The sequence below is a fragment of the Streptomyces sp. QH1-20 genome, assembly GCF_041283565.1.
Classification (GTDB): domain Bacteria; phylum Actinomycetota; class Actinomycetes; order Streptomycetales; family Streptomycetaceae; genus Streptomyces; species Streptomyces syringius.
This window is the reverse complement of the sequence record NZ_CP166299.1, coordinates 1,313,836-1,371,506: the sequence shown is the minus strand read 5'-3', so window position 1 is coordinate 1,371,506 and position 57,671 is coordinate 1,313,836. Positions and strand designations below refer to the sequence as shown.

At 71.5% G+C, this 57,671-nt stretch carries 40 protein-coding genes (2 of these 40 only partly in view); 23 read left to right on the top strand and 17 right to left on the bottom strand.

Annotated elements, in window-relative coordinates; all coding sequences use genetic code 11:
* Positions 1-1,396, bottom strand: partial view of a lipase maturation factor family protein gene (locus AB8O64_RS06120; RefSeq protein WP_370418235.1) — the 5' portion only. The gene continues 35 nt to the left of window position 1, outside the view; the window shows 1,396 of its 1,431 coding nt (coding positions 1-1,396); the start codon lies at positions 1,394-1,396; the stop codon falls past the left edge of the window.
* 68 nt (positions 1,397-1,464) lie between these two features.
* On the opposite strand from AB8O64_RS06120, the gene AB8O64_RS06115 reads away from it, so the two are divergent.
* From AB8O64_RS06115 to meaB, 4 genes are all read left to right on the top strand, one after another.
* Positions 1,465-3,552: a SpoIIE family protein phosphatase gene (locus tag AB8O64_RS06115; protein WP_370418234.1), complete on the top strand. Its 2,088-nt coding sequence runs from the start codon at positions 1,465-1,467 to the stop codon at positions 3,550-3,552.
* Between the two features lie 154 nt (positions 3,553-3,706).
* Entirely contained in the window at positions 3,707-5,632 is a 1,926-nt protein-coding gene (locus tag AB8O64_RS06110; protein ID WP_370418233.1) for a methylmalonyl-CoA mutase family protein, read from the top strand.
* Positions 5,632-7,839 (top strand): methylmalonyl-CoA mutase, encoded by a 2,208-nt coding sequence (scpA, locus tag AB8O64_RS06105; protein WP_370418232.1) that lies wholly within the window; start codon positions 5,632-5,634, stop codon positions 7,837-7,839. Before AB8O64_RS06110 ends, scpA begins: the two co-directional genes overlap by 1 nt.
* Positions 7,840-7,852: 13 nt before the next feature.
* The gene (gene meaB / locus AB8O64_RS06100) at positions 7,853-8,959 is read left to right on the top strand and encodes a methylmalonyl Co-A mutase-associated GTPase MeaB (RefSeq protein ID WP_370418231.1); all 1,107 of its coding nucleotides are present in this window, start codon (positions 7,853-7,855) and stop codon (positions 8,957-8,959) included.
* A gap of 22 nt (positions 8,960-8,981) precedes the next feature.
* Here the strand turns inward: meaB and AB8O64_RS06095 are convergent, their stop codons facing one another.
* Positions 8,982-10,307 carry an aldehyde dehydrogenase family protein gene (locus tag AB8O64_RS06095; RefSeq protein ID WP_370423803.1) on the bottom strand — a complete coding sequence of 442 codons (1,326 nt, stop codon included), beginning with the start codon at positions 10,305-10,307 and terminating at the stop codon, positions 8,982-8,984.
* Between the two features lie 262 nt (positions 10,308-10,569).
* On the opposite strand from AB8O64_RS06095, the gene AB8O64_RS06090 reads away from it, so the two are divergent.
* The 10 genes from AB8O64_RS06090 (at position 10,570) to AB8O64_RS06045 (ending at position 32,692) form a co-directional block, all read left to right on the top strand.
* Positions 10,570-11,517, top strand: coding sequence for a RimK family alpha-L-glutamate ligase (locus AB8O64_RS06090; RefSeq protein ID WP_370418230.1), 948 nt, complete (start codon positions 10,570-10,572; stop codon positions 11,515-11,517).
* Positions 11,514-12,368: a RimK family alpha-L-glutamate ligase gene (locus AB8O64_RS06085; protein WP_370418229.1), complete on the top strand. Its 855-nt coding sequence runs from the start codon at positions 11,514-11,516 to the stop codon at positions 12,366-12,368. Before AB8O64_RS06090 ends, AB8O64_RS06085 begins: the two co-directional genes overlap by 4 nt.
* 244 nt (positions 12,369-12,612) lie before the next feature.
* On the top strand, positions 12,613-17,142 hold the full coding sequence (locus AB8O64_RS06080) for an acyltransferase domain-containing protein (RefSeq protein ID WP_370418228.1): 4,530 nt from the start codon (positions 12,613-12,615) through the stop codon (positions 17,140-17,142).
* A gap of 1 nt (position 17,143) precedes the next feature.
* Positions 17,144-20,428, top strand: a complete 3,285-nt coding sequence (locus AB8O64_RS06075) for a type I polyketide synthase (protein WP_370418227.1) — start codon at positions 17,144-17,146, stop codon at positions 20,426-20,428.
* On the top strand, positions 20,425-28,761 hold the full coding sequence (locus AB8O64_RS06070; protein WP_370418226.1) for an amino acid adenylation domain-containing protein: 8,337 nt from the start codon (positions 20,425-20,427) through the stop codon (positions 28,759-28,761). The genes AB8O64_RS06075 and AB8O64_RS06070 overlap by 4 nt, the downstream gene beginning before the upstream one ends.
* Before the next feature lie 155 nt (positions 28,762-28,916).
* Positions 28,917-29,480 (top strand): carboxymuconolactone decarboxylase family protein, encoded by a 564-nt coding sequence (locus tag AB8O64_RS06065; protein WP_370418225.1) that lies wholly within the window; start codon positions 28,917-28,919, stop codon positions 29,478-29,480.
* A gap of 155 nt (positions 29,481-29,635) precedes the next feature.
* Positions 29,636-30,700 carry a hypothetical protein gene (locus tag AB8O64_RS06060; RefSeq protein ID WP_370418224.1) on the top strand — a complete coding sequence of 355 codons (1,065 nt, stop codon included), beginning with the start codon at positions 29,636-29,638 and terminating at the stop codon, positions 30,698-30,700.
* 159 nt (positions 30,701-30,859) lie between these two features.
* Positions 30,860-31,417, top strand: coding sequence for a glycoside hydrolase family 25 protein (locus tag AB8O64_RS06055; protein ID WP_370418223.1), 558 nt, complete (start codon positions 30,860-30,862; stop codon positions 31,415-31,417).
* 75 nt (positions 31,418-31,492) lie between these two features.
* Positions 31,493-31,759 (top strand): hypothetical protein, encoded by a 267-nt coding sequence (locus AB8O64_RS06050; protein WP_370418222.1) that lies wholly within the window; start codon positions 31,493-31,495, stop codon positions 31,757-31,759.
* Between the two features lie 24 nt (positions 31,760-31,783).
* Complete coding sequence (locus AB8O64_RS06045) at positions 31,784-32,692, top strand: hypothetical protein (protein WP_370418221.1); 909 nt, start codon at positions 31,784-31,786, stop codon at positions 32,690-32,692.
* A 30-nt stretch (positions 32,693-32,722) separates the two neighbouring features.
* Here the strand turns inward: AB8O64_RS06045 and AB8O64_RS06040 are convergent, their stop codons facing one another.
* The gene (locus tag AB8O64_RS06040) at positions 32,723-32,899 is read right to left on the bottom strand and encodes a hypothetical protein (protein ID WP_365210466.1); all 177 of its coding nucleotides are present in this window, start codon (positions 32,897-32,899) and stop codon (positions 32,723-32,725) included.
* Between the two features lie 114 nt (positions 32,900-33,013).
* Complete coding sequence (locus tag AB8O64_RS06035) at positions 33,014-33,886, bottom strand: undecaprenyl-diphosphate phosphatase (RefSeq protein WP_370418220.1); 873 nt, start codon at positions 33,884-33,886, stop codon at positions 33,014-33,016.
* Positions 33,887-34,157: 271 nt separating this feature from the next.
* Between AB8O64_RS06035 and AB8O64_RS06030 the strand changes: the two genes are divergently transcribed.
* Positions 34,158-35,456: a LuxR C-terminal-related transcriptional regulator gene (locus tag AB8O64_RS06030; RefSeq protein WP_370418219.1), complete on the top strand. Its 1,299-nt coding sequence runs from the start codon at positions 34,158-34,160 to the stop codon at positions 35,454-35,456.
* 95 nt (positions 35,457-35,551) lie between these two features.
* On the opposite strand, the gene AB8O64_RS06025 is transcribed toward AB8O64_RS06030, so the two are convergent.
* The 10 genes from AB8O64_RS06025 to AB8O64_RS05980 form a co-directional block, all read right to left on the bottom strand.
* Positions 35,552-37,672, bottom strand: a complete 2,121-nt coding sequence (locus AB8O64_RS06025; protein ID WP_370418218.1) for a UvrD-helicase domain-containing protein — start codon at positions 37,670-37,672, stop codon at positions 35,552-35,554.
* Positions 37,673-37,902: 230 nt separating this feature from the next.
* Positions 37,903-38,835, bottom strand: a complete 933-nt coding sequence (locus AB8O64_RS06020) for an NADP-dependent oxidoreductase (protein WP_370423802.1) — start codon at positions 38,833-38,835, stop codon at positions 37,903-37,905.
* An 8-nt stretch (positions 38,836-38,843) separates the two neighbouring features.
* Entirely contained in the window at positions 38,844-39,239 is a 396-nt protein-coding gene (locus AB8O64_RS06015; RefSeq protein WP_370418217.1) for a nuclear transport factor 2 family protein, read from the bottom strand.
* Between the two features lie 112 nt (positions 39,240-39,351).
* Entirely contained in the window at positions 39,352-40,377 is a 1,026-nt protein-coding gene (locus AB8O64_RS06010) for a methyltransferase (protein ID WP_370418216.1), read from the bottom strand.
* A gap of 64 nt (positions 40,378-40,441) precedes the next feature.
* Positions 40,442-41,593, bottom strand: coding sequence for an acyl-CoA dehydrogenase family protein (locus AB8O64_RS06005; protein WP_370418215.1), 1,152 nt, complete (start codon positions 41,591-41,593; stop codon positions 40,442-40,444).
* Positions 41,594-41,637: 44 nt separating this feature from the next.
* Positions 41,638-43,557, bottom strand: coding sequence for a flavin-containing monooxygenase (locus AB8O64_RS06000; protein ID WP_370418214.1), 1,920 nt, complete (start codon positions 43,555-43,557; stop codon positions 41,638-41,640).
* Positions 43,558-43,579: 22 nt separating this feature from the next.
* Complete coding sequence (locus AB8O64_RS05995) at positions 43,580-44,056, bottom strand: flavin reductase family protein (protein ID WP_370418213.1); 477 nt, start codon at positions 44,054-44,056, stop codon at positions 43,580-43,582.
* A 15-nt stretch (positions 44,057-44,071) separates the two neighbouring features.
* Positions 44,072-44,329, bottom strand: a complete 258-nt coding sequence (locus AB8O64_RS05990; protein WP_130876636.1) for an acyl carrier protein — start codon at positions 44,327-44,329, stop codon at positions 44,072-44,074.
* Between the two features lie 2 nt (positions 44,330-44,331).
* Complete coding sequence (locus tag AB8O64_RS05985) at positions 44,332-45,597, bottom strand: ketosynthase chain-length factor (RefSeq protein WP_370418212.1); 1,266 nt, start codon at positions 45,595-45,597, stop codon at positions 44,332-44,334.
* Positions 45,594-46,862, bottom strand: coding sequence for a beta-ketoacyl synthase (locus tag AB8O64_RS05980; RefSeq protein ID WP_370418211.1), 1,269 nt, complete (start codon positions 46,860-46,862; stop codon positions 45,594-45,596). Before AB8O64_RS05980 ends, AB8O64_RS05985 begins: the two co-directional genes overlap by 4 nt.
* A gap of 346 nt (positions 46,863-47,208) precedes the next feature.
* On the opposite strand from AB8O64_RS05980, the gene AB8O64_RS05975 reads away from it, so the two are divergent.
* From AB8O64_RS05975 to AB8O64_RS05950, 6 genes are read left to right on the top strand one after another with little or no spacing between them, the layout of a single operon-like run.
* Positions 47,209-48,354, top strand: a complete 1,146-nt coding sequence (locus tag AB8O64_RS05975; protein WP_370418210.1) for a hydrolase — start codon at positions 47,209-47,211, stop codon at positions 48,352-48,354.
* 55 nt (positions 48,355-48,409) lie between these two features.
* A complete protein-coding gene (accD, locus tag AB8O64_RS05970; protein WP_370418209.1) occupies positions 48,410-50,125 on the top strand; it encodes an acetyl-CoA carboxylase, carboxyltransferase subunit beta in 1,716 nt (571 codons plus the stop codon).
* Positions 50,126-50,150: 25 nt separating this feature from the next.
* Positions 50,151-51,503, top strand: coding sequence for an acetyl/propionyl/methylcrotonyl-CoA carboxylase subunit alpha (locus AB8O64_RS05965; RefSeq protein ID WP_370418208.1), 1,353 nt, complete (start codon positions 50,151-50,153; stop codon positions 51,501-51,503).
* A gap of 50 nt (positions 51,504-51,553) precedes the next feature.
* Entirely contained in the window at positions 51,554-52,546 is a 993-nt protein-coding gene (locus AB8O64_RS05960; RefSeq protein WP_370418207.1) for a DUF6081 family protein, read from the top strand.
* Positions 52,543-52,971, top strand: a complete 429-nt coding sequence (locus AB8O64_RS05955) for a lipocalin-like domain-containing protein (protein WP_370418206.1) — start codon at positions 52,543-52,545, stop codon at positions 52,969-52,971. Before AB8O64_RS05960 ends, AB8O64_RS05955 begins: the two co-directional genes overlap by 4 nt.
* A 2-nt stretch (positions 52,972-52,973) precedes the next feature.
* The gene (locus tag AB8O64_RS05950; protein ID WP_370418205.1) at positions 52,974-53,900 is read left to right on the top strand and encodes an alpha/beta hydrolase; all 927 of its coding nucleotides are present in this window, start codon (positions 52,974-52,976) and stop codon (positions 53,898-53,900) included.
* A 98-nt stretch (positions 53,901-53,998) separates the two neighbouring features.
* Here AB8O64_RS05950 and AB8O64_RS05945 read toward each other — a convergent pair whose 3' ends face one another.
* Positions 53,999-54,577, bottom strand: coding sequence for a flavodoxin family protein (locus AB8O64_RS05945; protein WP_370418204.1), 579 nt, complete (start codon positions 54,575-54,577; stop codon positions 53,999-54,001).
* Positions 54,578-55,107: 530 nt separating this feature from the next.
* Here AB8O64_RS05945 and AB8O64_RS05940 point away from each other — a divergent pair.
* Positions 55,108-55,875, top strand: a complete 768-nt coding sequence (locus AB8O64_RS05940) for an AfsR/SARP family transcriptional regulator (protein ID WP_356449661.1) — start codon at positions 55,108-55,110, stop codon at positions 55,873-55,875.
* A 129-nt stretch (positions 55,876-56,004) separates the two neighbouring features.
* Here AB8O64_RS05940 and AB8O64_RS05935 read toward each other — a convergent pair whose 3' ends face one another.
* Entirely contained in the window at positions 56,005-56,499 is a 495-nt protein-coding gene (locus AB8O64_RS05935) for an acetyl-CoA carboxylase biotin carboxyl carrier protein subunit (RefSeq protein ID WP_370418203.1), read from the bottom strand.
* A gap of 46 nt (positions 56,500-56,545) precedes the next feature.
* Positions 56,546-57,340: a cyclase family protein gene (locus tag AB8O64_RS05930; protein WP_370418202.1), complete on the bottom strand. Its 795-nt coding sequence runs from the start codon at positions 57,338-57,340 to the stop codon at positions 56,546-56,548.
* A gap of 247 nt (positions 57,341-57,587) precedes the next feature.
* On the opposite strand from AB8O64_RS05930, the gene AB8O64_RS05925 reads away from it, so the two are divergent.
* On the top strand, positions 57,588-57,671 hold the start of the coding sequence (locus tag AB8O64_RS05925; protein WP_370418201.1) for an FAD-dependent oxidoreductase. 1,467 nt of this gene lie beyond the right edge of the window; 84 of the gene's 1,551 nt are visible here — the first part of the coding sequence; it begins with the start codon at positions 57,588-57,590; the stop codon falls past the right edge of the window.

The window sequence follows — 57,671 nt, the reverse complement described above, 5'->3', positions numbered from 1 at the left end:
CGTGCTCCAGCGTGCGGTGCCACCAGGCGCCGGTGGCCCGCCGTTCCTGGCGGGTGGTGAAGCGGTAGAGGTAGACGCGGGCCCGGACATGGGTGGGCGGGGCGTCGGGGAAGGGGTTGTGCCGCAGCAGGCGCAGGGTCGCCGGGTCGCCCTCCAGCAGCCGCTCGACGAACGGGCCGAACCAGGACTGCGCGTAGCCGGGGGAGATGCCGGCGAACCACATCAGCCAGTCGAGCCGCAGATGGTACGGGGCGAACTGGCGCGGCGTCCGGCGGACGTCGCCGGGCTTCCCCTTGAAGCCGTACTCCTTCCACACCGTCTCGGGTCCCAGACGCGCCGCGTCGGTGCCCTCCACCACCACCTCGTGCCGGCGACGGTTGATACTGCCGAACGCCCCATAGGTGTTGACCAGGTGAAACGCGTTGAAGGACATATTCATCCGCTGGTGCCGCGAGAGCATATTGCGCGCGGGCCACCAGCTCATGACGACCACGAGGGCCGTGGCGGCGACGACGAGGATCTCGTACCAGAGCGGGGGCGCGGGCAGCGGGCTGTGCGCGGGCAGCGACAGCAGCTCGGCGGCCGCCGCCCCGTCGACGGCGGCGAAGGCGAGGATGATCGTCAGCCAGTTGAGCCAGGCGAAATTGCCGGAGAGGACGAGCCAGAGCTGCGTGCAGATGATCAGTCCCGCCGCGCAGCTCGCGACGGGCTGCGGGGTGAAGAGAAGGACGGGGACCACCAGCTGGGCGACGTGGTTGGCGGCCACCTCGACCCGGTGCAGGGGCCGCGGCAGACGATGGAAGAACCAGCTCAGCGGGCCGGGCATCGGCTGGGTCTCGTGGTGGTAGTACAGGCAGGTCAGGTCCCGCCAGCAGCTGTCCCCGCGCATCTTGATCAGCCCCGCGCCGAACTCGACGCGGAAGAGCAGCCAGCGCATCAGCCACAGCACCAGGACGGGCGGGTCGGTGCGCGCGTTGCCGAGGAAGACGGCGAGGAACCCCGCCTCCAGCAGCAGGGACTCCCACCCGAACGCGTACCAGGTCTGGCCCACGTTGACGATCGACAGATACATCACCCACAGGGCCGCCCACAGCACCATCGACGCCCACAGCGGCACCGCGTCCGCCGCCCCCGCCACCACCGCGCCCGACAGCAGGACACCCGCCCACGCCCAGCCGGCGAAGAAGCGGTCCGAGTAGTGCAGCTGGAAGACCCCGGGGGCCCGCAGGAAGGGCACCCCGCGCAGGAACCGCGGCACCGGCAGCATGCCCCGCTCCCCGATGAGCGGACGGAACTGCAGGGCCGCACCCAGGAAGGCCACCAGGTAGACCGCGGCGAGCGCCCGCTGAAGTACCAGTCGGCTCAGCCAGTACCCGGACTCCGTGAACCACTCCATGGCGTATCCGTACCACCCGACCGCGCAGTCGCATCGAAGAAACGGACAAAAGATGGCAGAGTGGCTCCATGGTTGATCGGGGAGCGACGCCTGCCGCCGGAGCGCAGCCGGACGACTGGCCCGCCCGCCCGGAGCTGAGCCTCGCCCTCAACCGCATCGGCACCTTCGACTGGGACCTCGACAGCGGACGGCTGCACGTGGACACCGCGGCCCTGGAGATCCTCCATGTGCCGCCGGAGGACTTCGCGGGCCACATCACCGACCTCGGCGGCCGGGTGCCGCGGCCCGACGCCGTCATGCTCGACTCCCTGGTGGCCACGGCGATGAAGGACGGCAGCGAGACCTACGGCGCGTACTACCACGTGCGGGACGACGTCGGCGCGCTGCACTGGACCTACACCCAGGGCCGGATCCTCCGTGACGGACAGGGGCGGCCCTGCCGCATCGTCGGCGTCGTCCGGGACGCGGCCGAGGAGCTCAGCCACGCCGCCGAGCCGCGCGAGGGAGTCGAGGAGCACCGCCACCAGACCACCGTCGTGGAGACGACCACCGCCGCCCTCGCCCACGCCAGAACGGTCGAGGACGTCATCGACTTCTTCAAGGACTCCCGGGCCGTGGAACACCTCGGCGCCGACCTCCTGGTCCTCGGCCTCGTCGAATCCGGCCGGATCCACCTCGTCGCCGAGGGCCCGGAGGAGCACTACATCCCCGGTACGCGCTACACCCGGATCGACGACAACTTCCCCATGAGCGAGGTCATCCGCACCCTCACCCCGCGCTTCATCGAATCCCGCGAGGAATTCGCCACCTCCTACCCCTGGCTGTGGGAGCGCATCAAGGACATCGGCATCTCCTCCGCCGCCTATCTGCCGCTGATCGCCCAGGCCCGTCCCATCGGCGCCCTCGGCCTGCTCTACCGCGAGGGCCGCGGCTTCACCCGGCAGGAGCGCAACCTCTTCATCGCCCTCGGCAGCAGCCTCGCGCAGAGCCTGGCCCGGGCGATGCTCTTCGACCAGGAGCACGACCTCGCCGAGGGCCTGCAACAGGCCATGCTGCCGCGCCGCATCCCCGACGTCCCCGGCGCGCAGATCGCCGTGCGCTACCGCTCCGCCCGGATGGGCCGGGACATCGGCGGCGACTGGTACGACGTCATCCCACTGCCCGGCGGCCGGGTCGGGGCGGTCATCGGGGACGTGCAGGGCCACGACACCCACGCCGCCGCCGTCATGGGCCAGCTGCGGATCGTCCTGCGGGCCTACGCCACCGAGGGGCACGCCCCGGCGACCGTCATGGCGCGCGCCTCGTCGTTCCTGCACGAGCTGGACACCGACCGCTTCGCCACCTGCTCCTACGTCGAGGCCGACCCCTCCACCGGCATGCTGCAACTCGTCCGCGCCGGCCACATAGACCCCCTGCTGCGGCATCCCGACGGCACCTGCCGGCGGCTGCCGCTCGCGGGCGGGCTGCCGCTCGGGCTCTCCGCCGAGTTCGGCCGGCTCGACTACCCGGTGACGACCGTGGAGCTGGACCCGGGGGAGACCCTGCTGCTGTTCACCGACGGCCTGGTCGAGCAGCCCGGCGCCGACCTCGACGACGGCATGCAGATCCTCTCCGGCATCGTCCGCGACGGCCCCTACGACCTCCAGGCCCTGGCCGACAAGCTGTGCGACGTGGTCGAGGACCGGGTCGGCGAGGACGACATGGCCATCCTGCTGCTGCGCCGCGAGGGCGTCCCGGCCCGGGGCGGCGGCCGGCTCCAGCAGCACATCGCGCCCGCCGACCCCGAGGCACTGTCCGCGGCCCGTCATATGATCCGGGCGGCGGTACGGGCCTGGGGCGCGCGGGAGCGCTCGGACGAGATCGAGCTGGTCGCCGACGAGTTGGTGACCAACGCCCTGCTGCACACCGACGGGGCCGCGGTGGTGACGATCCGTATGCTCGGCGGCCCCGAGCGCCGGCTGCGGCTCGAGGTGGAGGACAAGTCCAGCACCCTGCCGCGCCGCCGGGAGCCCGGCGAGTCGGGGGTCTCGGGCCGGGGTCTGCTGCTGGTGGACCGGCTGGCCGACGTCTGGGGCGTGGAATCGCGTGGCACCGGCAAATCCGTCTGGTGCGAATTCGTCGTGCCCGAGCGCCACGAACGCCAGGAAACGGACTGACGACCGGCGTTCGGCGACCACGCCTAAGCGGGACCGGAGCAGGGCCGGAGCAAGGGGGAGACGGACGGCGGCGGGCGCCACCGGACCCGGAAGAGGTCAAGGTCACAGCGGTTGCCCCTGCTACGGGAGGCGTCCGCGCCCTAGCCTTCCCCCCATGACGGTCCAGCCTGATGACGGCTTCTCCCTGGCCGCCGAGTTCCCCGACGCGACCCGTGAGCAGTGGCAGCGCCTTGTCGAGGGCGTACTACGCAAAGCGGGCACCGTGGCCGAGGGCCCGGCGGCCGAGGAAGCGTTGTCCACCGCACTCCAGGACGGGCTCACGACCCGGCCGCTCTACACCGCCGAGGACGCCGTGGCGGCCGGCCCGGACGGGGGCCTGCCCATCGGCCCCGCCGGTCCCGGCTACCCCGGCTTCCCGCCGTTCGTCCGGGGCGGACGCGTGGCGGGCACCGCCGTCTCGGGGTGGGACGTCCGCCAGCGCCACGCCCACCCGGACCCACGGCGCGCCAACGACGCCGTACTCGCCGACCTCGAGAACGGCGTCACCTCCCTCTGGCTGACCGTCGGCCCGGCCGGCCTGCCCACGGACGGTCTCGCGACCGCCCTGGAGGGCGTCTACCTGGACCTCGCACCCGTCGTCCTCGACGCGGGCCCCGAGACCGGGGCCGCCGCCCGCGAGCTGCTGCGCCTCTACGCCGAGCGCGGGGTCGCCCCGCACGCGGCGACGGGCAACCTCGGCGCCGACCCGCTGGGCACCCTGGCCCGTACGCACACCACCGGCGACCCCGCCGAATCCCTGGCGGCCGCCGCCGGACTCGCCGTGCTGTGCGCCCGCGAATACCCCGGCATCCGGGCCCTGACCGTCGACGCGCTGCCCTACCACGAGGCCGGTGGATCGGCCGCCCAGGAACTCGGCTGCTCCCTCGCCACCGGTGTCGCCTACCTCCGCGCGCTCGGCGCGGCGGGGCTGGACACCGAAACGGCCTGCGCGCAACTGGAGTTCCGCTACGCGGCCACCGCCGACCAGTTCCTGACCATCGCCAAGCTGCGCGCCGCGCGCCGGCTGTGGGCCAGGGTCGCCGAGGTGTGCGGCGCGACCCCGGGCGCGGGAGCACAGCGCCAACACGCCGTCACGTCCTCGGTCATGATGACCCGTCGCGACCCGTGGGTGAACATGCTGCGCACCACCGTCGCCGCGCTGGGCGCCGGAGTCGGCGGCGCCGACTCCGTGACCGTGCTGCCCTTCGACGACGCCCTCGGCTTGCCGGACGCCTTCGCCCGCCGGATCGCCCGCAACACCTCCTCCATCCTGCTGGAGGAGTCCCACCTGGCCCGGGTCATCGACCCGGCCGGCGGCTCCTGGTACGTGGAGCGGCTGACCGACGAGCTGGCCCACGCGGCCTGGGCCTGGTTCCAGGAGATCGAGCGCGCCGGCGGCCACGCCGCGGCGCTCGGCTCCGGGCTCGTGGAGGAGCGGCTGGCGGACACCTGGCGACAGCGGTCCGCGCGGCTCGCGACCCGCGAGGAACCCGTCACGGGCGTCAGCGAGTTCCCGAACCTGGCCGAGGAGCCGGTGCGGCGCGAGGCACCGGCCGCCGCGCCGGCCCCGGGCAGCCTGCCCAGAGTCCGCCGCGACGAGGCGTACGAGGCGCTGCGCGCCCGCTCCGACGCGCACCTGGCCGCCACCGGCAGCCGTCCCCGCGTCTTCCTCGCCGCGCTCGGCCCCGCCGCCGCGCACACCGGCCGGGCCACCTTCGCCGCCAACCTCTTCCAGGCCGGCGGCATCGAGCCCGTGCACGATCCCGCCACGGTCGACGCGGAGTCCGTCGCCGCGGCCTTCGCCGCCAGCGGCGCCACCCTCGCCTGCCTGTGTTCCAGCGACGCCCTCTACGCCGAACAGGCCGAGGCCGTGGCCACCGCGCTCAAACAGGCCGGCGCCGACCGGGTGTTCCTCGCCGGGAAGCCGCGCGGCGAACAGCGGGAAGCCTTCGAGCGAGCCGGAGTCGACGCGTTCGTCTTCGCCGGCGGCGACGCCGTCGCCGTCCTCACCTCCGTCCTCGACCGCATGGGAGTGGTGTGATGTCGATCCCCGATTTCTCCGGCATCGACCTGGGGCCCGCGGCCGGGGGCCCCGCCGACCCGGCGGCCTGGCGGGCGGCCTTGAAGGAGAGCACCGGCAAGAGCGCCGAGGACCTCGTCTGGGAGACCCCCGAGGGCATCGGCGTCAAGCCGCTCTACACCGCCGAGGACCTCGACGGGCTGGACTTCCTCGCCACCTACCCGGGCGTCGCGCCCTACCTGCGCGGCCCCTACCCGACGATGTACGTCAACCAGCCCTGGACCATCCGGCAGTACGCCGGATTCTCCACCGCCGAGGAGTCCAACGCCTTCTACCGCCGCAATCTGGCGGCAGGCCAGAAGGGCCTCTCCGTCGCCTTCGACCTGCCGACCCACCGCGGCTACGACAGCGACCACCCGCGCGTCACCGGCGACGTGGGCATGGCCGGCGTCGCCATCGACTCCATCTACGACATGCGCCAGCTCTTCGACGGCATCCCGCTGGACAGGATGAGCGTGTCGATGACGATGAACGGGGCCGTCCTGCCCGTCCTCGCCCTCTACATCGTCGCCGCCGAGGAACAGGGCGTACCGCCCGAGAAGCTGGCCGGGACCATCCAGAACGACATCCTCAAGGAGTTCATGGTCCGCAACACCTACATCTATCCGCCCCGGCCCTCGATGCGGATCATCTCGGACATCTTCGCGTACACCTCGCAGAAGATGCCGCGCTACAACTCCATCTCCATCTCCGGCTACCACATCCAGGAAGCCGGGGCCACGGCCGACCTGGAGCTCGCCTACACCCTCGCCGACGGTGTGGAGTACCTGCGCGCCGGACTCGGCGCCGGACTGGACGTGGACGCCTTCGCGCCCCGGCTGTCGTTCTTCTGGGCGATCGGCATGAACTTCTTCATGGAGATCGCCAAGCTGCGGGCGGCCCGGCTGCTGTGGGCCAGACTCGTCAAGCAGTTCGAGCCGCAGAACGCCAAGTCGCTGTCGCTGCGCACCCATTCGCAGACCTCCGGCTGGTCGCTCACCGCGCAGGACGTCTTCAACAACGTGGCGCGCACCTGCGTCGAGGCCATGGCGGCGACCCAGGGGCACACCCAGTCGCTGCACACCAACGCCCTCGACGAGGCCCTCGCCCTGCCCACCGACTTCTCCGCCCGCATCGCCCGCAACACCCAGCTGCTGCTGCAGCAGGAGTCCGGGACGTGCCGGGTCATCGACCCCTGGGGCGGCAGCGCCTACGTCGAGCGGCTCACCCACGACCTCGCCCGCCGCGCCTGGCAGCACATCCAGGAGGTCGAGGCGGCCGGCGGCATGGCTCAGGCCATCGACGCGGGCATCCCCAAGCTGCGCGTCGAGGAGGCCGCGGCCCGCACCCAGGCCCGGATCGACTCCGGGCGCCAGCCGGTGATCGGCGTCAACAAGTACCGCGTCGACAGCGACGAGCAGATCGACGTCCTCAAGGTCGACAACTCCTCCGTGCGCGCCCAGCAGATCGACAAGCTGCGGCGGCTGCGCGCCGAGCGCGACGAGCAGGCCTGCCAGGACGCGCTGCGCGCGCTCACCGCCGCGGCGGGCGCCGGCCACCAGGAGGGCGGCGGCCTGGAGGGCAACCTCCTCGCGCTCGCCGTGAACGCGGCCCGTGCCAAGGCGACCGTCGGTGAGATCTCCGACGCCCTGGAGAAGGTGTACGGACGGCACGCCGGGCAGATCCGTACGATCTCCGGTGTGTACCGCGACGAAGCAGGGCCCTCCTCCGGAGTGGAGCGCACCCGCGCCCTGGTGGAGGCATTCGAGCGGGAGGACGGCCGCCGTCCCCGCATCCTGGTCGCCAAGATGGGCCAGGACGGCCACGACCGCGGCCAGAAGGTGATCGCCACCGCCTTCGCCGACCTCGGCTTCGACGTCGACGTCGGCCCGCTCTTCCAGACGCCGGAGGAGGTCGCCCGGCAGGCGGTGGAGGCCGATGTGCACATCGTCGGCGTCTCCTCGCTCGCCGCCGGCCACCTCACCCTCGTCCCCGCGTTGCGCGAGTGCCTGGCGGAGGAGGGCCGGGAGGACATCATGATCGTCGTGGGCGGGGTCATCCCGCCGCAGGACATCGGCACGCTGCGGGAGATGGGCGCCGCGGCGGTCTTCCCGCCCGGAACGGTCATCCCGGACGCGGCCCACGACCTGCTGAAGACCCTCGCCGGGGTCCTCGGCCACGAGCTGTGAGCCCGGATCGCTGATGGCACCCTTCTCCTCCGGGAACGATCCCCGCGAAGCCGACTCCCCAGGGACCCGGGAGCCGGTCGCCCGCAAGGCCGTCCCGCGCCGGGCGGTCGATGTCGACGCCTACGTCAAGGGCGTGCTGGACGGCAGGCGGGCGACCGTCGCCCGCGCCATCACCCTGGTCGAATCGGTACGCGCCGATCACCGGGAAGCCGCCCAGCGGATGCTCACCGAGCTGCTGCCCCACGCCGGCACGGCACGCCGGATCGGCATCACCGGTGTGCCCGGCGTGGGCAAGTCCACCTTCATCGACGCCCTCGGGACCCTGCTCACCGGCCTTGGCCACCGGGTCGCCGTGCTGGCCGTGGACCCCTCCTCCACCCGCACGGGCGGCAGCATCCTCGGCGACAAGACCCGCATGGAGCGGCTCGCCGTCGACCCCGCCGCGTTCGTCCGGCCCTCACCCACGGCCGGCACCCTCGGCGGGGTGGCCAAGGCCACCCGCGAGACCATGGTCGTGATGGAGGCGGCGGGCTACGACGTCGTGCTGGTCGAGACCGTCGGCGTCGGCCAGTCGGAGACCGCCGTCGCCAACATGGTCGACACCTTCCTGCTGCTCACCCTCGCCCGCACGGGCGACCAGCTCCAGGGCATCAAGAAGGGCGTCCTGGAGCTGGCCGACATCGTCGCCGTCAACAAGGCCGACGGCCCGCACGAACGCGACGCCAAGTCCGCCGCCCGCGAACTGGCCGGCGCGCTGCGCCTGCTCCAGGCTCCCGACGCGGCCTGGAACCCACCCGTGCTGACGTGCAGCGCACGGGAGGGCACCGGCCTCGACACCCTCTGGGAGCGGCTGGAACAGCACCGGCGGGTCCTCGACGCCACAGGCGAGCTGGCCGCCCGGCGCCGGGAGCAGCAGGTCGACTGGACCTGGACCATGGTCCGCGAGCAACTCCTCGCCGAGCTGCGCGACCACCCCGAGGTGCGCCGCACGGGCCCCGGGCTCGAACAGCGGGTGCGCGAGGGCACGCTGCCGGCGAGCCTGGCCGCCGAGCGGCTGCTGGAGGCGTTCCGCGCCCCGCGCGACGGCGGGGGGCAGGCCCCGGACACCTCCGGGGCCTGACACGGCGTCGGCTCCGGGCGGTTCAGGCCGCCAGCGGCTTGTCGAGCACGGCCTTGCGGTGGCTGAACGTCTCGATGGAGTAGCGGCCGTGGTAACGGCCCATGCCGCTCTCGCCGACCCCGCCGAAGGGCAGCTCCGGGACGGTGAGGTGCGCCAGCGGCAGTCCGAAGCCGAGGCCTCCCGACGAGGTCTCCTCCGCCAGCCGCCGCCGGGTGGTGTCCGCGTCGGTGAACGCGTAGAGGGCCAGGGGCTTGTCCCGCTCGTTGATGAAGTCGATCGCCTCGTCGAGCCCCGGCACCTCGACGATCGGCAGGATCGGCCCGAAGATCTCCTCGCGCATGACGGGGGAGTCGGGGTGGACGCCGGCCAGCACGGTCGGCGCGATGTACTTCGCCGCCCGGTCGTGTCCGCCCCCGACGACGACCCTCCCGGAGTCCAGGAGCGCGGTCAGCCGGTCGAAGTGCCGGGTGTTGACGATCCGGCCGTACTCGCCGGACGCGGCGGGGTCGGCTCCGTACAGGGCGCCGACCGCCTCGGCCAGGGCGGGCTCCAGGGCACGGGCGGTCTCCGGGTCGGTCAGCACGTAGTCGGGCGCCACACACGTCTGGCCCGCGTTGAGGAACTTGCCCGCCGCGAGCCGGGCGGCCACCGTCGCCACGTCCGTACCCCGGTCGACGAAGACCGGCGACTTGCCGCCGAGTTCCAGGGTGACCGGGGTGAGATGACGGGCCGCGGCCGTCATGACGATCCGGCCCACCACGCCGTTGCCGGTGTAGAAGATGTGGTCGAAACGCTGCTCCAGCAGCGCCGTGGTCTCCGGGACGCCGCCTTCCACCACGGCCACCGCCCGTGCGTCGAGGTATTCGGGCAGATACCGGGCGAGGGCCGCCGACGTGGCGGGGGCCAGCTCACTGGGCTTGGCCACCACACAGTCGCCCGCGGCGAGCGCCCCGACGACGGGGGCCAGCAGCAACTGCGCCGGATAGTTCCACGGCGCGATGACGAGGACGACGCCCAGCGGATCGAGGACCGTCCACGCCGAGGCGTCCGCGCCCAGCCGGTCCGGCACGGCGGCGGGCTCGGGGCGCAGCCACTCCTGGAGGTGCTCCAGCGTGTGGTCGATCTCGCGCACGGTGAAGTCGATCTCGGTGCGGTACGCCTCGGCCCGGCTCTTGCCCAGGTCCGCGCGGAGCGCCTCGGCGAAGTCCTCGCCCCGTTCGGTGAGCATGGTGCGCAGCGCGCGCAGCTGCCCGGTGCGCCAGGTCAAGGGCTTGGTGGCGCCGGTGCGGAAGAAGGCGCGCAGCCGGGCGACGGCGTCGGCGGGCTGCTCGGACTCGTGGGGGCGCATGGTGTCCTCGGTTTCCTTGCCGGTCGGAAGCTTCAGCTGGTCAAGCAATAATATATGTAAACACCAATGATTGAGGTGGTCAAGTTTATCGGGGGTGGCGGGAGGGCGTCGTGGGGGCCGAGGGGCGGCCCGCGGACGCGTGACCGCACGCGGCGCAATACCGACAGCCCGGAATCTCCTGTGTGATCGTCCATGACATCCTGAGCCGGTCACAGTTCTGCCGGACGGGATCGGCGGACGTCCGGGATTCGAGGATGTACCAATGAGACTCTGCTTCCTGGTGGAGGAGCAGTACCGGCACGACGGAATGCCGGTGGACGTGATCCGCCAACTGGCCGCCTGGGGTCACCGGGTGGACGTGGTGCGGCCGGGCGGCTCGCTGCTGAGACTCTCCGAGACCGTACGCGCGGGCGACCACGACGCCTGGGTGCTCAAGACGGTGTCCGGCGGACCGGGCCTGACGCTGCTGGAAGCCGCCGCCACCATCGGCCTGACCACGGTGAACGACGCCCGTGCGATCCGCGGGGTGCGTGACAAGGCGCTGGCCGCGGTCGTCGCCGAACGTCATGGACTGCCCGTCCCGGTGACCTACGCGGCCGCCCGGCCGGAGGAGTTCGCCGGGATACCCGAGACCGAGTACCCGCTGGTGGTCAAGCCGGCCGACGGCAGCTCGGGGCGGGCGGTCCGGCTGGTGCCGACCCCGGACGAGCTGGTGCCCCCGGGTCGGGAGGGCGCCGGTGAGGGCCTGCTGATAGCCCAGCCGTATGTGCCCAACACGGGCGTGGACCTCAAGGTGTACTGCGTCGACGGCGAGTTCTTCGCGACCGAGCGCTGTTCCCCGCTGCACCCCGACCGGCCGCGCCGTGAGCGCCACGTGCCGCTGACCGCCGATGTCGCGGCGATCGCCGCCGAGGTCGGGGCGGCCTACGGCCTCGACCTCTACGGGGTGGACGTCGTCCTCGGTCCGGACGGCCCGGTGGTCGTGGACGTCAATGACTTCCCGAGCTTCCGTCAGGTGCCGGACGCGGTGGCCCGGGTGGCATGGGCCATTCTGCGGCTGGCGCACGCCGGTACGCAGGCATCCGGGACGGCATCCGGCCCGTACGCCTCTTCCTATGCTTCCTCCCCTTATGGGCCGTCCGCCCTGGAGCTCCCGGCCCTGCCGGCCGAGCCGGCATCGGCCTCCGCCCCGGTCGGTGGCATCGCGTGAGGGTCTGTCTGCTGACGCCCGCTCCGGACCATCCGCTGCTGGCCGCGACCGCCGAGCTGCTGACGCCCCGCCACCGGGTCGAAACCCTGGACCCCGGCACGGACCCCTGCGCGGTGGACCCCGCCGCGCTCGCGGACGTCTATCTGATGAAGACGCGGACGCCTCGGGCTCTGGCCCTCGCCCGCCGCCTGGAGGCGCACGGGGCTCCGGTCCTGAACTCGGCCGCGGCGACCGAGCTGTGCCAGGACCGGACGGCCATGGCGGACCTCGCCCTGCGCGCCGGGCTGCCCTTCGTCGCCACGGCCACCGCGGCCCGGCTCGGGCACCTGGTGGAGGACGACTTCTTGGTCGCTCCCGTCGTGATCAAAAGCCGCCACAGCCGGCGCCACGACCTGGTGGCCCGCGTCGACGACGGCGCGCGGCTGCGGTCGCTGGCCGCCGAGTGGCGCGACGAGCCGGTGGTGGTCCAGCAGTTCACCCCGAACGACGGGTGGGACCACAAGCTCTGGGTGATCGGGGACGAGGTGTTCGCCGAGTTCCGCCGGTCGGAACTGGCCGCGCCCGCGGCCGAGCGGACCCGCCCGCTGCCGGTGCGCGACCTGCCCGCGGACTGGCTGGACATGGTGCGCCGCGTCGGCGAGGTCTTCGCCCTCGACGTGTACGGCGTCGACCTCCTCGAGGTGGCGGGAGCGCCGCTCATCGTCGACATCAACGCCTTCCCCGGCGTCCGGGGGCAGCGCGGCGCCCCCGAGGCGCTGGCCGACCTGGCGCTGCGTACGGCGGCCGGCCGGCACCGCCCGCGCACGCTCGCTCCCGCCCTCTCGGTCGCGGGAAGTCCCGTCGGGCCGTAGCTTCCGTAGCCGAGGAGCCAAACGGAATCGCCCGCGCTGACTGGTATCTGTCAATTCCGAATGTGAAGTCGTCCCAGACGAAAGTACTCCGTATTCACGGCTCCCTTTCCGATGGGATGGCTTTGCTTTTGCTTTACTTTATTTACAAGGCCTTCATGTTAGGTTGCCTGCGTCGGCGGAGTTGACGTGCGCCGAAGTGTACGCATGGGGGATGCGAAATGATCATGATTCCGGTCCGGTGCCCGTGAGTGGCGCCGCGGAGAGCGACTGTCGCGATATACGCTCGGTCGCAGGATTATGTGCCTGGTTACGCGAGGAATTATCCGTACTGCTCGAACGCCCCGCCGAGAGCATTCGTGATCACGAGACGTTCGCACGCTACGGCGTCGACTCGCTGCGGGCCACCGTGCTGGCCTCGAAACTCTCCGAGACCCTCGGCAGAAGCGTGCCGGTGGCACTGCTGTGGGCCTACCCGTCGCTCGCCGCACTCTCGGCCCACCTCCTCGACCGGCCCGGCGGGGAAGCGGGCACCCGCCACCGGGGGCCCGGAAGCCCGGCCGCCGCGGGGCACGAACCCGTCGCGGTCGTCGGAATGGCCTGCCGATTCCCGATGGCGGACAATGCGACGGAATTCTGGGAGCTGCTGCTTTCCGGTACGGACACCGTGGGCGCCGTCCCGCCCGGGCGCTGGGACCCCGCCGATTTCGTGGACCCCGACCCGTCCGCCCCGGCGAAAATGATGACCGACCGGGCGGGATATCTTCGCGGCCGTCTCGATGAATTCGATCCGCTGTTCTTCGGGATATCCCCGCGCGAGGCCGCGGAAATGGACCCGCAGCAGCGCCTCTTTCTGGAAGTCGCCTGGGAAGCCCTGGAAAACGCGGGCATGGCGAATGACGCGCTGGCGGGCAGCCGTACCGGGGTCTTCGCCGGAGTCATCTGGCACGACTACGCCGAGCTCGCCGCACCGGCGCTGCACGGCGTCGTGCCGCACTCCGCCACCGGCCGTGCGCGCAACATGGTGGCGAATCGTCTCTCCTATGTCCTGGGCCTGCGCGGACCGAGCGTCGCCGTCGACACCGCCTGCTCCGCCTCGCTCTACGCCCTGCACCTCGCCTGCCAGAGCCTGTGGCTCGGCGAGTCGACCGCGGCCCTGGCGGGCGGGGTGAACCTGCTGATCAGCCCGGGTACGAGTGTGGCGCTCAGCAAGTTCGGCGGGCTGTCCCCGGACGGCCGCTGCAAGACCTTCGACGCCCGCGCCGACGGCTACGGCCGTGGCGAGGGCTGCGGGGTCGTGGTCCTCAAGCGGCTCTCCCGCGCGCTGGCCGACGGGGACGACATCTGGTGCCTCGTCCCGGGCAGCGCGGCGAACAACGACGGCCTCAGTAATGGACTCACGGCTCCCAATCCCCTCGCCCAGGAGGAAGTCCTCCGGGATGCCTATCAGCGGGCCGGCGTGCGCCCCGGCGAGGTGCATTTCATCGAAACCCACGGCACGGGCACCGCGCTCGGCGACCCGATCGAGGCCGCCGCGCTGAGCGCTGTACTGTCCGAAGGCCGTCCCGCTGACGCACCGCTGATTCTCGGTGCCGTGAAGACGAATATCGGCCATCTCGAAGGCGCCGCCGGCATCGCGGGATTCATCAAGACCGCGCTCGCCCTACGCCACCGCCGCATTCCACGGAACCTGCATTTCGAGCGGCCCAACCCGCACATCGACTTCGAGGGCCTGGGGCTGCGCGTACCGCGCGACGCCGAGCCCTGGCCCGAGGACCGCGCCCCGCTCGCGGGCGTCAGCTCCTTCGGCTGGGGAGGCACCAACGTCCATGTCGTCATGGAGGGCTGGCGGGAGCCCGCGCCGCTGCCCGCGACCGTTCCCGCACGGCCGCGGGAGACCCCGGAGGAGGCCGTCCCGTCGCCCCGGACGGTCTTCGTCTGCTCCCCGCACGGTCAGCAGTGGGCCGGCATGGGCCGACGGCTCTTCCGCACCGAACCCGTCTTCCGCCGGGCCGTGGAGCGCTGCGACGCGGCGCTCCTGCCCCACACGGGCTGGTCGGTCGTCGACGCCCTCTTCCCCGCGGGAGAGACGGGCCGCACCGACCGTACGGACGACACGGACCGTACGGATTCCCTGGGCCCCAACGACACGACGGCCCGTACGGACGCCACGGACCGCCTCGACCGCGTCGACGTCGCCCAGCCCGTGCTGTTCGCCGTCCAGATCGGCATCGCGGCCTGGCTCGAAGCGGCGGGAGTGCGCCCCCACGCCGTGGTCGGCACCTGCTTCTCCGAGATCACCGCGGCCGTGATCGCCGGAATCCTCGACCTCCCCGACGGCGCACGGCTCGTCCACCACTACAGCCGCGCCCAGAGCCGCGTCGCGGGCCGGGGCGGCGCGATGGCCGTCGTCGAACTGCCCGCCGAGGAGCTCGCGGAGTACACCACGGACGCCCACGGGCTGAGCGTCGCCGGACTGTACGGACCCCGCTCGACCGCCCTGGCCGGGCACGTCGACGCCCTGCGGACCGCGCTCGCCACGTGGAAGTCCCAAGGCGTGCTGTGCGGCATGGTGCGCATCGACGCGGCCGTGCACAGCCCGGACATGGACCCCGTCCTCGCGGAGCTGGAGAGCGGGACGGCGGGCATCACCCCGCGCCCCGGCAGGATCCCGATGGTCTCCGCCGTCACCGGCGCGCCCGTCGAGTGGCGGGAGATCACCCCCGGCTACTTCGCCCGCGGACTGCGGCAGCCGGTGCGGCTGACCGACGCCGTGGCGCACCTCGCCGCCACCGGCCACGGCCCGTTCGTCGAGATCAGCGCCCACCCCGTCCTGCTCCACGCCCTGCGGCAGCACGTCACGGCCGTCGGCACGATGCGCCGGGGGAGAGACGACCGCGAGGGCCTCGGCGACGCACTGGAGGAACTGGCCCGGGCGGGCGTGCCCGTGACGGGCCCGGGGGCCGGGGACCGGGGCGGCGAGCTGTTCACGCTCTCCGCCGCGACCCCCGAGGCGCTGCGCGAACTGGCTCGCCGCACCGCTGTCCTGCCCGCCCCGGCGGCACTGCGCGACCTCGCGCACACGGCCGCCCGCAGGACGCACCACGCCTGGCGGCTCGCCGTCGTCGCCCGCGACACGGACGAGCTCGGTGCCGCACTGAGCGCCTTCGCGCGCGGCGAGGAGCCCGCCGGACTGCACGCCTCGGCCGCGCCCGTCGTCGACCCGCCCAAGGTGGCCTTCGTCTTCCCGGGACAGGGCTCGCAATGGATCGGCATGGGCCGCGAACTCGCCGCACGCGAGCCCGAGTTCCACGCCGCCCTGCGGGAGTGCGACGACGCCGTCGGGGCGTACGCGGGATGGTCCGTACTGGACGAACTCGTCGCCGACGAACGGCACTCGCGGCTCGCACGCATCGACGTGGTGCAGCCGATGCTCTTCTCCATCGAGGTCGCCCTCGCCGCGCTCTGGCGCTCCTGGGGCGTCGTGCCCGACGCCGTCATCGGCCACAGCATGGGCGAGATCGCCGCCGCCCATGTCGCTGGGGCGCTCGGCCTGGAGGACGCCGTACGGATCATCTGCGGCCGCAGTGCCCTGCTGCGCCGGGTCAGCGGGCAGGGCGCGATGCTCGCCGCCGAACTCACCCTGGAGGAGGCGCTCCGCGCCGTCGAGGGGCACGAGCAATCCGTCGCCGTTGCCGTCAGCAACAGCCCGCGCTCCACGGTTCTGTCCGGCGACGAGCGGGTCCTCACGGACATCTCACGCGACCTCGACCGGGCCGATGTCTTCTGGCGGTGGGTGAAGGTCGACGTGGCCTCGCACAGCCCCCAGATGGACCCGCTGCGCGAGGACCTCCTCGCCACCCTCCGCGGCATCTCGCCGCGCTCCGGCACGGTGCCGCTCTACTCGACCGTCACGGGCGAGGTGGCCTCGGGCGAAAGCCTCGACGCGCACTACTGGGTGCGCAATCTGCGCGACCCGGTGCTCTTCTCGGACCAGATCGGGCGCCTGCTGCGGGACGACGTGGGTGCCTTCGTGGAGATGAGCCCGCACCCCGTCCTCGTGCCGACCGTCGGCCAGTCCATCGCCCACGCGGGCGACGGCCGGGCGCAGGCCCTGCCCTCGCTCCGCCGCCACGAAGGAGAACGGGCGGTACTGCTGGAGTCGTTGGGAAGACTCCACGTCCTGGGCTGCCGCGCCGACGTGGACCGGGCCAACAGCCCCGGGCGGCACGGCGCGCCGCTGCCCGCCTACCCCTGGCAGCGCGACCGGCACTGGCCGGACCACCTCACCTTCGGGGCCCCCGCCGCACCGCCCCCGCCTCCCGTGCCCCCGGGAACCGCCGACGACCCCACGGCCACCGCCCGGGCGACGGCCGGCGAACCGGCGCTCCCCGAGGAGACCGCGGAGGAACGGGTCCGCCGGCACGTGGCCCGGGTGGCCAAGATCGCCGCCGCCCGTATCGACGCGGCCGTGCCCCTGCGCTCGTACGGCATCGACTCCGTCATGTCCCTCGAACTGCGCAACCGGCTCGAAGGCGAATTCGGGGTGAGCCTGTCCGCCACGGTCATCTGGAACCACCCGACCGTCGCCGGACTGGCGGACCACCTCGCCGGGCTGACCGGACCACGCACACCGGGCGGCCCCGCCGCGAGCGCCACCGAGGAGCCGGGGAGCGCGGGCCGGGAGCCCGACGACACGGGCCACGAGGGCCTGAGCCCCGAGGAGCTCCTCGACCGTGAACTCGCCGAACTCAACGCACGCTTGGAGACCCTCTGAGATGAGTACATCCCGCGAGCCGGGCGCGGGGGCGCCCGACCCGCGCCTGACCAAGGCGCTCACGGCAATCAAGGACCTGCGGGCGAAGATCGACGCGCTGGAGGACGCCCGGCGCGCACCGCTGGCCGTCGTCGGCATCGGCTGCCGGCTCCCCGGCGGGGTCACCTCCGCCGCCTCCTTCTGGCACATGCTCGAAAACGGCGTCGACGGGATCAGCGAAGTCCCCGCCTCCCGATGGGACATGGACGCCTTCTACGACCCCGACCCCGAGACGCCCGGCCGGACGGCCGTGCGCTACGGCGGCTTCCTCGACGACGTCGACGCCTTCGACCCGTACTTCTTCGGCATCTCGCCCCGCGAGGCGGAGCGCATGGACCCGCAGCAGCGGCTCTTCCTCGAAGTGGCCTGGGAGGCCCTGGAGGACGCGGGGCTGACCAGGAAGCGGCTGAGCGGCAGCGCCACCGGGGTGTTCGTGGGCACCAACTGCTCCGACTACCTCCAGATGCAGCTCGCCGACCCGGCCGACATCGACACCTACACCGTCCTCGGCGGCCTCGCCTTCGCCATCCCCAACCGGCTCTCCTACCTCCTGGACCTGCGCGGCCCCAGCATGGCCATCGACACCGCCTGCTCCTCCTCGCTCGTCGCCGTGCACACCGCGGCCACCAGCCTGCGCACCGGGGAGTGCGACACGGCGGTCGTCGGCGGGATGAACCTGATCCTCTCGCCGCACGCCATGGTGGCCCACACCAAGGGCCTGCCGATCGCCGCCGACGGCCGGTGCAAGACCTTCGACGCGCGCGCCGACGGCTACGTCCGCGGCGAGGGCGTCTGCGCGGTCGTCCTCAAGCGGCTCCCCGACGCGGTGGCCGCCGGGGACCGGATCTGGGCCGTCATCCGCGGCACGGCCGTCAACCAGGACGGGCTCACCAACGGTCTCGCCGCGCCCAACGGCCGGTCCCAGCGCGACGTCATCGAACAGGCCCTCGCCAACGCCCGGCTCGAACCCTCGCAGATCACCCTGCTCGAAGCGCACGGCACCGGCACCGCCCTCGGCGACCCGATCGAGGTCGAGGCCCTGGACTCGGTGTACGGGCGGGTGGACGAGGACGGCGACAGCTGCGCGCTCGGCTCGGTCAAGACGAACGTGGGACACGTCGAGGCGGGCGCGGGCCTCGTCGGAATGATCAAAACGGCGCTGTCCGTCCACCACCGCCGCATCGTGCCCAACCTCCACTTCGAGACCATCAACCCGCACCTCTCCCTCGACGACAGCCGGCTCTACGTCCCCACCGCGCCCCGGGACTGGGACGTACCCGACGAGCGATGTCACGCCGCGGTGAGTTCCTTCGGAGCGGGCGGCACCAACGCCCACGTCATCCTCGGCCCCGCGCCCGCCGAGCGGCCCGTGACCATGGGGGCCCAGGACGGCGGAACCGGCCCCGGGCCCTGGCTGATCCCGGTCTCGGCCCCCACCCGGCGGGCCCTCGCGCCCATGGCGGCGGCCTACCGCGACTTCCTCCTCTCGGACCCGGGCCGCGCCGTGCCGCTGCGGGACATCGCCTGGTCGGCCGCCCACCGCAGGACCCACCACGAACACCGCTGCGCCGTTGTCGCGGACTCCGCCGAGGAGGCGGCCGAACAGCTCACACAGTGGCTCGAAGGCCGGGGCGGCACCGGTGTCGTGAGCGGTGCCACCACCACCGCCGTCGACCGCGGCGTGGTCTTCGTCTTCCCCGGCCAGGGCACCCCGCACGCCGGCACCGGCCGCGAGCTGATGGACACCTGTCCCGTCTTCCGCGACACCGTCACGGAGGCCGACGCGGCCCTGCGCCGGTGGACGGGCGAGTCCGTCGTCGAGGAGATCCACCGCACCGGTCACGCGGCGGACGACGGCGCCGAGTCGCGGGGGCAGGGCCTCAGCCAGCCCGCCCTGTTCGCCGTCGGCGTGGGACTCGCGGCCCACTGGCGCTCCCTGGGCGTCGAACCCGACGCCGTCGTCGGCCACAGCATGGGCGAGGTCGCCGCGGCGTACGTCGCCGGGGTGCTGAGCCTGGACGACGCCGCACGGATCGTCTGCCGGCGCGCGGACCTGCTGGGCCGGGTCCGCGGCCAGGGCTCGATGCTGGCGGCGGCCCTGCCCCGGACCGAAGCCGAGGCGCTGCTCGACGGGCGCCGGGACCGGGTGTCGGTGGCGGTGTGCAACAGCGCCGTCTCCACGATGTTCTCGGGCGACCCCGGCACGCTGGACGAGATCGCCCACGAGCTGCGCGCACGCAATGTGCTGTGCCGGCCGGTCGGGACGGACATCGCCTGGCACAGCCCGCAGCTGGACCCGCTGCGCGCGGATCTGCTCGCCGCACTGGCCGGCATCACCCCGCGGACGGCGAAGATCCCCGTCCTGTCGGGCGTGACCGGCGAACTCTGCGACGGAACGGGCTTCGACGCCGCGTACTGGGCACGCCAACTGCGTGAACCCGTGCTGTTCGGGGATGGCGTCGGCACGCTGCTGGAGGCCGGCCACGGTGTCTTCGTCGAGATGAGCCCGCACCCCACCCTGCTGTCCGCCGTCGAGCAGGTGCTCGAACCCGCCGGGAAGGAGGGGCTGTTGCTGCCCTCCCCGCGGAGCGGCGAGGGGGAACGCCGGGCCGTGATCGCGTCGCTGGGCGCGCTGCACGCCCACGGTTTCCCCGTGCCCGCCGACGTGGTGTTCCCGGCCGGGGGCCGCGCGGTCGCGCTGCCGTCCTACGCCTGGCAGCGGGAGCGGTTCTGGTTCCGGAGCGGGCCCCGGGCGGGGAGCCCCCGGCCGGCCCCGGCATCACCTCCCACGCCGTCTCCCGCGCCGTCTCCCGCGCCGGCAACGCGGGACCAGCCGCCATCGGTCACCGGGCGCGACCGGGACGGCGTCCTCACCGCGGTGCTCGACGCGGTGAGCGACCTCCTCCACCTCGACCGCGACCGGATCGACCCCGACAGCGGCTTCTTCCAGATGGGGATGGACTCCCTGCTCGCCACCCAGGTGCGGCGGCGGGTCGAAGCACGGCTCGGACGCAAGCTGCCCGCGACGGTCATGTTCGAACACCCCACCGTCAACGGCCTCACCGACCACCTGGCCGAGGAGGCCGGAGCAGCCGCACCGGACGCTCCGCGGCACCCGGGACAACAGCGGCCGTACGCCGAGCAAGCCGCCCGGGAAACCGCCGAGGAATCCGTCGAGGGGCTCTCCGAGGACCGGCTCCTCGCGATCCTGGCCGACGAAATACGTGCAACGGGGAGCACACGATGACCACGATCACCGAGCCCGGTGACCTCACCGGCCCGAACGCCGCCCGGCCCGAGGGCCGGGAGACCGACCGCAACGCCGTGCTCGTCCAGAGCATCCAGGAGATCCGCCGGCTCCGCGCCGAGGTGGCCGCGGAGAAACGGGCCAGGACCGAACCCATCGCCATCGTCGGCATGGCCTGCCGGATGCCCGGTGGCGCCGACGGGCCCGAGGCCTTCTGGGAGTTCCTGCGGAACGGCGGGGACGGCATCCGCGAGATCCCCGACTCCCGCTGGGACACCGGGCGCTTCCACGACCCCGACCCACGGGCGCCGGGCCGGACCTACACCCGGCGGGCCGGGCTGCTGTCCGACGTGGACCGCTTCGACGCGTCCTTCTTCGGCATCGCCCCGCGCGAGGCCGCCACCCTCGACCCGCAGCAGCGACTGCTGCTGGAGACCGGCTGGGAGGCGCTGGAGCACGCGGGCCGGCGCCCCGACGGCCTCGCGGGCAGCGCCACCGGCGTCTTCCTCGGCATCACCAACAACGACTACGGCCAGCAGCAGCTGTACCAGATCGCCCCCGAACGGCTGGAGGCCCACGCCCTCACCAGCAATGCCTCCACGTTCGCCGCGGGCCGGCTCTCCTACTGGCTCGGCCTCAACGGCCCCAGCATGTCCGTCGACACGGCCTGCTCCTCCTCGCTCGTCGCGGTCCACCTGGCCGTGCAGAGCCTGCGCTCCGGCGAGTCCTCGACGGCGCTGGCCGGCGGGGTCAACGTCCTGCTCTCCCCGGAGTGGTTCGTGGTGCTGTCCAAGGCCCGCATGCTGGCCCCCGACGGCCGGTGCAAGACCTTCGACGCCGCCGCCGACGGCTATGTGCGCAGCGAGGGCTGCGGCATGGTCGTCCTGAAGCGGCTGTCCGACGCGGAAGCCGACGGCGACCGCGTCTGGGCGGTGATCCGGGGCTCGGCGGTGAACCAGGACGGCCGCAGCAGTGGCGTCACCGTGCCCAACGCCAGTGCGCAGAAGGACGTCATCCGGCGGGCGATGGCTGTCGCCGCCGTACCCGCCCGCCGCATCGGCTACGTCGAGGCGCACGGCACGGGCACCCCGCTCGGCGACCCCATCGAGCTGCGGGCGCTGCGCTCCGCGCTCGGCGAGCACGAGGGCACCGAGCCGCTCCTGGTCGGATCGGTGAAGACCAACGTCGGCCATCTGGAGCCCGCCGCCGGGATCGCGGGCCTCATCAAGATCGTCATGTCCCTGCACCACAAGGAGATCCCGCCGCATCTGCACCTGCGCGAGGTCAACCCCGAGATCCCGCTCGACGAACTGCGCCTGCGTGTCCCCACGGCCCTCACACCGTGGCCCGCGCCGGACGACGGCCCCCGCGCCGGTTCGATCAGCTCCTTCGGGGCCAGCGGCACCAACGCGCACATCGTGCTGGAAGAGGCACCCGACCCGGCACCCGCCCCCGCGGATCCTGACGGCGGCCCGGGGGACCGGACGACCCATGTGCTGGCACTCTCGGCGAAGAGCCCCGCCGCGCTGACGGCCCTCGCGGAGCGCTACCACGACCACCTGGGCGCACTGGAGGAGACCGCCGCGGGCGGTGCCGCCGATCTCTGCTTCACGGCCAACACCGCGCGGGCACACTTCCCGCACCGCCTCGCCGTCACCGGCGCCACCGCCGCCGAGCTGCGCGAACGGCTCACGGACCGCGCCCGGGGCGAGGTGCGGCGGGGGTACGTCCCGGCCGGCAGCCGCACCCGGCCGGTTTTCCTCTTCACCGGCCAGGGGGCCCAGTACCCCGGCATGGCCCGCGAGGCCGACACCACCGAACCGGTCTTCCGCGCGGCCCTGGACCGGTGCGACGAGGTGCTGCGGCCGCTGCTCGGCCGTCCGTTGCGCGAGGTGCTCCACCCGCGCCCGGAGGACGCGAGGCTCGTCCACGAGACCCGGTTCACCCAGCCCGCGCTCTTCGCGGTGGAGTTCGCGCTCGCCGAGCTGTGGCGCTCCTGGGGGGTGACCCCGGCGGCCGTGCTCGGGCACAGCGTCGGCGAGCTGGTCGCGGCCACCGTCGCGGGCGTGCTGAGCCCCGAGGACGGGCTGCGGCTGGCCGCGCACCGCGGCCGGCTGATGCAGGACCTCGGCGGGGAAGGCGCCATGGCCGCGGTCCTCGCCGGGGAGGAGCGGGTGCGCGAGGCCCTCGCGCCGTACGCGGCCGAGGTGTCCCTCGCCGCGGTGAACGGCCCGGACAGCGTCGTCGTCTCCGGGGCGTCCGCCGCGGTCGGACGGCTGCGCGAGGCACTCGCCGAACAGGGCGTGCGGACCAAGGACATCCGGGTCACCCGCGCCTTCCACTCCCCGCTCATGGACCCCGTCCTCGACGCGTTCGAGGCGGAGGCCGCGCGGATCGCCTACGGTCCGGCACGGATCCCGCTGATCTCCAACCTCACCGGTGAGGCCCTCCTCGGCGAGGGCGTCTACGACGCCGCCTATCTGCGCGCCCACATCCGGCGGCCGGTGGACTTCCACGCGGGCATGCGGACCCTGTACGGGCAGGGCCACCGTGTCTTTCTGGAGGCGGGCCCGAGCCCGACCCTGCTGGGCATGGCGGACTGCTTCGCACCGGAGGCGACGGAGGGATATCGGGGAACAGAGGGGACCGAAGGGCCGGAAGGGGGCGGGTGCCTCTTCCTGCCCTCGCTGCGGCCCCGCCACGACGACGGGCGGGTGCTGGCCGACAGCCTCGCCGCGCTGTACACGGCCGGGGCGGCCGTGGACTGGGACGCCTACGACAGCGGGCGCGGCCGTCGGCGCACCACCGCACCCCTCTACCCCTTCCAGCGCACCCGCCACTGGTCCGCACCGAGCGCGCCGGCGGTCGCACCCGCACCCGCGTCGGCAACCGCCGGCCGGTCCGTCGACGAGGCCAAGAGCGAGGCTGTCCGGCCGCTCCTCGGCCGTCGGGTGCCCTCGCCGCTGGAGGTGGTCCAGTACGAGTCCCGGCTGAGCCCCCTGACCCACCGCTGCCTCGGCGACTGCGTCGTCGACGGCCTGCCCGTCGTCAACATCGGTGTCTATCTGGAGGCGGTCTTCGCGGCCGTGCACGACCTCGGACGCCCCGGCCCGGTGACCGTGCGGGACCTGCTGGTCCTGCAGAGCCTGGTCATCGACCAGGGCGAGACGAGGAACGCCCAGCTCCTCGTCGAACCCGCCGCCGACGGAAGGCACTCCTTCGGCTACTACGCCGAACACCAAGGCGACGACGGCCCCCACTGGCTGCAGCACGCCCGGGGCACGGCCGCCCCGGGCCCCGAGGCCCCGCCCGGCGCCGTCGACACCGCCGCCGTCCGCGCCCGTCTCGGCGGCGTGACGACCGGCGAGGAGTTCTACCACCGCATGTGGCAGCGCCGCGTGTACCTGGGCACATCGGCCCAGTGGGTGGAGGAGGTCCGGCACGCCCCCGGTGAGGCGCTCGCCCGGATGCGCGCGCCGCGGCCCGAGGAGTCCGCGTCCTATCTGCTGCACCCCGGACTCACCGACGCCATGTTCCAGACCCTCTTCGCCTGCCCGCCCGACGGGACCCCGCGCGACGCGGTGTTCATGCTCGTGGGAGTGGACCGGTTCGTGCTGCACGACTACGACCGGACCCGGCCGCTGCTGTGCCACGCGACGGTCCTGCCGTCCGCGGACCCCGCCTCGACCATCGCCGCGACCGTACGGCTGCTCACCGAGGACGGGCACCCGGTGGCCGAGGCCGAGGGCGTCTACCTCAAGCGGGCCGAACGCGCCCGGCTGCTGCCCGCCGCCCAGGGCCGGCCCGATGGGTCCCCGGCCCGTAAGGCACCGACGCCGCCCCCGGCCGCCCGTACTCCCGCACCACGCCCCGCCGCCGGGCCCGCCGAGCCCGTACGGGACGTGCTCACGCGCATCGTCGCCCGGGCGCTCGGCGCCGACCCGGCCGAGCTCGACCTGCACGAGCCGCTGCCCGGCCTCGGCCTGGACTCGCTGATGGCCCTGGAGGTCAAGGACGCCCTCGCGAGGGAGCTCGGCATCTCCCTGCCCCTGGTCGCCTTCCTCGAAGGGCGCAGCATCACGCAACTCGGCGACGAGGCGCGGGCCCTGCGCGGCGAGGAGGGTCCGGAGCCGGGTCCCGACCCGGCCGGCGCCGTGGACGCGGACGCCGGGGCGAGGCCCACGGCGGCCGTCGGCGCGGGTACGGGGTCCGCGCTCCCCGCGCTGCTCCGCGACGAGGCGGGCCGGTACGAGCCCTTCGGGCTCACCGACCTCCAGCAGGCCTATCTGGTGGGCCGGACCAGCGCCTTCGAACTCGGGGCCGTCTCCACCTACTTCTTCCTGGAGGTCGACGTCGAGGCCGACGTGGACCGGCTCGCCGCCGCCCTGCGCACCCTGATCACGCGGCACGACATGCTCCGCGCGGTCGTCAGCCCCGACGGGTACCAGCGGGTCCTCGACCGGGTGCCGGACTACGAGCTGCGCACCCTCGACCTGCGCGAGCACACCGACAGCGCACGCGAGGAGCGCCTCGCCGCCGTCCACGAGGAGATGAGGAACCAGGTCTTCGACACGTCCGTCTGGCCGCTGTTCGACATCCGGGCCACACGCCTGGACGAACGCCGAACCCGCTTGCACATCGGTCTCGATGCCCTCATCATCGACGCCTGGAGTACCTCCCTTCTTCTCGAGGAATGGGCGACCGTGTACCGCGAAGGTGCCGACGCGCTGGCCGAACTGTCGCTCACCTACCGGGACTACGTCCGCACGGCCCGCACGATCGAAGGCACACCTGCCCACGCGGCGGCGGAGGCGTACTGGGAGGAGCGGCTGCCCACGCTGCCGCCGGCCCCCGAGCTGCCCCTGGCCAAGAATCCCGCCACCGTCGAGCACCCCCGGTTCACCCACCGCTCCATCCGGCTCGACGCGGCGGCGTGGGCCGCGTTCAAACGGCGCGCGAGTGCCGCCGGGGTCACACCGTCGGCAGCGCTGTGCACGGCGTACTCCCAAGTCCTCGGCGCCTGGAGCAAGTCGGGCCGCTTCACCCTCAACGTGCTGTTCTTCAACCGGCTGCCCCTGCACCCCGACGTCGGCAAGGTCGTCGGCAACTTCAGCGCCACCACCCTGCTGGAGGTGGACGCCGCGGCCTCCGAGGGCTTCGCCGTCCGCGCCGAGCGGGTGCAGAAACAGCTGTGGACCGATCTCGAGCACAGCCAGGTCTCCGGCGTCGACGTGCTGCGCCGGCTCAACCGGCGGCGGGGCACGGCCGCCATGGCCACCATGCCGGTCGTCTTCGCGAGCATGGTGAACTTCGCGGCGGGCCAGGACTCGGCCGCCTCCTCCGGGGTCGCCCAGCACCTGGTCGGGCTCGGGGAGTCCGGCCGGGAGGTCAGCAGTTCCATCCGCACCCCCCAGGTGTGGCTCGACCACCAAGTGGTGGAGGACGCGGGCGAACTGGTCGTCAACTGGGACGTCATCGAGGAGATCTTCCCCGCGGGAATGATCGACGCGATGTTCACCGCGTACATCGCGACCCTGCGCGAACTGTGCGCGGACGACGAGGCGTGGCGGCGCCCGGCCGCGGCCCTGGCGCCCGCCGCCGACCTCGACGTACGGGCCGGGGTCAACGCCACGGCCGGCCCCGTCCCCGAAGGGCTGCTGCACGAGCCCTTCGTCGCCCGCGCGGCCCTCACCCCCGACGCGCCGGCCGTTCTCACGGCGGAGCGGACGATCACCTACGGGGAGCTGGACCGCCACGCCAACCGCCTCGACCACGCGCTGCGCGCCAAGGGGGTGCGGCCCGGCGACCTCGTCGGCATCGTCATGGACAAGGGCTGGGAGCAGCTCGCCGCGGCCATCGGCATCCTCAAGTCCGGTGCGGCGTACGTCCCGATCGACGCGGCCGTACCGGCCGAGCGGCTGCGGAGGCTGCTGGACATCGCCGGGATCTCCGTGGTCCTGACCCAGCCGTGGGTGGAGGTCGCCACCAACTGGCCGGCGGACACCGTACGACTGCCCGTCGACGAGGCCTTCGGGGCCGGTGCCGCTCCCGTCGAGGAGGACACCGCGCTGCCCGCCCCCGACGTCTCGCCCGGTGACCTGGCCTACGTCATCTTCACCTCGGGCTCGACCGGGCTGCCCAAGGGCGTGATGATCGAGCACGGCGCCGCGCTCAACACCGTCCGCGACGTCAACGACACCTACGGCATCACCGAGCACGACCGGGTCCTCGCGCTCTCGGCGCTCAACTTCGACCTGTCGGTCTACGACGTCTTCGGACTGCTGGCCGCGGGCGGCGCCGTCGTCCTGCCCGACCCCGGCGCGCACCGCGAACCGGCCCGCTGGGCGGAGCTCATGGTCGCGCACGACGTCACGGTGTGGAACAGCGTCCCCACCCTGATGGAGATGTTCACCGAACACGCCCTCGCCGAGGGCCTCGGCGAACTGCTCTCGCTGCGCGTGGTCATGATGAGCGGCGACTGGATCCCCGTCACCCTCCCCGACCGGATCCGCGCCCTGGCGCCCGACGCCGAGATCTGGAGCCTGGGCGGGGCCACGGAAGCCTCCATCTGGTCGATCCGCTACCGCGTCGGGGACGTCGACCCGTCCTGGACGGCCATCCCCTACGGCAAGCCCATGCGCAACCAGCGCTTCCACGTCCTGGACGACGCCCTGCGGCCCTGCCCGGTCTGGGTGCCCGGTCAGCTCTACATCGCCGGTACCGGACTGGCACGCGGCTATCTCGGGGACGAGGAGAAGGCCCGGGCAAGCTTCCCGCGCCACCCGGTGACCGGCGAGCGGCTCTACCGGACCGGCGACCTCGGCCGCTGGCTGCCCGACGGGAACATCGAGTTCCTGGGCCGCGAGGACTTCCAGGTCAAGATCAACGGCTATCGCGTCGAGCTGGGCGAGGTCGAGGCCGCGCTGCTCCGGCGGCCCGAGGTGCGCGCGGCGGCCGCGGCGGCCACGGGCGAGCGGCACGAGGCGAAGCGGCTCGTCGCCTATGTCGTCCTCGACGGCGAGCCGGGCGGGGCCGGCACGGCCCCCGACGAGCCCGCCATCACGGGCGCGCTGGACCGGGCCCTGCGCGCGGAGCTGCCCGACTATCTCGTGCCCCACCGCATCGTGGTCCTCGACCGCCTGCCGCTGAGCGCCAACGGCAAGGTCGACCGGGCGGCGCTGCCCGCGCCCGACACGCACCCGCGCGGCACGGAGGGCATCGTCCCGCCCCGGGACGCGATGGAACGGGAACTGGCCGACATCTGGGGCGAGTTCTTCGACGAGCGGCCGGTCGGCGTCACCGCGAGCTTCTTCGACCTCGGCGGCAACTCCCTGCTCGCCGTCCGGCTGATGGGCCGCATCCAGAGCCGCACCGGCCGCTCACTGCCCCTGTCGACGCTGTTCGCCCGGCCCACCATCGAACTGCTGGCCCAGACCCTGCGCGACGCGGGCGACGGCTCCGCCGACCGGCGCACCGCCCTGGTGCCGATCCGCCCGGAGGGAACGGCGGTCCCCTTGATCTTCGTCCACCCGGTGGGAGGCGACGTCCTGTGCTACTCCGAACTCGCTTCCCTGCTGGGCGAGGACCAGCCCTTCTACGGGCTCCAGGTCCCCGACCTCGACGAGCCGCCGGCCACCGTGCCGGCGATGGCCGCCCACTACGCACAGGCGATCACCGAACGGTTCCCCGACGGCCCGTACCGCCTCGGCGGCTGGTCGATGGGCGGCGTTCTCGCACTGGAGATATCGGCCCTGCTCACCGAGGCGGGCAGGAACGTCGAACTGATCGCCCTGGTCGACCTCCTGGAACCCCCGGGGCAGGCGGCCCCGGGCGGCCGCGCCCCCGAGGACGTCGACGACGCGGCGCTGCTCGCGTGGTTCGCCCGCGACCTCGCCGGACTCGCGGGACACCGCTGGGACCCCGACCCCGGGCTGTTCCGGACGGCCGACGGCACGGCCTCCGTCGAGGCGCTCCACGACCACGCCTGCCGCGCGGGCGTCCTGCCCGGTGACATCACCCCGGAGACCCTGAAGCGGATCGTCGAACGCTTCTCCCGCAACTCCCGGGCCCTGATGAGGCACCAACCGCGCAACCACCCGGACTTCGCCGGCCGGACCCTCCTCTGCCGCGCCAAGGACGGCGGCGCAACCCGGGAGACGACGGCGGCGTGGGCGGCCCTGCTGCCCGGCGACCACAGGATCACCGAGGTGCCGGGGGACCACTACACCGCGATGGCCCGGCCGCACCTCGCCGCCCTGGCGGGCGAGCTGCGCACCGCACTGGCCGCCGGACAGGGAGAGGGGGTGGTCGCCGGAGCGGACACCGGGCCGTGACCGGCCGCATTCGCTCGCGCCGGCGCCCGGCAGCCCGATCGGGCGGACCCGTGCGAGCCCACGAGAGCCCACGAGAGAACGAACCAAGCACCGACCGGCAGGCGCCGAACCGCCGTCTGCCGCATCCCTTGCCGAAAGCACAAAGGAGACACACCATGACCGACTCCCCCTTCACGCTCCACACACCCGAGACCGCTCCGGAGGCCTCGCGCCCGATGGTCGAGGGTGCCCAGAAGAACTTCGGATTCGTGCCCGGGCCGGTGGCTGCGATGGCGGAGTCGCCCGAGCTGCTCGGCACGTTCATGAAGGCCGTGGGCACCTTCGACCAGACCTCGCTCGAGATGCTGGAGCGTGAGGTGGTCGTGCTGACCGTGGCGACCTACGTCGAGTGTCACTACTGCGTGGCCATGCACTCGGCCACGCTCACCCGCCAGAAGGCGCCGGCCGAGCTGCTGGCCGCCCTGCGCGAGAAGGCGCCGCTCGCCGACGCCCGCCTGGAAGCCATCCGGCAGTTCACCCTGACCGTGCTCACCCGGCACGGCCAGGTCGGCAAGGAGGAGTTCGACGCCTTCTTCGCCGCCGGCTACACCCGGCGCAACGCCCTCGAGGTCGTCATGGGCGTCGGCACGTACACGATGTCCACCTTTGCGAACCGCATGACGGCCGTCGAGCTCGACCCGCCGTTCGTGCCCTTCGCCTGGGAGGCCCCGGCCGAGTAGGGCCCGAGCACCGAGCGCCACACGGAACGAGGAGCGGCCGGCAGCCCCGAACTGGCGCTGACGGCCGCTTCTCCCTTACCGCCCCCCACACCCCCGACCGACTGCGAGACCACCGAGCACCTGCGACACACTCTGAACCACGAACGGGGAAGCACGTGAACGGAACGAAGAGGAACCGCACCACCAGAAGGCCACGCAAGACCCTGCTGCTCTTCATGGCACTGCTGTTGACGGCACTGGGCGCCTCCGCGCTGGCCGTCGGGAACATCACCGCGAGCACCGCCTCGGCGGAGCAGGCCGGCTCCGGCCGATCGGGCCCGGAAGCCGCCCGGAACGCATCCGATCCCGGCCCCGACAAGGACGGTGAGCTCATCGTGGAGAACCGGACCTCGCTGGGCAACGGCCATGTCGAGACGGTCTACTCCCGTAAGCCCGACGGCTCACCGAAGGTGATCGGCGTCGCGGTCAGCGAGGCGGCGGCCAATTCGCTGCCCACGACCCCCCGGCACGACGGGAACACCTGCTTCGACAAGAACGAGGACGGCAAGGTCGACCCGAACACCGAATGCGGCGGCGGCCACGAGCGGGTGCTGTGGTTCCCCAAGCTCAAGGGGCTGCCCTTCAAGTGGATGATGTTCAACTGGCAGTCGGTGGGCCACGGCCCGGAGCACGTCTTCGACAAACCGCACTTCGACGTCCACTACTTCATGATGGATTACGAGGCGCGTAACGCCATACGCACCGGCCCCTGTGGTGCCATCTTCGTCAACTGCGCGGACAACGAGAAGGCGGCCAAGCCCGTGCCCGCCCCGTACCACCCGGAAGGCTTCGGACTGCCCGGAGCGGCCGGCCGCATGGGCAATCACATCGTCGACCTCAGTGCCGCCCCCGCCAATGGCGGGCCGTTCACGCAGGCGTTCGTGTACGGGACGTACGACTCCCACATCACCTTCTGGGAGAACGTCCTCTCCACCGACTGGCTCAAGAGCACGAAGCCGAAGCGCAGCTGTCTGACCCTGAAATGGGCACCCGAGGTCGAGATCAGCGGCTCCTACCCGAAGAAGTCGTGCACCAGCTATCGGGCCAAGGAGAAGGACTACCTGATGACCTTCGAGGACTTCGCCTACCGCAAGGCCCCGGCCGGGGCGAAGGCCCCGAACTGGACTCAGCCGCCCGCCTCCGCGGGCACACCGGCGGCCGGCAGCGGGCACGGCCACTGATCGATTGCGGGCCTTTCACCGCGCGGGCCGGATTTCCCGGCCCGCGCGGTTCCGCCGTGCCGCGGGAATCACCCGAGGAGGCTCTCGCCAGCGCGCCGATCCGGATCGATACTGCGGACACGCTCTCAGGTGAGATGTCCGCATTCCGGAGGAGGCGGCATGATTCACGGCATCGATGTCAGCAGTTACCAGAGCGAGAAGTACCCGGTGGACGGGTACGACTTCGTCTTCGTCAAGGTCACCGAAGGTGTCTCCTACACCAACCCGAAATGGGTGGCCCAGCGGGACCGGGCCCGGGCGGCGGGACTCGTGGTCGGTTACTACCACTACGTCACGGCCGGGTCGATGTCCGCGCAGGGGAACTACTTCCTCGGCAAGATCAAATTGCGGCCGGGGGACGTCCTGGCCCTCGACTGGGAAGAGCCGAAGGTCCCGTGCAGAGACAAGGACCGCTGGCTGAACCATGTGCGCTCCAAGGCGCCCGCCCACCGAGTGGTGCTCTACTGCAACCGCGACTACTGGCTCAACCGCGACACGACCAGCGAAGCGGGCGACGGGCTGTGGATCGCGGACCCCGATCACCCGGCCGGCCGCCCGGCCGTCAAACACCCGTGGACCTTCCACCAGTACAGCTCGGCGGGGAACCTGGACCGTAACGTCGGCCGGTTCGACGACCGAGCGGCGCTGCGGGCCTGGACGCGCGCGAAGGCGGAGTAGGGGGAATCAGGTCACCACCCCTCGCCCGCGGGGCGGTTTGGGGCGATACGCGGGGCCTTCAATCAGCAGGGCTCGGTGGCCGGCTGGGACCTCAGCACGGGGTTCCAGGGATTTCCCAATCTGAAGGACGCGGGCAGATTCCTCACCCCCGGCGAGGGGCAGGGCGTGCCGGTGAAGAACAATGCCGCCTCCGCCACCTATCAGTTCCCCGGCCAGTGCCACGGCGATGTGAAGGTCTTCGTCAACAGCGGATGGAGCGGCCCGTACGACACGGTGCCCGCGTGCAGCGCGATCAATCTGGTGAAGACCAAGAATGACAATGCTTCCTTCCTGGTGAACTGAGAACCCACCGGGAGGCAGAAGCACATGACGCGTCCGACTCGCCGCCGCACCGGCACGCCCCGGCTGTCGATCGCACTGCTCGCGTGCGGTGCCTGCCTGACCGCGGCGTCCTGTACCACCGGCGGCGAGGAGGGCGCGCCGACCGTGCCCCCGACGGTGCACACCACCCCGTCAGCCGGTGCCCGGCCGGGCCCGCTGCCCCTGGACGGCCATTTCCTCTCGCGCGAGGACCACCACAAGCTCCAGTCAGCCTTGGACCTGCTCGTCGCGGCGTGCATGAAACGGGCCGGAGTGGCGCTGCCGTCCGCGCCGGCGGTCACCGCCGAACCTCCGCGGCACGAACGGCGGTACGGCATCAGCTCCCCGGACCAAGCGGCCCGCTACGGCTACCACCTGGCGGGGCGCACGACACCGCCGACGCCCCCGCCGGTCACCGACCGCCAGCAGCGGGCACTGTCCGGCACACCCGACGGCAGGCCGGGGCCGGGCGGCAGCCCGCCCGAGGGCTGCAACGCGGCGGCGGCCGGGAAGATCACCGGCACGGATTCCTTCCCGGCCGACGCTCTCGTCGTGCGGCAGCTGAACATGGACTCGTTCGAACAGTCGAAGAACGACGCACGCGTGCGCACCGTGCTGCGGAAGTGGTCGGACTGTATGAAGGCCGGCGGATTCTCCTACGCCGGCCCGCTGGACGCCCCCCGGTCGATGGCGGACGGCCCCCGGGCCTCGGCTCGGGAGATCGCCACGGCCCGCGCGGATGTCGCCTGCAAGGACAGGACGCGTCTCATCGGTGTGTGGAGCGCGGTGGAATCCGCCTACCAGCACCGGCTCATCAAGGAACGCGCGAAGGAACTCGCCGCCGCGCGGCGGGAAAACGACGACTGGCTGCGACGCCCCGCGGAGGTCCTGCGCTCCGCGGCCCCCTCTTCCTGACGTCCCTCCCGGCCCCTTGCCCGCGGCCCGTCACGCCGCCGTCTCGAACCCCGCCCGCACGGCCGCCACCCACCGCGCCCGCAGCGCTTCGTACTCGGACCGCTCCGATCCCGACAACGCCCGGCCGCGCCGCGCCGACAGGAACGTCCGTATCGCGGCGTTCAAGGCGGAGGCGTCCGGATGCGGGGGAGCGGCGGTAGTTGACATGGCAACAGATTAAGGGAGGCCACTGACAAAGGAGCCGGTATCGCGGCAGCGGCTCCGCCGGCACTGGCCCTCCTTCGTCCCGCAGGCGGGGCGACCCGGTCAAAACTGCCGCTCTCAGCCCGCGTTCTCGCCCGCGTGCGGGCTCAGTACATCGGCTCCCACCAGCGCGAACAGCAGCAGGCCGAGCAGGACGCGGTAGATCACGAAGGGCATGAAGCTCTTGGAGGAGATGAAGCGCATGAACCACGCGATGACGGCGTATCCGACCACGAAGGCGATGAGCGTGGCGAAGATCGTCGGCCCCCACGCCGTGTGCCCCTCGCCCGCGTCCTTCAGTTCGAACAGGCCCGAGGCGAGGACGGCGGGGATGGCCAGCAGGAAGGAATAGCGGGCGGCGGACTCCCGGGTGTAGCCGATGAGCAGCCCGCCACTGATCGTCGCGCCGGACCGCGAGACACCCGGGATCAGCGCCATCGCCTGGCAGGCCCCGAAGATGAGCCCGTCCCGGGTATTGAGCTGCTCCAGGCTCTTGCGCTCCTTGACGGCCCTGTGACGCCCGCCCTGTTCGTCGCGCGCCGCGAGCCGGTCGGCGAAGCCCAGCACGATGCCCATGACGACGAGCGTGGTGGCGATCAGCCGCAGATCGCGGAACGGGCCCTCGATGGCGTCCTTGAGCAGCAGGCCCAGCACGCCGATGGGGATCGAACCGACGATCACCAGCCAGCCCATCTTGGCGTCGTGGTCATGACGCATCCGGCGGTCGAACAGGGAGCGGAACCAGGCGGAGACGATACGCGCGATGTCCTTGCGGAAATAAATGATGACGGCGGTCTCGGTGCCGATCTGCGTGATCGCGGTGAATGCCGCTCCGGGGTCCTGCCAGTCGGCGAACGCGGCGGTCAGCCGCAGGTGGGCGCTGGAGGAGATCGGCAGGAACTCCGTCAAGCCCTGGACGAGCCCGAGGATGAAAGATTCGAACCAGGTCATGGAGTCAGCGCCATCCCAAAAATGATCATGGCCCGACCGGTGCAGACGGTGTCAGGCGGGCTCTACGGGTTTCCGAGGGAGCCAGTCGATGCGGATCATCCACCGGGCAGGAGGCAGATTAGCGTCATCGAAGTGAACGTTCACTGAAGTCGCGGCCGCCCGGGGCGAGGAGTTCCCACATTGTCCTGAACTTCTCTCTCTAGCCTTTCGGCTAGGTAGGACTAGCCGGAAGACCGGTAGGCGGAGGTGGGGTGTCCACTACCATCGACCTATGGTGTATGCGGACTGGGGGGACCCGCAGCGCACGCTGGCTGTGGCGAAGGCTTTGATGCGGGCGCCCCTCAAGGAGATCCTGTCCACGCTGTCGGGGGCCATGACCGACCTCATACAGCACCACGCCCTGGTCATGCTCACCGGAGACTGTCCCAAGTCGGCGACATGGAATCACGGTGACGCCGAGCTGACGCAGGACGTCACCAGCACCGAGCTGGCCGCCCTCGCCACGCACGTCGACGTCGGCAAACCATGGTTCGGGGAAGCACGCCTCGCGGGCTCGCTCCGCCCGGTGCTGGCCGTGGCCTCCGCACCACCCGGCTCGGCGGGAGCCATGCTGGCGGTGCTGCCCGTGGACGGCAGCGCGCCCGAACCGCGGGTGCTCGCGGTGCTCCAGCAGCTGTGGGACCTCGCGACCGTACGTGTGATCGACCTGATGCCCCAGGCGGTGCCGGTCGACATGGCGGGCCCCTGGATCGCCAACAGCGAGCGGGCCCGGGTCGTCGCCAATCTGACCGACGCCCACGCCACCACCCTCACCACCCTGCTCGGCGTCCTGCGCACCCGCACCCTCGACGCCGAGGCCGCCCGCCGGACCGCCACCGACATCGCGGTCTCCGCCCTGGTCGAGCTGCGGGCGACCGGTGAGGACGAGGAGCTGCCGCCCGAGGAGACGGTCGGCGGTGCCTTCGGGCGGCTGTCCGACATGCTGGGCCTGCTCTCCCGGTACAGCAATGTGGAGCTGGAGTTCTCCCCGCCCGACTGCCGGCAGCGGCTGTTGCCCGCGGACATCGCCCGGGCCGCGCTCACCACGGCCCGCGGCACCGTGCTGACCATGCTCGAACAGGGCGGGGTCAGCCGGATCCGGGTGAGCTGGCAGGTCGAGGACACCGAACTCCGCACGACCATCCGGGACGACGGCCCGGGGACACTCGCCGCCGAGGCACTCGCCGTGCACCGGCTCACCGACCGGGTCGCGGCGCTCAACGGCGCCCTGCACGTCGACGCCGTCCCGGAATGGGGCACGATCGTGACGGCCCGGCTGCCACTGACGGCACCCGACCGCCCGCACAGCGACCCCTTGGGCGGCCTCAACCCCCGTGAGCTGGACGTTCTCGAACGACTGGTCCACGGCCACCGCAACCGGGCGATCGCCCAGCAGCTCCAGATCAGCGAACACACCGTCAAGTTCCATGTGGCCAAGATCCTCAAGAAACTCGGCGTCAATTCCCGGGGCGAAGCCGCGGCACTCGCCCGCGCCTCGGGATTCCCCACCGCGCTGTCACTGGTGACCTAGCCCTGTCAAGCACGCGCCGTGTGTGACGGCACGCGCCCCGTGCATGTAGCGGGACTGCGCTGGCGGGGCAAGGCCCGCCTTTTGTCGTCAGCGCCTCAACGTCGCGTCACCGACCCCAGCCACAGCGTGTCCCTCGCTCGTGTCATCGCGACGAAGAGCTGGCTTCGGTGGAGTTCGCGGCGCTCGCGGGCGACGCCGTCGTCGGCGCCGTCGCCCGTCCCGGCCGTGGCCGGGGCGTCGTGGTCGGGCAGATGCACGTGTTTGAACTCCAGGCCCTTGGCCCGGTGGTAGCTTCCCAGCTTCACGCCGGGCACCGGACGGCCGTCGTACTGCTCCAGGGTGATCGCGGGTATCCCGCCCTGGGTGAGGAGCCGCTGGTAGCGGTCCCGCTCCGCTCCGGTGCGGCAAAGCACCGCCGAGTCGGGCCAGGCCTCGGGGCCGAGGGCGCGCAGGACGGCAAGGAGGGCTGCGTCGTGTTCGGCTCGGGTCGCCGCGGTGCACCTGGTGACCCGGCCGTCGCTGTAGGCGGGGTCGACGTCGCGGCGCCCGGCTGTGTGGGTGCCGTCGATGTCGTCGAAGGAATCCTCAGCGACGACGGCGAGGGCGGCGTCGAGGATGTCCTTCGCATTGCGGTAGTTCTTGCGCAGCACCTGCCCGCGGTCCCCGCGCACGTCGATGCCCGCGTCCGAGAGGCGGAACCCCCCGGGGTAGACGGCCTGCTGCCCGTCCCCGACGAGCAGCAGACCATTGCCCGCGTCACCGACCAGCGCGTGCAGGAGGCGTACACCGACGAGGGTGAGGTCCTGCACCTCGTCAACGATGACCGAGGTGTACGGGGTGGCGCCGGGGTGCCCGAGCGCCTCGTCGAGGGCGAGGGCGAGGATGTCGTTGAAGTCGTGCACGCCCTTGCCGGTGCGGTTGCGCTCGTACTCCTCGTACAGCGCCCACACCGCCTCGCGGTGCGGTCGGCGCAGGTTGGTGCGGCGGCGTACGCGTCGCAGCGTCGCGTACTGCTCGAAGGCCGTGATCCCCCGACCCTTGATCACGTAGTCGATCTCCTCCTGCCAGTATCCGGGCACAGGGTCGAGCACTTCGAGGACCGTGCCGCGACCGTGGCTCTGCCAGGCTCGGCTGAAGGCGTCCACGGCCTTGTCGTGGTCCAGCCGGCTCGCGATGCCCCTGTTGCGGAGGAACTGCCCAGCCCACGCGTGCAGACTGCTGAAGTCGACCCGGTCGGCGACAGCCGGAGCCATCGTCCTGAAGAACGTGCTCTGCACACGGGGCAGGTTGTTGGCGAAGGTCACGTAGAGGACCCGGCCGGTCGTGCGCTGGGCGACGTACGCGGCGCGGTGCAGGGCGACGACGGTCTTGCCGGTGCCGGCCGGGCCGCTGACGCGCGCCGGGCCGGACCAGTTGCGGCGTACCAGGGCGAGCTGGTCAGGATGAAGGAACGTCATCCATTGTTCTATGGGGGCGCTGCGGGCGGCTTCCATAGCCGCGTCCCGTATCCCGTCGACATCGAATAGCGCGTCCCCGGGGCCGGATACGGAGAAGTCAGCCGGGACTGTGGAGGAAACCACCGGCGCCGCCGCGGAAGCCGCTGGGCCCGCGGACCGTATGCGGGCCGAAGTGTCCTCGTAGGCAGGGAACTCGCGCTCCAGGTGGTCGGCCACGGCCTTTACCTCGGTCGGGCGCAGCCGGGCCCGTTCCGCGATGAGCGCCGGTGTCACCTCGCGCTCTCCCAGCAGCCGCACGGTGCCGAGCCGGGCGCTCACGGACCGGCCGGCGAAGACCATCAACGGTTGGACGGCCACGGGGGACAGATTCCGCGCGGAGACGGCCTTGTCCGCCAGCCGGGTCACCTTGAGCAACTTTTCGACCTCACGGTCGTACGTGCGTCCGCCGGCCGTCAGGTGTCCGTTGGCTGTCTCGGGGAGGTGTCGCCAGTTCTTGACGTCGACGACGAAGACGCCACCGGGGCCGACGAGCAGCATGTCGACGTTGGCCGAGCGGGTGCCGGGCCAGCGCCGGTCGAGTAGCAGGCGCCATCCGCGCCGGGTGAGGACTTGCAGCTTCGCGGCAACCTTGCGTTCGCCCTCGCTCGCCGCTTCCCAGTTGCGGACCTCCCATTGGGCAGCCCTGAGTTGTTCGCGCAGCTCGCGTTCGTACTGCCGGGCCTCTTGCGCCCGCTTCCACGCCGATCCCCCCGCGCCCATGACTGCTCCATCCCTCCCCGACCGCCCCCGGACGTAAAGTAATGATTGTATAACGCACCGGAGTGGGTTGGAGGGCTTGTGCTCGAGCGGAGAGCGAGTCGGCGGGTTGCCGGGCGCTCTCGTTGAGCGCGCCGATCCCCGCCGGCTCGCAGCCCGGCGTTCCGAGAGCGTCGGCGGGTGCCTATGGGGGCGTGGCGGCGTGGTCCGCCACGGCCCTCCCGCAACCGGTGTCACACCGTGAGGACGACCTTGCCCGTGGTGGAGCCCGAGTCGATCAGCCGATGCGCCTCGACGGCCTCGGCGAGTGGCAGTACCCGGTCGATACAGGGCCTCAGCCTGCCCGTGTCGACGAGCTCCGCGAGCGCCGCCAGCCCCACCTGGTCCGGCTCGGCGGTCACCCCGACGACTCGCAGACCACGTTCCGCCGCCCGGCCGGCGAGCCCGGCATCGCGCATATCGACGATCGTCACCAAGGAACCGCCGGGCCTGAGCACGTCCAGCGAACGTATCGCGGTGTCACCGCCCACACCATCGAGCACGACGTCCACCTTCCCGACCACGGCCGCGAAGTCCACCGCGCGGTAGTCGACGACCTCGTCGGCGCCCAGCCCGCGGACGAAGTCGTGCTTGGCGGCGCTCGCGGTCGTCACCACCTCGGCGCCCCGGGCCTTGGCGATCTGGATCGCCAGATGCCCCACACCGCCGCCACCGGCGTGGATCAGCACCCGCTGACCGTTTCCGACCGCCGCCGCGTCCACCAGTGCCTGCCAGGCGGTCAGCCCGGCCAGCGGCAGGGCGGCCGCCGACGGATGGTCGAGGGCGGCCGGCTTACGGGCCAACTGCCGGGAAGGTGCCGTGATGTACTCGGCGTACCCGCCCGCGGCCCGCGGAATGAGCGGCATGCCGTACACCTCGTCGCCGACGGCGAAGCGCGTGACCCCCGGAGCCACCTCCTCGACCACGCCCGAGACGTCCCAGCCGAGGGTGAACGGCGGCGCACCGAGAAAGGGAACGGCACCGGAGCGGACATGCGCGTCGATCGGATTCACCCCGGCCGCGTGGACCCGGACGAGCACCTCGTTCAGCGACGGACGCGGACGGTCCACCTCGGTCAGCTCCAGCACCTCCGGTCCGCCGAAGGACCGTTGGGTGATCGCTCGCATCCTGGACGTCATCGGGCGTCCGACACCATTTCGTCCAGGGTGGTGCCCTCGGGAACGGCCTGCCCCACATCCCAGTGCTCGGCCAGCTTGCCGTCCTCGACGCGCCAGATGTCGACCACGACCGCCGGCGGCGCGTCCGGGGCGATCCTGGCCACGCTGTGGGTCCAGACGAACTCACCCTCGGCGATCATGCGCAGGACCGTCAGCGAGAACGCCGGGAACGGCCCGGCGGCCTGCTCCCGGAAGGTCTCGACCGTCCGGTCCCGGCCCGCGCCGACGCCGGGGTGATGATTGGCGAAGTCCTCGGTGAGCAGCGACTTCGCACGGTCGAAGTCCTTGGCGTTGTAGAACGCCTCGATGTACTCGGAGACGAGGTCCTTGTTGGCCTTCAGGGAATCGGGCATCCGGTGCTCCTCCGGTCGAGAATGTGTCGAAGATCCGCGGGCGTGCGGGGCGTATGCAAGGGGGTACGTGTCCAGGCGTCGGGCCGGGTACACCTGGGGGCCGCGTGTCAGGTCATTCCTTGATTCCCACCACGATCGAGTCGGGACCGACGAGGTGCTCCGTCCGGGTGCGGGTGAATCCGGCTTCGGTCATCCATTCCACGCACTCGGCCGCCGTGTAACCGAAACCGCCGTCGGTCACCGCCCGCATGGTCAGGCTCATCAGCAGCGCGAACGCGTTCTCGGACCGGTCGTCGTCGATGAGCGCGTCATAGACGATCACGGCGCCACCCTTGGGCAGCGCGTGCCACGCCTTCTCCAGGAGGAGCTTCTTCTTCTCCAGGTCCCAGTTGTGCAGGATGTGGCCGAAGGTGATGACGTCGGCCGACGGCAGCTCCTCGGCGAAGAAGTCGCCGCCCACGAAGTGCAGCCGGTCCCGCAGGCCGTTGTCCTCGACGTACTCGTCGAACACGGGGGCGGCCGCCGGCAGGTCGAAGCCGATCCCGGTCAGATGCGGATTCGCCAGCAGCACCTGCACCGCAAGGTCGCCCTGGGCGGTGCCCATGTCGGCCAGGGTCCGGTAGTCCTCCCACGGCACCTGCTCGGCGATCTTGAGGTTGGCCGCGTGGCTGATGCTGGTCATCGACGAGAGGAACTGCTTGAGGCGCAGGGGATCGGCGTAGAGCGCGTCGTAGGTGTCCAGGTCGCTGGATTTCGACTCGTCCTGCGGCTCACCCGTGCGCAAGGTGTCGGTCAGATGGTTCCAGATGCCGAAAAGCCGCGCGTTCGCCATCTCCAGCATGCCGCCGACATGCGCGTAGGACGGCTTGGCCCGGTCCAGGAACGCGTCCGTGTCCTCCGTGTTGTGATAGACACCGTCGATCCGCCGGAGGAAGCCCAACGCCACCAGCGTGTCGAAGAAGTCACCCGCCGCGCGCGGGTGCAGGCCCAGCCGGTCACGCAGGGCCGGGGCCTTCGCCGGGCTCTTGGCCAGCTCGGTGAAGACACCCACCTCGACGGCGCTCAGCAGTGTCTTCGACGCTTCGAAACCCAGGCCGGTCTGCATGATGCGGTCCGGGGAGGGCTGGGGTCGGGTCACGGTGTGCTCCTTCGCGTTCCGGTCGTGCTCTGATGCGGTTCGATGGAGATCGGCTGCCGGGCCATCAGGTCGTGGCGAACAGCGACCGCGTGTAGTTCCGGGCCGTCGGCTCGAATTGCAGGGCCTGATGCGTGGCCATGGAATTGACGTCACGCCAGAGCCGCTGCAAGGGGCCGTCGGCCGCCTGCCCGTTCGTCCCCGCGGTGCGGAAGATCCGATTGACCGCGGTGACCAGCACCTCGATGGCGAACGCGCTGTCCCGCGCGTTCCTGGCGACCTCGACGGGAGTGATCTCCTCCTGGCGGTCGGCCAGGTCCGCGATGCGCTCCAGCAACAGCTGCACGGCGTCCATCTCGGCGGCGGAGCGCGCCAGCACCATCTCGTAGGTCGCCAGATTGCCCGCCACGCCCGGCACCCCCGGCAGCGCGGGCGTGTCACGGATCTTCTTCCCGAGGTAGTCGGACAGCAGGGCCAGCGCGCCACGGGCCGCGCCGAGGGCGGGCACCACGAACGTCAGGCCGTTGACGGCGGCCAGCGGAGCCAGCGGGGCGGCCGGGGGCTCGGCGCCCGGGTCCGCCGGACGGCCGGCGAACACCGCCGTCCGGTCCCCGACCCGGTGGGCCGGGACGAAGACGTCGTCGAGCACCACGGTATTGCTGCCGGTCGCCCGCATCCCCACGCTGAACCAGGTGTCCTCCACCTGGCAGTCGGCCCGGGGCACGACGACCAGCCGCAGCTCCGGCTCACCGGCGCCGAGCACCTTCGGGCACACGATCACCCAGTCGGCGAACTCGATGGCGCTGATGTACGGCCACCGCCCGGACACCCGCAGACCGTCCTGCTCGGCGACGGCCTCGCCGAAGGGGAGAACCGAGCAGACGACACCGGCGTCCGGTCCGTCGGCCCACACCTCCCGGCGGCCCTCCGGCGGGAAGAACGACACGAGCCGGGGCGTGCTCGCGAACAGCGAGGCACACCACGCGGACGCCGCGCACTTCTCACCGATGACGGCCACGGCGCCCAGCAACTCCCGGAACGTACCGGCACGCCCGCCGAACTCCGCCGGCACGAAGTGCCGCATGAATCCCGCGTCGGTCATGGCCTTGATCACGTCCGCGCTGAGCCGACGGTCACCGTCCATGCCCTCGGCCAGGCCGGCGGCGATCTGGGCGATGTCCCGTGCGGCCGCGTACAGCGGCCCGCTGGCTTCGTTCATCTCTCGACACCCTCGCTTGCCTCGGAAGCGGTTTGTGGAGCGGTTCATCGCAGCTCGTACTCGGCGGGATCGACGGAATGGGTCAGCCGCCAGTAGTCACCGGCCGTATAGGGCCAGTTGGTGGCCGAACGGCCGCCCTCGTTGTACCAACCGCCCACCTTCGACCAGCCCCAGGCGCGGTCGCGGTTGCCCGCGTCCACCCACGCGTTGTAGGCGTCGTGCACCTCCGCGCGGACCGACAGGGAGCGGCTGCCGCTCGCCAGCAGGAGCCGGATCGCATCGAGTATGTAGGTGGCCGCGCACTCGGAGAAGTAGACGATGCTGCCGCCCTGCCCCACGAGATTGGTGTTCGGTCCGTACATGCAGAACAGGTTGGGGAACTCCGGGACGGTGATCCCGAGGTACGCCCTGGGCGCCCCGTTCCAGGCGTCGTGGAGATCGACGCCGCCCCGGCCGGTCACCCGCATCGGGGTGAGGAAGCGGGAGGCCTCGAAACCGGTGGCGTAGACGATCACGTCCACGTCGAACTCCTCGCCGCCGGCCCGGAGCCCGGACGGGGTGATCCGCTCGATCGGGGCGGTCACCACCCGGACGTCGTCCCGTTTCAGGGTGGCGAGCCAGCGTCCGTCGTCCCGCAGGACCCGCTTGGCGCCGACCGGGTACGCCGGGATCACCAGCTCGCGCAGCTCGGGGGCGTCGGTCAGCTGGGCCTCCATCGCCTGGAGCAGCGTGGCGCGCAAGCGGTCGTTGAGCGCGGAGACCGCCCGCTCGGTGGGCGGGTGGTCGTGGTCGACGACCCACCCTTCGAGGATGCCCCGCAGGCCGGGCGCGAACAGCCAGAACCGGTACCACCGGGCGTAGTAGGGCACGTGCTCGAACAGCCAGCGGGCGCTGTCCGGCACCGGTTGGTGGTAGTGCGGGGTGGGTCGCAGCCACGGCGGATTGCGCTGGAAGACGACGACCTCGGAGGCGGTCCCGGCGATCTCCGGGATGATCTGGTAGGCGCTGGCGCCGGTACCGATGACGGCGACACGCTTGCCCGACAGATCGGCTTCGTGGTCCCAGGCGGCGGAGTGGAAGGCCCGGCCGGCGAAGGCGTCCCGGCCGGGGATGTCCGGCAGCCGGGGCCGGTTCAACTGCCCGACGGCGCTGATGACGGCATGGTGCCGGACCGTCCGCTCGCCGGCCGGCCCGGCCAGCGTCAGGTGCCAGAGCGACCGCTCGTCGTCCCACCGCATGGCGGAGACCTCGGTGCCGAAGCGGATCCGGTCGCCGACGCCGGAGTCCTTCGCGAACGCCCGGAGGTACTCCAGGACGACGTCCTGGCCGCAGAAGTGGTCGGGCCAGTCGTGTTTCGGGGCGAAGGAGTAGTTGTAGAGATGGCTGGCCACATCGGTCCGGCAGCCCGGGTAGGTGTTCTCGAACCAGGTGCCCCCCACGTCGGGGTTCTTCTCGTAGACGACGAAGGGGACACCGGCCTGGGTGAGACGGTGGGCGGCCAGCAGGCCGCTGAACCCGGCCCCGATGACGGCGACCTGGAAATCGCTGCCGGGACTCAGCCCGGCCTTGGTCCAGCCGGGTGCCTTCGGGTCCTCGCCGGGGCCCACGAGCTCCTCGGCGAGCAGCGGCAGCAGGTCCTCGGTGTCCGAGCCCATGGCCCAGGTCGTGATCGTGTGCAGCAGCTCGCGGTCCGGTGGCCGGTGGAGCGCCTCCGGCCCGCTGCCGTCCAGCCCAAGAAGCACCTCCAGCGCACGCTCGCGGACCTCGGCCTGCTGCTCGGCGGTCAGCCCGCCCTGCGGCGCGAACAGCCACCCCGGCGCCCGGAGGTCCTCACGCAGCACCGATGCGTCACCGGTCAGATGGGCGATCGTCATCAGCAGCGCGGGAATCTCCGCGGCCGTCAGATGACCGCGCAGCGTTTCCTCGTCGACGGCGACCGGCCGGACCGGGGGGCTGAACCCCATGGACAACAACCACCTTCCGGGTTCATCGCGCCGAGTCGAGCGCCGCGAACTTCCGATTGAAATAGACGGCGGGGCCTCCGGCGTCGGAGAGCAGTTGGTCGACGACCTCGCCGACGAGAATGATGTGATCGCCGGCGTCATGCCGCCGGTCCACCTTGCATTCGACCGTCGCCAGCGCGTTGTCCACGACCACGCCCCCGCGGGAGGTCCGGACGAATCCGCCGTCACCGAACTTCCTGGCCTTGCTGTTCGCGAACCTCAGGGCCAGCTCCACATGGCGCTCGCGCAGAATGCTGACCGCGAACTCGCCGGTCCGCGCGAACACCGGAAAGCACCGGGCGGACTTGGCCACACAGATCAGCACCAGCGGCGGTGCCAGGGACACCGAGCAGAAGGAGCTGACCGTCAGCCCATGAGGATCGCCGTCCTCGTCACAGGTCGTGGCGATGGCCACCCCGGTCGGAAACCGGGCCATCACTTCCTTGAAGTCGTCGGACATCCCGAGCCCGCCCGGTCAACTCGGCTGGGCGAGCGCGTCGTTGACGAGGTCGAGCACCTCGCGCGGCGTGCGCAGCTCGGCGATCCGCTCGTCCGGGATCTGCACCCCGAACTCCGCGGTGATGCGCGCGGCGGTCTCCATGAGCGCCAGCGAGTCATAGCCGAGCGACGCGAAGTCCTGGTCCTGGATATCGCCGGAGAGGCTGCCGTCGTCCGTCTCGCCCGCGCATTCGATCAGCACGCGACGGAGGTCGTCGATGGTCATCTTGCTCATGGTCAACTCCTCGGAGGTGATGTGTTCACAGAAGGGGCGGCGGGCTCGGCGGGCACCGCGCGGACGACGACCGCGGAGTTGAACCCCCACTTGCCGCGGGCCAGCACCAGCGCCGAGCGCACCCGGCCCGGTCGGGGCGCGCCGCGCACCAGGTCGATGCCGTACTCCGCGGGCACTTCGGTCGTCCTGCCGGCCGGCGGCACGACGCCGTCCCGGATGGCCAGCAGGGCGCCCGCCACATCCACCGGCCCGCCCCCGGAGTAGAGCCGGCCGGTCAGGGCCTTGGGCGCGGTGACGGGCACGGCACCCGGCCCGAACAGTCCGCTGATCGCCGCCGCCTCGGCGCGGTCCAGCTCCCGCACCCCGGAGGCGTCGGCGAACACCACGTCGATCTCCGCCGGGGCGAGCCCGGCGTCGGCGAGGGCCAGCTCCGCGGCCCTGCGCAGCCCGGGCGGCCGTGACGAGCCCGCCGGCGGGTCGAAGGTGGTCGCGTACCCGGCGATCTCGCCGTAGATGTGCTGGGCGGCCCGGGCTCGGGCCGCCCCGGCGGCCTCGAGGACGAGCATGGCGCCCCCCTCACCCGGCACATAGCCGCACGCGTGGGCGTCGAAGGGCAGATAGGCGCGGTGCGGGTCGGTGGCCGGACTCAGCCGCCCGCTGGAGATCTGCGCCACCCAACCCCAGGGGTCCAGTGCCGAGTCGACGCCGCCGGTGACCACCATCGGCGTCCCGCGCAGCACCGTCCGCCGCGCGTGTCCGAGGGCGTCCAGGCCGCCCGCCTGTTCGGCGACGAGCGCGCTGCTCGGTCCCCGCAGCTGATGGCGGATGGAGATCTGGCCGGTGTTCACGGCATAGAACCAGGCGAAGGACTCATAGACGCTGACCGAACCCGGCCCCTGCGACCAGAGCTTCTTGAACTCCCGGTGGGTGAATTCGAAGCCGCCCGAGGCGTTGGAGGTCACCACGCCCATCTCGTAGTCGGCGAAGGTGCCCTGCTCGATCTTGGCGTCGGCCAGTGCCCAGTCCGCCGCCACCAGGGCGAATCGCGTGGAGGCGTCGGTCTGCGGCAGGAGCCTGCTGGGCAGATGGCCGGCGGCGTCGAAGTCGTCGATCTGCCCGGCCAGCCGGATCGGATAGCCCGAGACGTCGAAGCGGGTGAGGGTGCCGATCCCCGTGCGCCCTTCGAGGACCGCCTCCCAGTACCGCTCGAGTCCCACACCGTTCGGGGCGAGCAGACCGATGCCGGTGACGTAGACCTTCTCCGTCATGCCGCCGCACCCCCGGCGTCGCGCAGGATCATCGCGCTCTGGAATCCGCCGAAACCGCTGCCGACCGTCAGGACGCCGCGCAGCCGCTTCTCCCGGGCCGTCAGCGGGACGTAATCGAGGTCGCATTCCGGGTCGGCCTGCCGCAGATTGGCCGTCGGCGGAATGACTCCGTTCTCGATCGCCAGCGCGCAGGCGGCGATCTCGATCGACCCGATCGCGCCGAGGGAATGCCCGACCATCGACTTGATGGAGCTGATGGGCACCCGATAGGCGTGCTCGCCGAGACTGCGCTTGTACGCGGCGGTCTCGTGGCGGTCGTTCTGCTTGGTCCCCGAGCCGTGCGCGTTGATGTAGTCGATCCCGGTGCCGTCGATCCGGGCCTCTGCCAACGCCACCCGGATGGCTTCCGCCATTTCGCGGCCGTCGGGCTTCAACCCCGTCATGTGATAGGCGTTGCACCGCGTGGCATAACCCGAGATCTCCGCGTAGATGTGCGCGTCCCGCCGCTTCGCGTGCTCGTATTCCTCGAGCACGAACATGGCGGCGCCCTCGGCGAGGACGAATCCGTTACGGGATCCGTCGAACGGCCGTGAGGCGTGCTCGGGGTCGTCGTTGCGCGTGCTCGTCGCCTTGATGGCGTCGAAGCAGGCGACGACGATCGGTGTGACCGGGGTGTCCGACGCGCCGGCCAGCATCACATCCGCGGAGCCCTCACGGATCAACTGGCAGGCGTGCCCCACCGAGTCGATCCCCGAGGTGCACCCGTTGGAGACCATGGCCACCGGCCCCTCCGCCGCGACGGTCCAGGCCACCTCGGCCGCCATCACGCTCGGCACCAGGTAGTCGAACATGTGCGGCGACAGGCTGGTGTGGTCGACCAGCCAGTTCCGCCCGCTGTCGGACAGGACGAGATATTCCTGTTCGAGACTGGTCGCGGCGGCCACCGCACTGCCCAGACTGACCCCGACCCGGCCCGGGTCGAAATCCTCGAATTCCAGGCCGCTGTCGGAAATCGCGTCCCGCGCACAGGTGACGGCGAATTGCGACGCGCGGTCCATCCGGCGGATCTCCAGCGGGGAGAGCCCCTCGTGCACCGGGTCGAAATCGGCCTCCGCTGCGACCTGCGAGCGATAGGGCGACGGATCGAAATGGGAGATGCGACGGGTGGCGGTCCGCCCGGAAGTCAGTAGCTCCCAGAACGCCTTGACCCCGTTTCCCCCCGGCGTCCGCACGCCGATTCCGGTGATCACCACTCGACGCGTCATCGCCTACCGCCTATTGCCGTCACACCTGCTGAGCCGGTCATGGTGTTGCCCCTTTCGCCAGAAGCGCACGACATCAGCGCGGAAGAGAACGCGCGCCGCAACGAAGACGATCGTCAGCGTCCGGGGGGTTACTCGAGCGTCGCTCGAAGCCCGGTCGTACGGGCGTCATCGATCACCGGGCGCCTTTCGGGAGCCGGGGGAGCGGGCGGGGAAAACGCTCGCGGGCTCAAGCGAGGATCGAGCGATCTGCGAACCGGGGCGTCGAGCTTGGGCCGTAGTGGTCGGCCGGGCCCGCGGGGGCCGGGGCCCTACGAGCCGACGCACCCGAGCCGAGGAGCGAATCAGGATGGACCTGACGTCAACCACGCTGTCGTCGGCGGCGCGCGAGGTCGCGGAGGCCGCGGCCCGGAGCGCGGCCGCCGCGGAAGCCAACCGCCGGCTCGATCCCGATGTGGTCAAGTCCGTCGTCGCCGCGGGCTTCCCCCGGCACTTCGTCCCGGCCGACCGCGGCGGGAGCCTCGGGACCTTCCTGGAGCTGAACCGCGCGGTGAGCGCGGTCGGCGAGGGATGCACCGCCACCGCCTGGTGCGCGTCACTGGCCGCACACGTGTCCCGGATGGCCGCGCACCTGCCCGCCGAGGGATACCGGGAGGTCTGGGCCGACGGCCCGGACGCCTTCCTGGTGGCGGCCCTGACACCGATCGGCAGGGCCGAGCCCGTCCCCGGCGGCTACCGCCTCACCGGGACCTGGCCGTTCGTCAGCGCGATCGACTACGCGGACTGGGCCCTGCTGGCCGCGCTGACCGACCGGGACGGCCGGCCGGAGCCCAGGATGTTCGCCGTGCCGCGCACGGCCTGGCGGACCGTCGACACCTGGGAGAACGTGGGCATGGCCGCCACCGGCAGCAATACGGTGATCGTCGAGGACGTCGTGGTCCCCGCGGCCCGCACGGTCAGCCGGGACGACCTGTTCACCGGCCGGGCGCCCGACTCCGACGCGCCGTGCCACGCGATCCCCATGCAGGCCACCACGATGATGTTCGCGACGCCCGCGCTGGGCGCCGCCAAGGGGGCCCTCAAGGCCTGGGCCGGATACGTCACCCCGAAGATCCGGGCCGCCGCGCAGCAGTCCAAGCCCGCCCTGGCCGGGATGCCGACGTTCCACCGCACGTCCTACGACGTGATCCTGACCCGCAGCGCCACCGAGATCGACGCCGCCGAGATGCTCCTGGAGCGCGCGGCGGCGACGGCCGACTCCGGCCCCGCCATCACGCCCCTGGACACCATGCGGAGCTGGCGGGACTGCGCGATGGCCACCGACATCCTCGTCGGCGTCGTCAACCGGCTGTTCCGCAGCGTGGGCACCACCGGCCAGGCCACGAGCAACCCCGTCCAGCGCTTCTGGCGCGACGCCAATTCGATCGCCGGGCACCAGGGATTGCAGGTCGAGTCCGCCGCGACGGCCTACGCCCACCAAGTGATCAAGATCTGACCGGGTCCCGCACCCCGACACCCCCGTGCACCAGACGGTTATCAGGAGACCAAGGATGACTGAGACGATCGAAGAGGCCGCCGAGGTCGAGTGGGTGCTCTGCCACGGCTGCCGGGTGCCGGTCTACGGCAAGCGCCTGATCCGCAACCTCCACGTCTGCCCGGAGTGCGGTCTGCACCTGCCGGTGACCGCCCGGCAACGCCTGGCCCAGCTCGCCGACGACGGCCGCTTCGAACCGCTGCCCTTCACCGTGAGCAACTCCGATCCGCTCGACTTCGTCGACACCGTCGCCTACACCGACCGGCTCTCCCGCGCCCAGGAGCGCACCGGGATGCGCGAAGCGGTGCTCTGCGTCAGGACGACGATCGAGGGCCACCCCGCGATCGTCGCCGTGATGGACTTCCGGTTCCTCGGCGGAAGCCTCGGCACCGCGGTCGGCGAGCTGATCACGCTCGCCATCGAGACCGCCCAGGAGGAGCGGGTCCCCCTGATCATGGTGACCGCCTCCGGCGGCGCCCGGATGCAGGAGGGCGTGCTCTCCCTGATGCAGATGGCCAAGACCAGCGCGGCACTCGGCGAGCTGGACAAGGCCGGCATCCTGTCGATCTCCGTGATCACCGACCCCACCTTCGGCGGGGTCGCGGCCTCCTTCGCCACCCTGGGCGACGTCATCATCGCCGAGCCGCGCGCCCGCCTCGGCTTCGCCGGGCGGCGGGTGATCGAGCAGACCATCCGTCAGCGGCTGCCGGAGGACTTCCAGACCGCGGAGTTCCTCCTGGAGCGCGGATTCGTCGACATGATCGTGGAGCGCTCCGCGCTCCGCGCCGAGCTGGGCAAGCTGCTGCGGATCGGCGGGTCCAAGGTCTGCGGGCGGTACGCCAGCACCGCACGGCCGCCCGCACCGGTGATCACCGACCCGAACCGGCTCCCCGAGGCCGACCCCTGGGACCAGGTGGGCAGGGCCCGGTCCCTCGACCGCCCCACCGCACTCGACTACCTCGGGCTCGCCTTCGACGACTTCCAGGAACTGCACGGCGACCGGACGTCCGGCGAATGCCCGGCCCTCATCGGCGGCACCGCCTGGATCGACGCCATACCCGTGATGGTCCTCGCCCATCAGAAGGGGCACACCGCCGCCGAACTCGCCCGGCGCAACTACGGCATGGCCTCGCCGGCCGGATACCGCAAGGCCGCCCGGCTGATGCGCCTCGCCGACAAGCTCGGGCTGCCCGTCGTCACCCTCATCGACACCCCCGGCGCCCACCCGGGCGCCGACGCGGAGGAACAGGGCCAGTCGGTGGCCATCGCGGAGAACCTCCGGCTGATGGCCACCCTGTCCGTGCCGGTCGTGAGCGTGATCATCGGCGAGGGCGGCAGTGGCGGCGCGCTGGCGCTGGCCGTGGCCAACCGGGTGCTCATGTACTCCGACAGCATCTATTCCGTGATCAGCCCCGAGGGGTGCGCCTCGATCATCTGGAAGGACCCCACGGCCGCGCCCACCGCCGCCCGGGCCCTCCGGCTGAACGCCCGGGAGCTCCTGCGCCTCGGTGTGGTGGACGCCGTGCTCCCCGAGCCGGACGGGGGCACGGGCGCCGCGCCGTGGGCGGCTGCCGAGCGGCTCCGCGCCGCCCTGAGCAGCGAGCTGCACGAACTGGCCGGGCTCGGGGACGCCGCGCTGCGGGTGGGCAGGCGGGCCCGGTTCCGGCAGTTCGGCTCGGCGATCACGGTCGAGGCGGAGCTGCTGCAGATCAACGACGGCAGGCTCGCCTGATATGAAGCCCGACAGGGGACGTGCGATGTTCAAGAAGGTACTGATCGCGAACCGGGGCGAGATCGCGGTGCGGGTGGCCCGTGCCTGCCGGGAGCTCGACGTCCGTTCGGTCGCCGTCCACTCCACCCCGGACCGGGACTCCGCCGTCGTCCGGCTCGCCGACGAGGCGATCCGGATCGGCCCGGCGGCCCCGGCGAAGAGCTATCTGAACGCCGCGGCGGTGCTGGAGGCGGCCGTGCAGAGCGGCGCGGACGCGATCCACCCCGGTTACGGCTTCCTCTCGGAGTCACCCGACTTCGCCGACGCGTGCCTGGCCCAGGGCATCACCCTGATCGGCCCGCCGCCGTCGGTCATGGCCCGGCTCGGGGACAAGACCTCGGCCCGCGCCCTGATGCGGCGCGCAGGCCTGCCGTTGCTGCCCGGCAGCGTGGAAGCCCTCGATCCGCGCGCCGCGGAGGAGCTCGCCCGGCGGATCGGCTTCCCCGTCATCGTCAAGGCGGCGGCCGGCGGCGGCGGTCGCGGCATGACCGTGGTGGACGAGGCGGACCGCTTCGCCGACGCCTACCGGCAGACGCAGTCCACGGCCCAGATGCTGTTCGGCGACGGACGGGTCTATGTGGAGAAGTACCTGCCGAAGGCGCGGCATGTGGAAGTCCAGGTGCTCTGCGACGGTCACGGCCATGCCGTCCATCTCGGTGAGCGGGACTGCACGGTCCAGCGCCGCCACCAGAAGCTCATCGAGGAGACCCCGGCTCCCGCCCTGCCGGAGGGACTGGCCGAGCGCATGGGCCGCTCGGCCGTCGAGGGCGCGCTTGCCGTCGGCTATACCGGCGTGGGCACCTTCGAATTCCTGCTCGCCCCGGACGGCAGCTACTACTTCATGGAGGTGAACTGCCGGATCCAGGTCGAACACCCGGTCACGGAAATGGTCACCGGCATCGACCTCGTACAGCAACAGCTGAAGGTAGCCGCCGGGAACGAACTCGAACTGGTCCAGGCCGATATCGAGCTTCGCGGTGCGGCCGTCGAATGCCGTATCAACGCCGAGGACCCGGCCGCGGGCTTCGTCCCCGCCCCGGGGCCCGTCGAGCGCCTCGTGCTGCCGGGCGGCCCGTTCGTACGGGTCGACACCCATGTCAGGCAGGGCGATGTGATCCCGCCCCACTACGACTCGCTGCTGGCCAAACTCGTCGTCTGGGCGCCGCGGCGCGACGAGGCAATCGCCCGGATGCACCGTGCGCTCGATGAATTCGAGGTGTCCGGACCGGGTATCAAAACGACTCGGACGTTTCTCGCCGAGGTGCTCTCCCACCCTCGCTTCCGGGCCGCGGAGCATTCCACCTCGCTGGTCGACGACCTGTTGTCGGGAAAAGCCTGAAAATCGGTTCGCACGCAAGAACGGGTTGTATTTCCAGGAAAGGGAAACATATGACGGCCGATCACCTCGTCTGGGACGACGACTTCTCGGGCGGCTTCAGCACCGAGGGGCCCGACGCACGCTATGCGTTCCTGCCGTTCGGCACCGAAGTGGGCCACGACGGCGTGGCCAGTACCTCCCGGCAGGGGCTGCGGGTCGTCGCCGCCGGGACGAACCCGACGACCGGCGAACCCGCGTTCACGATGTCCCTGGGCCAGAGCGACCCCAGCGGGCTGCCGGGCACCCTCGACCACGTCAAGTGGCTGGTCTACGCGAACAAACAGTCGTCCGGCGGCGTCCTCGGCTTCGACACCGGCCCGGGGCACGAACTGTCCTGTGAGGCCCGGATGTCGGGCGCGGTGTACGGCGTGGCGGACCATCCCTTCGGAGCCGGCGTGCCCGACCCGGGCGCCGACCCCAGGCTGGCCTCGGCCTGTCTGGCCCTCCAGGACCCGGAGTCCGACGTCGCCTTCGAGTTCTCCCTCACCAACGACGCGGTCTACGTCTACTACGAACGGCTGCCGAACGCCCGCGCCCAGCTGGGCGACTACGCCTCCTTCCTCCACACCGTCCCCGTCGCCCGCCGTACCCCCTATGACGAACACCAGCTCAAGATCACCTACGACGGCTCCCGCGGTGTGGTCACCTGGTTCCTGGACGGCCGGGAGGTCTTCCGGCTCGACCGGATCGGCTATCGGCTGACCTCGCGCGATCACCTGGTGGTCGACCACGGCGGTGTCGAGGAGCGCGTGGCACCCCGCCAGCTGGCCTGCGGGATGGGCCTGTTCAACTTCCTCGACGGCGGGCTGCCCGGCCGGGCCGGCTCCGGCCTCGTACGGCTGACCACCACACCGAAGTACTACTACGACCCGGTGACGGGCGAGCCCACCCCGCAGCGGTTCCTCGACGACGCGAGCCTCGCGTCCAACCGCCTCTTCGGCCAGGGCGCGGGCTTCCGGATGAGCAGGTTCACGGTGTCGAGCAAGCCCGTCGGGTCCGCATGACCGGCACAGCGGGCGACGCGGTCGCCCCGGCCGACCTGATCGGAGCCTGGCAGCTCGAGTCCTATGTCGGCGTCGACGAGGACGGCGACGTCAGCGAGGGACCGCTGGGCCCCGAACCCGAGGGCGTGCTGATCTACAGCGCCGACCGCCATATGACGGTGAGCATGATGCGCGCCGGTCACGAGCCGGCCCCGGGCCCCGGCCCGGTCACCCGCTTCATGGGCTACGCAGGCACCTGGCAGCTGTCCGAGCGGCAGATCGTCCATGAGGTCGCCGTCAGCTCGCACCGTCATATGGTCGGCACCCGGCAGGTCCGTGGACTCTCCCTCAAGGGTGATCTCCTCATCCTCTCCGGTACGGCGCGTACCGCGGACGGACGACAGGAGCGGCGCGTCCTGAACTGGCGGCGGGTGTCCGGAGGATGACCATGAGCTATGACTTCGACCCCGAGCTCAAACCCTTCGTCCCCCGGATGAGGCCCCTCGACTACACCGAGCCCCAGGCCGCGCGGACCACGATGCGGGAGGTCATGGCCCGTCAGCCCGCCTACGAGCCGATATCCCGGGTACTGGTGGAGGACCGGCGCGTCCCCGTGCCCGACGGCCCGGAGATGACCGTACGGCTCTACCGGCCCATGGACCGGCCCGGCCCGCGGCCGGCCCTGCTCTTCCCGCACTGGGGCGGCTTCGTCACGGGCGACCTGGACACCTCGCTGACCGCCGCCACCCGCATCGCCGACCTGGTGGGCGCGGTGGTGGTCTCACCGGACTACCGCCTCGCGCCGGAACACCCCTTCCCCGCCGGGCTCCAGGACTGCTACGCGGCTCTGGAGTGGACCGTCGACCACGCCCCGGAGCTGCGGATCGACACCGGCCGGATCGGCGTGGGCGGCTTCAGCGCCGGCGGCGGGCTGGCCACGGGGCTCGCCCTGCTCGCACGGGACCACAAGGGTCCGCCGCTGCGCTGTCTGTATCTGCTCTTCCCACAGCTGGACGATCGGCTCGAGACCCTCTCGGCCCGGGACTTCGTGGACACGCCCATGCTCGACCGGGCCAATCTGGCGGTGAGCTGGCAGCACTACCTCGGCGGCGGAGAGGCCACGCACTATGCCGCGCCCGCTCGTGCCGAGGACCTGTCCGGGCTGCCGCCGGCCTTCGTGGGCGTGTGCGAGTTCGACCCGCTGCGGGACGAGGGCATCACCTTCGCCCACCGGCTGATCCAAGCGGGGGTGAAGACCGAACTGCGGCACTACCAAGGAGCGTTCCACGCGTCCATCGGTCTCGCCCACGCGGCCGTCTCCCAGCGGATGGTGGCCGACCAGGTCGACGCGCTGTGCCACTACCTGGCCCCCTGACGGGACCGGCCTGCCGCCGGTCCCGTCAGGGGCGCTGTGGAGGAGGGAAGCCCCCGAGCCCCCCGTGCCCGGGGGCTTCCGCGTACCCCGTGGTGGTGTCACGCCGCCGATCTGGCCAGCTGGAGCAGTTGCGCGTGCTGGGCGACGCGCTGCCCGAGGTGGGCCGCGGTGAGCAGGTCGGACTTCTTCATGGACTCCGGCCCCTCGTCGCCGGCGCACTGCCCCATGGCGCCCAGCCAGCCGCCGAGCCGGTTGAGCTCGTCCTCGGACGTCCCGGGCAGCAGATCGAGATTCACCCAGTGCATTCCGTGCTGGGCCGCCAGGACGGTGAAGTACTGCAGTGTGTTCACCTTGTCGCCGCTCATCGACCCCGACGTGGTGAAGCCCGCGGCGACCTTGTCCTTCCACGCCTGTGCGTACCACCGGCCGCTGGAGTCGTGCGCGAAGGTGTGGAACGCCGGGCTGGCCGAGCCCATATAGGTGGGTGAGCCGAAGATGATCGCGTCCGCTGCGTCCAGTGCGGCCCACTGCTCGTCGGTGAGCGCTTCGACGGAGATCAGCTGGACGACGGCACCCTTGACCGACGCCGCGCCGTCGCGCGCCGCCTCGGCCATCCTGGTCGTATGTCCGTAGCCGCTGTGGTACGCGATGACGACGGACACCGAACGATCGGACATGTGCATCCCCTTTGTGATCTCAAGTAACGGTCCTGGGGCCCAGACTGACAATCATTCCGGTGCAGGTGTACTGACCTTTCGGGCTGTCGGACCTGCTCGAAGGGAGGGGTGGCGCCCTCCGATGCCGCCTGTCCAGATCACCTCTGGGGCAACATCAGCCCGTGAGGGTCGAAACCACCCCGTCGGGTGGTGTGAATACGAAAATCCGACCTTAATGCTTGGGTAAATTTTTCGGGCAGTTCCTCAACCATCAATTGGAGCAGCGGGATTCGCCGTTCCCCAGCAATTCGATCAGTGTGATGCGCCGCACAGATAAACATGTGGCGGGGCGGGTTCGCGTCGGATATCTTGCGAGTGGCACCAAAAGCGCATCGCCGTACCCACTTGGGGGTGAATGGGTCTCGGCGACGGGGGTTGTAGCGCTTGGCGGATCCGACAACGTCGTTGATCCACTTTCGAAATGAATGAATTTCGAACGATGCTGGATCACTCTCTTGCCGGAGTTCGCTGATCAACTACGGGGGAGTACGGTGAAATTCAAGCTGCTCGGACAATTCGAGATCGTGGTCACCGAGGACCGTTCGTTCTTCCTGAGCCGGTCGAAGGTCAGTCAGCTCATCGGCCTGCTGCTGGTTCAGAACGGCGAGACGGTCAGTGTGGACACCCTGATCGAGGAACTATGGGGGGAGAACGCGCCACGCAGCGCGCTCACCACCCTCCAGACGTACATCTACCACGCACGGAAGATCTTCGCGGGCATGCCCGGCGGGGAGCATGTGCTCGTCACCAGGCCCGCGGGCTACGTCATCCAGGTGCCCGACGACGCGATCGACGTCGCGGTCTTCGAGCGGCTCGTCCAGCGGGCGAGGCGGCTGCTGGACGACGGTCGGCCGGAGGAGGCCATGGGCTGTCTCGACGAGGCGCGGGCGCTCTGGAGGGGCCCCGTCCTCGTCGGCATGATGATCGGGAGCGTCCTCGAGGCGCACCTCACGTACATCAACGAACTCCGGTTCTCCGCCACTCATCTCCATATCGAGGCCAGTCAGCGCCTCGGCCGGCACCAGGAGATCATCCCGCAGCTACGGCTGCTGGTCGCCGAGAATCCGCTCAACGAAAGCCTGCACGCACAGCTGATCAAGGCGCTCGACAAGTGCGGGCGGCGGGCCGAGGCCCTGCAGGCCTATCGAAATCTCTGGCGCATCCTCGACGCGGAGCTGGGCGTCGAACCTGCCCCTGAACTGCAGCTGTTGCAACATGAGCTGCTGTCCAGGGGCAGTGTCGTACACGGCCGGAGCTGACAGCCGTCCGGCGTGAGCCGGGCCGGCCAGGACCGGAAGTGACAGGCCCGGACCGGATCCTTCGACAGGTGCCGGGCCCGACCGGAAATCGGTCGGGCCCGGCACCGCGCGTTCCCCGGCCGCTGCGGACTAGGCCCGCTGCGGGACGATATGGAACAGCGGCTCGTCGTACTCGACCGGATCACCGTCCGACTTGAGCGTCCGGGCCACCTCCCCGGTCACGTCCGCCTCGACCGGGATCATCAGCTTCATCACTTCGACGATGGCGATCTGCGCGCCCTTCGCGATCACGTCGCCCACCTTCACAAACGGCTCGGCCCCCGGCTTCGGGGCGCTGTAGAAGGTCCCCACCGAGGGAGCGCGCACCTCGTGCGGACCGTCGTCACTCCGCGCCGCCGCGGTGGCCTCCGTCGGCGCGGCGGATGCCACGACCGGCGGGGGAGCGGCGCCGTTCACAGCCGGCGGGCTCTGGGGCCACTCGGCCTCCAGCGTCACCCCGCCGGCCTGGACCCGTAACAGGCTCGGCGGGCTGTCGAAGCCCTTGAGCAACTCCAGGACGTTCTCCCGGACGAGGTTCAGCGTGGCCGATGTGCTCGACGTGCTGTCGTCTTCCCCTGTACTCATCTGTGCCCCCTGCCCTTCATCCCTCGCGTGCCGTGGTCCGTCCATGTCAGCCGACGAGGCCGACGACCCGCGTCCACCCGGCGCCCGCCCCGGCCACCGACACGGGGAAGCAGGCGACGGTGAATCCCGTCGCCGAGGGGAGGTCGGCCAGCCGGGCGAGCTTCTCCAGCTGGAGGTACTCCTGGGTGCGGCCGTAGATGTGTGCGGGCCACAGGTACCCCCGGTCGCCCGTGCGGCGGTAGTCCTCGATCATCGACCGCATCGGCCGGTCCAGCCCCCAGGCGTCGATACCGATGACCCGCACCCCGTGCTCCACCAGGAAGGCCGTGCCCTCACCGGTCAGACCGGCGTATTCGGTGAGGTACTTCGCCGAGCCCCAGAGCGCGTCGGCTCCGGTCCACAGCAGAACGATGTCGCCGGGGCACAGCTCGTGCCGTGCCGCGGCCAGAGCGGCGCGGAGGTGGTCGACCGTGATGCCCTCACCGGCGGGTACCTCCCGCAGGTCGAGCCGGACGCCGGGGCCGAAGCACCAGTCGAGCGGCACCTGGTCGATGCTTTTCGCCGGAAGACCGCCGCTCAGCGGGCCGTAGTGCAAGGGGGCGTCCATATGGGTGCCGGTGTGCGTGGTGAGCGTGACGGTCTCATTGGAAATGGCCATCCCGTCCGGGAAGTCCTCCGGGGCGAGTCCGAGGACGGCCGCCGCCGCCTCGTGGCCGAGCACGTCCACCGTCACCGGCGTGGCTTCACTGTCGGTGTCGCGGGTGGCCACACTGAGGTCGACGAAACGGGTCACTCCGCTTGCCTTCCCGTCAGCGAACAACGTCCGTTCGATGTTTCGCATGACTTGTCTCCTCTCCATGCCGCCGCTTGGCCGCCCGGTCATCGTCCGCGGACGCGATCGAATAACGCTCGAGAACGACCCGGATCGCGTCAAGTGGAACGCGGTGAACTATTCGTGGGGACTGCTTGGAAAGCCTCTGGGCGTATGGAAGGATGCGTGCCGTTCGCACGCGACACGGGGTTCGGGGCGGCGGGCGCCACCCGTGCCCGATCACAGGGGAAAGTGAACTACGGGGGGATGTATCGCCATGCCGGTCGAACGAGAAGACGTTTCGGTGAAAGCGCCGGAATTCGGTCCGGTCTCCATCGGTCCGGACGACCGCCGCTATCCG

Excerpts from the sequence above, each read along its gene's own strand:
- AB8O64_RS05960 (WP_370418207.1), top strand. The coding sequence starts at position 51,554 with ATGACGGCCGATCACCTCGTCTGGGACGACGACTTCTCGGGCGGCTTC.
- AB8O64_RS06110 (WP_370418233.1), top strand. The coding sequence starts at position 3,707 with ATGACGGTCCAGCCTGATGACGGCTTCTCCCTGGCCGCCGAGTTCCCC.
- AB8O64_RS05985 (WP_370418212.1), bottom strand. The coding sequence starts at position 45,597 with ATGACGGAGAAGGTCTACGTCACCGGCATCGGTCTGCTCGCCCCGAAC.
- AB8O64_RS06065 (WP_370418225.1), top strand. The coding sequence starts at position 28,917 with ATGACCGACTCCCCCTTCACGCTCCACACACCCGAGACCGCTCCGGAG.
- AB8O64_RS06115 (WP_370418234.1), top strand. The coding sequence starts at position 1,465 with ATGGTTGATCGGGGAGCGACGCCTGCCGCCGGAGCGCAGCCGGACGAC.
- scpA (WP_370418232.1), top strand. The coding sequence starts at position 5,632 with ATGTCGATCCCCGATTTCTCCGGCATCGACCTGGGGCCCGCGGCCGGG.
- AB8O64_RS06020 (WP_370423802.1), bottom strand. The coding sequence starts at position 38,835 with ATGCGAGCGATCACCCAACGGTCCTTCGGCGGACCGGAGGTGCTGGAG.
- AB8O64_RS06035 (WP_370418220.1), bottom strand. The coding sequence starts at position 33,886 with ATGACCTGGTTCGAATCTTTCATCCTCGGGCTCGTCCAGGGCTTGACG.
- AB8O64_RS05995 (WP_370418213.1), bottom strand. The coding sequence starts at position 44,056 with ATGTCCGACGACTTCAAGGAAGTGATGGCCCGGTTTCCGACCGGGGTG.
- AB8O64_RS05930 (WP_370418202.1), bottom strand. The coding sequence starts at position 57,340 with ATGCGAAACATCGAACGGACGTTGTTCGCTGACGGGAAGGCAAGCGGA.
- AB8O64_RS05975 (WP_370418210.1), top strand. The coding sequence starts at position 47,209 with ATGGACCTGACGTCAACCACGCTGTCGTCGGCGGCGCGCGAGGTCGCG.
- AB8O64_RS06005 (WP_370418215.1), bottom strand. The coding sequence starts at position 41,593 with ATGAACGAAGCCAGCGGGCCGCTGTACGCGGCCGCACGGGACATCGCC.
- AB8O64_RS06040 (WP_365210466.1), bottom strand. The coding sequence starts at position 32,899 with ATGTCAACTACCGCCGCTCCCCCGCATCCGGACGCCTCCGCCTTGAAC.
- AB8O64_RS06075 (WP_370418227.1), top strand. The coding sequence starts at position 17,144 with ATGAGTACATCCCGCGAGCCGGGCGCGGGGGCGCCCGACCCGCGCCTG.
- AB8O64_RS05965 (WP_370418208.1), top strand. The coding sequence starts at position 50,151 with ATGTTCAAGAAGGTACTGATCGCGAACCGGGGCGAGATCGCGGTGCGG.
- AB8O64_RS05945 (WP_370418204.1), bottom strand. The coding sequence starts at position 54,577 with ATGTCCGATCGTTCGGTGTCCGTCGTCATCGCGTACCACAGCGGCTAC.
- AB8O64_RS06015 (WP_370418217.1), bottom strand. The coding sequence starts at position 39,239 with ATGCCCGATTCCCTGAAGGCCAACAAGGACCTCGTCTCCGAGTACATC.
- meaB (WP_370418231.1), top strand. The coding sequence starts at position 7,853 with ATGGCACCCTTCTCCTCCGGGAACGATCCCCGCGAAGCCGACTCCCCA.
- AB8O64_RS06025 (WP_370418218.1), bottom strand. The coding sequence starts at position 37,672 with ATGGGCGCGGGGGGATCGGCGTGGAAGCGGGCGCAAGAGGCCCGGCAG.
- AB8O64_RS05955 (WP_370418206.1), top strand. The coding sequence starts at position 52,543 with ATGACCGGCACAGCGGGCGACGCGGTCGCCCCGGCCGACCTGATCGGA.
- AB8O64_RS05950 (WP_370418205.1), top strand. The coding sequence starts at position 52,974 with ATGAGCTATGACTTCGACCCCGAGCTCAAACCCTTCGTCCCCCGGATG.
- AB8O64_RS06030 (WP_370418219.1), top strand. The coding sequence starts at position 34,158 with ATGGTGTATGCGGACTGGGGGGACCCGCAGCGCACGCTGGCTGTGGCG.
- AB8O64_RS05935 (WP_370418203.1), bottom strand. The coding sequence starts at position 56,499 with ATGAGTACAGGGGAAGACGACAGCACGTCGAGCACATCGGCCACGCTG.
- AB8O64_RS06070 (WP_370418226.1), top strand. The coding sequence starts at position 20,425 with ATGACCACGATCACCGAGCCCGGTGACCTCACCGGCCCGAACGCCGCC.
- AB8O64_RS06055 (WP_370418223.1), top strand. The coding sequence starts at position 30,860 with ATGATTCACGGCATCGATGTCAGCAGTTACCAGAGCGAGAAGTACCCG.
- AB8O64_RS05980 (WP_370418211.1), bottom strand. The coding sequence starts at position 46,862 with ATGACGCGTCGAGTGGTGATCACCGGAATCGGCGTGCGGACGCCGGGG.
- accD (WP_370418209.1), top strand. The coding sequence starts at position 48,410 with ATGACTGAGACGATCGAAGAGGCCGCCGAGGTCGAGTGGGTGCTCTGC.
- AB8O64_RS06090 (WP_370418230.1), top strand. The coding sequence starts at position 10,570 with ATGAGACTCTGCTTCCTGGTGGAGGAGCAGTACCGGCACGACGGAATG.
- AB8O64_RS06045 (WP_370418221.1), top strand. The coding sequence starts at position 31,784 with ATGACGCGTCCGACTCGCCGCCGCACCGGCACGCCCCGGCTGTCGATC.
- AB8O64_RS06000 (WP_370418214.1), bottom strand. The coding sequence starts at position 43,557 with ATGGGGTTCAGCCCCCCGGTCCGGCCGGTCGCCGTCGACGAGGAAACG.
- AB8O64_RS06095 (WP_370423803.1), bottom strand. The coding sequence starts at position 10,307 with ATGCGCCCCCACGAGTCCGAGCAGCCCGCCGACGCCGTCGCCCGGCTG.
- AB8O64_RS05990 (WP_130876636.1), bottom strand. The coding sequence starts at position 44,329 with ATGAGCAAGATGACCATCGACGACCTCCGTCGCGTGCTGATCGAATGC.